Below are 42161 nucleotides of genomic sequence, written 5' to 3' on the forward strand. Positions count from 1 at the left end.
GGGGAACCGTAACCATAGGAGGGGTCACGCGGTGGGGCAGCATCGTGTGGAACGCGCTCCCGATCACGATATGCAGGGCGGCGGATGCCGGCATCGGGGTAGGGCGCGCCGTCGGGATAGGTCAGACCGGGACCATGGGGCTGGCGGCGCTGCTCATAGCGAAGTTCCAGCTCCCAATTGGGATCTTCATCTACCCAATAGGGATCATCACGATGCGGTGGACGTGCTCCCCGATAGCCTGGCGGCGGCGGGACTGGTTCCATACGTCCTTCCACACGGTCAGCAGCATCTTCAATCTTCCGGCCAAGGCCGAAGAAGATCTCGCCGATTTTTTCGTGGATCTGACGACGGCGTTTCTTCAGGTGATCAATCGGCCCTTCAGCCTGCGCAGGCAGGGCCGGAAAGATCATGAGGGCCGCCAGCGCGCCGAAGAGACTGCGCACCAGAGTAGTGGAAAAGGGTTTCATAGGATGGGCGGGAAAAGAATGGAGTCACCAAGAGTGCCAGCCAGTGAGACGGGAATGCGGACCAAAAAACTCAACCGGGTTTCAAATGTCTCTGACCGTCACAGTCTGAATCGCTTGGCCCAAATGGCATGGATGCTTGCACCCGGGGAGCCTCGTCCCTGCCATAGAATAGTGCTTGACCACCTTAGTAGACTCAACTCAGATATACTGTATACAGTTTAGGAAATTCCTTTGATTGATGATCTCCCTCGACACCAGCACTCCGCAACAAGGCCTGCAACCCGTCCGCCGCTTCACACTGGCGGAGGAGGTCGCGGACCAAGTACGCCGGGCGATCATTTCTGGCCAAATCGCCGAGGGCAGCGCAATCAGCGAGCCCAAGCTCGCAGCGCAGTTGGCCGTGAGCCGCGTGCCCGTACGAGAAGCGTTGGTAGAGCTTGAGCATGACGGCGTCGTGGAGTTTGACCACCGCGGGCGCTGCCAAGTGCGGCAGTTCAGTGCCGACGACGTGCGGGAAATCGTGACCCTACGCCAGACGCTGGAGGTGATGAGCGCCCGACTGGCGGCCGAGAATCTCACCGCAGAAACTGCCGCCGCTCTACAGGAGAACGTGCACGCCTTCGAACAGGAGACGGACGTGACCAACATCAGCCGGCTGGACGTGGCGTTTCACGATCTGATCATGCAGACAGCAGGGCATGGACGGCTCCTCACCTGCTGGAGGACGGTGCGCACCCAATTTGAACTTCTTCTCGCCAAGGCCCATCGCTGGCAAAAAGCGCACGACATTCCGGTGACGGACCACGCGCTGCGCGGTCACCGCCCCATTCTCAATGCCATCCTCGACCGCGATGCCGAGAAAGCCGGACAAGCCATGCGCCAGCACATCGCGGACTGGGGCGAGCTCAACTACAAATTGGGCATGGGCAAAGATGTTTGAGGAATCGATTCCGCCCCCTCCCCTACTTTTCACTTTTTACTCTCCACTTTTCACTGCTCCCTCATGAAACCCATCGTTCAAATCTCACTGGACCTCACTAACATTGACGAAGCACTCAAGACCGCGGCTCTGGCGATCCGGGCTGGGGTGGACTGGCTGGAGGCTGGCACTCCTTTAATCCTGGCAGAAGGTCTGCACGGCGTGCGCGCTCTGCGAGCCTCGTTCCCCGGCATCCCGATCGTGGCCGACCTCAAAACGATGGACGGTGGCTATCTGGAAGCGGAAATGATGGCGCAGGCCGGAGCCACCCATGTGGTGGTCATGGCCCGCGCTCATGAAGAGACGATCAAGTGCGTGGTGAAGGCCGGCAGGGATCACAATGTCAAAGTTATGGGTGATAACCTTGGCTGCCCGGACATGGTGGCAGGCGCGAAGATGCTGGAGGATCTGGGCTGCGACTATGTGATCCACCACATCGGCTATGACGAACGCCGTGGCATCGCCGCCGCCGGTCAACGCATGCCCAGCCCGCTCGATCAGTTGCGTGAGGTGGTGCAGGCCGTCAAGATTCCCGTTCAAGCCGTAGGCGGCCTCACGCTTGAGCAGGCCATCCAGTGCCCCCAATACGGTGCGCCGCTTGTGGTGTTGGGCGCTCCCCTCACAGTGGATGCTGATGCGTTCAAGACGGCCGACGGCGATCTTGAAGGATCTCTGCGCCTGATCTGTGAGGCCGTGCACTCCCAGGTGGTTCCCGGGTTTAGCGCCTAGTGCTCGTTGCAACGTTTTAGATCATCAAATTCCGCATTCCGCATTCCATGAAAACTGCTTCCGCTGCTGTTGTGAACTTTGCCCCGGAGAAGGGGTCAGTTGAGATTCGTGAGATCCTTGCCCCGGAGATCGGGGATGATGATGTGCTGCTGGAAGTCGCCAATGTGGGCGTCTGTGGCAGTGACCTGCACCAATGGACAGCCGACCATAGCTGGCCGGTGAACTACCCGGTGGTGCTGGGCCATGAGTTTGGCGGCCACATTGTGGAGACCGGCAAAAACGTGATCAACTGGAAGGAGGGCGACCGCGTGGTGAGTGAGACGGCGGCTGTCATCGACATCAACAACCCCATGAGCCGTCAGGGTCTCTACAACCTGGACCCCACGCGCAAGGGTTTCGGCTACGGCGTGAACGGGGCCATGACCCGCTTCGTGCGCGTACCCTCCCGCTGCCTCCACCGAGTGCCGGACAAGCTGGCCTTTGAACAAGCCTGCCTTACTGAGCCCTGCTGTGTGGCTTACAATGCCGTAGTGGAGAACAGCCGTCTAAAGCCTGGAGATCGCGTGATAGTGCTTGGCCCAGGCACCATTGGCATTCTGTGCGCCGCAGTGGCCCGTCTGTGTGGGGCCGAGGTCGCCCTGGTGGGACTGGAGAATGACCGTCAGCGTCTGGAGATTGCTAAATTGTATGGCTGCGAAGGCATCATCGGCGACGCGACGGAATGGGCCAAGCGGCGAGATGGCTTGGGCGCCGATTGCGTGATCGATGCCGCTGGCTCCAGCATCACCTTAAAGATCGCGCTGCAACTGGTGCGCCCCAACGGTTGGATCACCAAGGTGGGCTGGGGTCCGCAGCCGCTGGGCTTCTCCATCGATCCCCTCGTGCAGAAAAACGTGACCCTGCAAGGCAGCTTCAGCCACAATTGGCCCGTGTGGGAGCGCGTCATCGCCCTCCTGGCAGGCGGTCAATTGGACGTGAAACCTATCATCGGTGGCGTCTGGCCCGTGACCGAATGGCACGAGGCATTCGAGAAGATGCACAGTGGCGAGGTGGTGAAATCCGTTCTGAAGCCGGTGTAAGCGTTGTATAGTTGGCCATGCTTCAACTAGTGATCCAATCTCTGGCGTCTGCCCAAGACGAGGGAAAACTTCGTTTTCATCTCATTGGCGGCTATGGCCTGGATGCGCACCACTACCACCGCGACACACGCGATTTGGACATCTTGATCGCGAGCGATGAAGCTGACGTCGTGCATGAGATTGCATCCATGTTGGGCTATGTCCAGCACGACAAGACCCCGGCATTCCTCCGCTATTGGCATCCCACCGATGCCAAGTTCCTTCCCATTGACGTCATGCTGGTGAACTCCAGTACCTTTGCCAAGCTCTCATCTGACTCTATCACCCACTCATTTCAAGGTGTTGAAGTCACCTGTCCGTCAGTAGCCAGCTTCATCGCATTGAAGCTACACGCTTTGAAAAACAACCCCGGACGGACCAGAAAAGATCTGAACGACATTGCGGCATTGATTGAGAAGAACCCAGGCTCGGTAGCGCTGGAGGAAGTAAAAGCCCTCTGTGACCGGTATGCCCCACCTCATATCTTCGATAAGCTCAAAGTCCTGCTAGAACTATGAACAGCAACCTTCTGGATCTGGAACTGCCGACCGACTCCCCGACTTGGGATGAACGAGATATTGATCTGGCAGCTCTGAACGAGTGGCGCATGCAAGCGACCATTTGGGAACGCGAGCACGGTGAGGAGAGAGCACGGGAAGTCCCCAACCCAGAGCCCTTTGTCTGGGCAGACTGAAACACCGTCAGCCGTTTCACCATGAACACACGACGGACATTTGTAGCTTCCTCCGTGGCGGCGACGATGGCGGGGCCTTTGCTGGCGGCAGAAGGCACTGGTGAAGGCGCGGGCACAGGTCGCAAGACCATTGAAACAGACGTGCTGGTGTGTGGTGGTGGCTGCGCGGGCACCGCGGCGGCACTGAGCGCGGCCCGCCATGGAGCACGGACGCTGCTGGTGGAGAAGGCTCCTTTTGCGGGCGGCATCATCACCAGTGTTGGGTTGCCCTATTTCGATGGTATTTCCAACATTGGCGACCACCGCGTGGTGGTGAAAGGTATCGCCCTGGAACTGCTGTCCAAGACCGGAGTGTGTGCCTCTGACGCGCAGGTGATCAAACCACACAACCCGACGATCCCCAACACGTTTGAGTTCAAGGTACTACTGGACCGGGAACTACAGGCGCAAAAAGACCGGCTCACAGTGTTGTACAACTCCTTTGCCTGCGAGGCGGAGTCGTCCAATGGCCGGATCCGTAGTGTCACCATTGCCAACAAAGACGGTCTGGTGACCGTACGCCCCAAGGTCGTGATTGACTGCACCGGCGATGCCGATGTCGCCGCCTGGGCCGGTGCGCCCACCGAACAAAGCGCCGAGGTGCAGCCATTGACCCTCCACTTCCGCATCGGCGGCGTGAAGCCCGCCAAGGGCATCGGCGGACTCTGCCGCGAGTCCCTGGTGAAAGCCCAGGCCCAGGGCGAACTCCCCTACTTCTACGGCCCGGGAGTGATGTTCCTCTTCGGCAAGGACGAGGTCTATGTGCACGGCATCCGTGTGCCAGCCAATCCCACCGACGCCTCTGACCTGTCCAGAGCAGAGATGCAAGGGCGGGCTGATGCCCTGGCCATGTTCAAGGCGTGGAAACGGGACATCCCGGCGTTCGCAGATTCCTATTTCCTCGAAGCTTATCCGTGGATCGGCGTGAGAGAATCGCGCCGGCTCATCGGCCAGCATGTGCTGAATGAAAAGGAGATCATGGGCGGACGCCGATTCCCCGACGCGATCGCCACTGGCTGCTGGTACCTGGACCTGCACCCCAACAAGACCACCTTAGGCAGCGCCAACGACTTCAAACCCGAGAAGGTCCAGCCCGGCCCCTACGACATCCCCTATCGCTCTCTGGTCCCTCAGAAGATCGAGAACCTCCTCGTAGCCGGCCGCTGCCACTCCGCCACCCGCGGAGCCCATGCCTCCACCCGCGTCACCGTCACCGCCATGGCCCTTGGCGAAGCCGCCGGCTGCGCCGCCGCCCTGGGCTTGAAAAACAACACCAACGTAGCCGAATTGGACGGTCAGAAAGTGCGGGAAGTTCTCGCGACCGTGAATGCCGGACCGTTCACTGATGCGGCTTAGGCGGCCCTTGCTTATCCCCTTTTCCCTTACCCCTCTTCCCTCTCCCCACCCATGCGCCTCAAAGACAAAGTCATCATCGTCACAGGAAGCTGCACCGGCATTGGCAAGGCCATGGCCAAGCGTTTCGTCACTGAAGGAGCCAAGGTCGTGATCCACGGACTGGAGGCGGACCTGGGGGCGCAGGTGATCGAGGAATTGGGAGCGGAGAATGCGACGCTGCACATCGAGGATCTCACGGCAGAAGGCGCGCCCGAACGCCTGGTGGAATTGGCCGTAAAGAGTTTCGGAAAACTGGACGCGGTGGTGAACAACGCCGCCATGGTCGTGGCCTCCAACATTCACAACACCGACCTGGCCTTCTTCCGCAAAATGATGGAGGTCAACACGGTCGCCCCGTTTGCCCTGATCAAAGCCGCGCTTCCTCAGCTTCGAGAGACGCGGGGTGCCGTGCTGAACATCGGATCCGTCAATGCATGGAGCGGTGAACCCAATCTCCTGCCCTACAGTGTCTCCAAAGGAGCGCTGATGACCCTCACCCGCAACTTGGGCGATACACTCATGCGCGAAGATCATGTTCGCGTAAACCAGATCAACCCCGGCTGGGTGCTCACCGAAAACGAGGCCCAACGCAAGAAGGAGCACGGTCTGCCAGAAGACTGGTACACTCACGTTCCACGCGTGTATGCCCCTGCAGGTCGCATCCTCTGGCCGGACGAGATCGCCGTGGCGGCGGTGTACTGGTTGGCCGATGAAAGCGGCCCCATTAGCGGTCAGGTCGTGGATCTGGAGCAGCATCCCTTCATCGGCCGGAACCCACCCAAAGACTCCTCAACCATCCCGGTGAGCGGCAAGCAGTAAGAGGCAAGTGGTGGTTTCAACCCATTCCCAATTCCTCATTCATCATTCCTAATTTTTCTCCTTCTCCCATGCCCAAACTTGCTGCATTCCCCAAAGCCTTCATGCAGGCGCTCTGCAAAGACGGATCGATGAAACTGTCTGAGTGGATCGGCCTTGCCTCCAAGCTGGACGTACAGGGTCTGGAATGGTACGCCGGATTCCTGGAAATGGCGGATGAGCGAAACTGGGCAGGCTTCCGCAAGCAGGTGGAGGATCTGGGCCTGGTGATCCCCATGATGTGCTGCTCACCGGATTTCACACATCCCGACACCGCTTTTCGTGAGGCGCAGATAGCCAAGCAGAAGGGCTGGATCGACATGACCCATGCCCTGGGCGGCTCGTTTTGCCGGGTGCTTTCCGGCCAGCGTCGCCCGGAGTTGACCATGGACCAGGGCGTGAGCCTCGCGGCGGAATGCATCGCGGCCTGCCTGCCCTATGCGCAGGAACGAGGCATCACGCTCATCATCGAGAACCACTACAAGGACGACTTCTGGGACTACCCAGAGTTTGCCCAGAAGATGGATGTCTTCTGCAAGTTGGTGGACCTTATCGACCACCCGGCCTTTGGGGTGAACTATGATCCCAGCAACACCTATCTGGCTGGGGAGGACCCCCTGGAACTCCTGCGTCGCGTGTCTCACCGCGTGGTGACCATGCACGCCAGCGACCGCTATCTGATTGAAGGAACGATCGAAGATCTGCGGAAGGAAGAAGGCGGTTCCGCCGGCTATGCCAAACGCCTGCGTCACGGAGAAATCGGCAAGGGATTGAACGACTACGATGCGATCTTCACCGAGCTGAAAAGCAAGGGATTCGATGGCTGGATCAGCATCGAAGACGGCATCGAGGGGATGGATCAACTGGAGCGCAGCGTCGCATTCTTGCGGAAGAAGATCGCAGCGCATTGGTGCTGACCCGGAATCAGTAAGAGGAGCGAGGGACATTCGTGTCCCGGTCCGTGCCCAGGGTCCCATGAGGTCGTTTTCCGGCTGGATGACCGTCAACCCCTTCGGCACCTTCCCGATGGGCCCGACCAAACCACATCCCCGCTCCGCAGCAGGGTTGGAGTACCGCTTTTAAGCGGAATCACGCCCCGAACGTCTCATGACGTGCACCCTCATCCCGCTGGCCGGACGCGTTTCACCGCGGGCACCCTCAAGGGCCCAGCGAATCCTGATTCCGCTTAAAAGCGGTACTCCAACCCTGGCGCGGACATCAACCGACCAGAGGGGGCCACACCGCTCTGCTGGGGATTTTGACACACATCCGCCATACCCCCGCCACTTCCAAGCCGCCCCACTCTGACGCACTGGAGAACATCCAGCCATTAGTTGATGGGGGTTCTAGAATTGACCTCCCAGCCGCTTCGAACCCCGACGCTCCAGCAGCGCGCCAGCTCAAGTTTTATGTCTTGGGTCTTCCAGTCTTGTGTCTGCCTCGCGCAGCGGGCCTCAAGTCTGATGTCTGGCGTCTAGCAGTCTGGAGTCCCCTCAGCGCCGGCTTGAAAGACTCCCATCCACCCCATCGTATTCTCCGGCACCCCCACTGGTCAGACCATCAGATGATCACCTCCATTTTTCTCCCATCCCCGCTCCCTTGCCCATGAAAATCACCGCCATCTCCCGACCTCCATCGTTGGTGGAAAAAGTGGCCACCCAGCTGGCGGAGCTCACCCGTGGCGAGGATGCAGAGGGCGGAAGACGGTTGCCAGCGGTGCAGGCGCTGTCTGAACAGCTCGGCGTGAGCCGCAGCGTGGTCCGGGAGGCGGTGAAGCGCCTGGAGACGCAGGGCCTACTGGAGGTGAAACAGGGTGTGGGCATGCGCTCCACAGACAATCTGCACAAACCTCTGACCCAGGCGGTGGAGCTCCTGGTTCCGGATGCGCAGGAACGCTTGCGCCAGCTCGTGCAGGTGCGTTTGATGCTGGAGCCGGAACACGCGCGACTGGCGGCTCTGAACGCCACCCCAGAACAACGCACCCACTTGCAGGAAGTGTATGACCGTCTCGCGGCGTCCGACTCATTGAAGGCCGCGATTGAGGCGGACATGGCCTTTCATCATGCGCTGGCCTCAGCATCAGGAAATCAAGTCTCGGCTATGATGCTCCTGTCGCTCACAGATCTCCTGAAGGCCAGTCTGTCCCGCGGCTACAGCCGGGTGACCACCGAGTCCGCCATCGTCGAGCACGGCATCATTCTGAAGTCTGTGCTGGGGCGTGATGCGGCGGGTGCAGAGTCCGCGATGCGACAGCATCTGGACACCACCCTGGATGAACTGGCTCTACAGCCGAAGAAGCGGCCAGTGCGCAAGAGATCCGCTGGCAACTGATCACTCCCCACCCCCTCCAGATAGTCTTTCCCTCTTCCGCATGAATCTGTCCCCTCTCTCCCTGCCCTTGGTGACACTACTGGCGTGTTCGACCGTCTGGGCTGCCGCTCCCCCAGAGCCCCCACCCGTCTTCCGGGCTGGGGCGGCGGCAGTGGATATCACCCCCCTGAAGTTCCCCGTGCGAGTGAACGGCAACTTCACGGAGCGCCTGGCCCACCAAGCCAATGATCGGCTACACGCCCGGGCACTGGCCTTGGATGATGGAAAAGTGACAGCCGTCCTCTGCGTGGTGGACACCTGCATGATGTCGCGGGAACTGATCGACAAGGCGAAGGCGCAGGCCTCCAAGGAGACCGGCATCCCTGTGAGCCGCATGCTGGTGAGTGCCACCCACACGCACAGCGCTCCCTCCGCCTTGGGCTGCCTGGGCAGCCGGGAGGATCCCGAGTACGCCGCGTGGTTGCCGGGCAAGATCAGCGAAGCCCTGACGGCGGCGGCAAAAGCCCTCCAACCGGCCAGGATAGGCTGGTCATCCGTGGATGACTGGGATCACACCCATAACCGGCGCTGGATCTACCGTCCCGACAAGGTTCCGGCCGATCCGTTTGGCCAGTCCACGGTGCGGGCCATGATGCACCCTGGGCATGAAAGCCCCCAGCATGTCGGCCCCTCCGGCCCGGTGGATCCCGAATTGAGCGTGGTGTCCGTGCAAACGCTCGATGGCAAACCGCTGGCGGTACTAGCCAACTACTCGCAGCATTACTTTGGCGCCACAGCCGTGTCAGCGGACTACTACGGTGTGTTTTGCCGGGAGGTGGCAAAACGTCTGGGCCAGGCTTCGGGCGAAGGCCCCTTCGTGGCCATGATGACTCAGGGCACTAGCGGCGACCTGATGTGGAGGGACTACGCCAAGCCCGCGAAGAACGTGAGCATGACACAATACGCGGAAGAAGTGGCAGGTCGCGCCGCGGAAGCCCTGGCCAAGGTGAAGCACCACAATCATGTGCCCCTGAACGTGGTGGAAACGCACCTGCCACTGCACTACCGCACGCCGGATGGCGATCGACTGGCCTGGGCGCGCCAGGTGGTGGCCCCTCTGGTCGATCGACTCCCGCAGAGCAAACCCGAGATCTATGCGAAAGAGGCGCTCTATCTGCACGAAAAGCAAAAGACGGAACTCGTCCTGCAGGCGTGGCGGATCGGCGACCTGACCCTGGCTGCCCTTCCCAATGAGGTCTTTGCCCTCACCGGACTGAAGCTGAAATCGCAGGCACCCCTGGGTGCTCACTTCAACATCAGCCTCGCCAACGGAGCAGAGGGATACATCCCCCCTCCAGAGCAACATTTCCTGGGCGGCTACACCACCTGGCCAGCCAGGACAGCGGGGCTGGAAGTGCAGGCAGAGCCACGTATCGTGGAAAGCCTGCTGGGTGCCCTGGAGGTTGCAGGCGGGAGCAAGAGGCGTTCGATAAAACACCCTGCCGGCGCCTACGCCCAGGCAGTGCTGGCCGCCGGGCCGCTGGCCTACTGGCGACTTGAGGAGGCACAAATCCCCGATGCCCAGGAGGAGCAAGGCAAGGCAGAACTGGACGCAACCATGGAAAAGGGTGTGGCGCTCTACCTTCCCGGACCCGATGGAGCGGGATTCTCAGGTGGAGAGATCAATCGGTCCATCCACCTTGCGGGCGGGCGGCTGCGAGCACTGCTGCCAACCCTGCCGAAGACTTACTCGGTGGAGATGTGGTTCTGGAACGGCCTGCCAGACGATGCCCGCCCGGTGACGGGCTACCTTTTCTCTCGAGGGAAGGACGGCGATGCCCAGTGCGCCGGAGATCATGTAGGGATCGGCGGCACGGTGGACAAGGAATCGACAGGACGGTTGATCGTTTACAACGGCAACCAGAGGAAACAACTTCTGCTCGGCCGCACCCGGCTGGCGCTCCGGGCCTGGCACCATGTCGTGATGACACGGGACGGAGATCGTGTGCGTGTGTACCTGAACGGCAATTTGAAACCGGAGATAGAAGGAGAGCTGCCCTCCACTCTCCCGGATGGCCCCAGCGAGCTGTTTCTGGGAGGCCGTTGCGATCGCTTTGCCACGCTGGAGGGCAAGGTGGACGAGGCCGCGGTGTATGCACGGGCTCTCACGGGCGAGGAAATAGCCAGCCGGTTCAAGCTCTCAGGACAAATCCCGCCACCAGCAGTGGTGGCAAACGAGCCAGCCCCCACTCCGACACCCCCAAATGCGGACAAGGCGGCAGAGGCTACACCTCCTCTGAGCCCGGAGGAGTCCCTGAAGCGCATTCACGTGCGAGAGGGATTCATGGTGGCGCTGGCCGCAGCGGAACCCCTGGTGCTGGATCCGGTGGCCTTTGACTGGGATGCCAGAGGCAGGCTGTGGGTGGTGGAGATGGCTGACTACCCGCTGGGCATAGATGGCAAAGGCCAGCCCGGAGGGAGAGTCCGCATCCTGGAAGACACCGATGGCGATTTGCGATATGACAAGGCCACGCTCTTTGCCGAAGGCTTGCGGTTTCCAACGGGCATCCTGACCTGGCGGGATGGCTGCCTCATCACAGCGGCTCCAGAAGTGCTGTTTCTGCGGGATGAAAACGGTGACGGCAAGGTGGACGATGGCGGACGCACCGTGTTGCTTTCAGGGTTTCAGGAAGGCAACCAGCAGCTGCGAGTCAACGGGCTGCGCTGGGGCCTGGACGGCTGGGTGTATTGCGCCAACGGAGGCCACACCCCGGCCTATGGCAAGGAGGTAAAGATCACCTCGTCACTGACCGGCAAACGCATCGCCTTGGGCAGTCGGGACTTCCGGTTCAAGCCCGATTCTGGCGAAATCGAGCCTCTCAGCGGTCCGGCACAGTTTGGTCGCAATCGCGATGAATGGGGCCGGTGGTTCGGCGTCCAAAACAGCAACCCCATCTGGCACTACGCTCTGGAGGACCGGCACCTGCAGCGCAATCCCCATGTTGCCCCGCCTTCGCCCAAGGTGCTGCTGACGGAGCCCAATGCCCGCGTGTACCCCGTGAGCTCTCCGGAGCAGAGGTTTCACAGCTTCGATCAAGCAGGACGTTTCACCTCCGCGTGCTCGGCCACGATTGTGGGAGATGCTCGACTGATGGGCTCCTCCGCTCCCGGAATAGAGCAGGCGATGGTGTGTGAACCATTCCACAACCTCGTGCAACATCTCGAACTCACACCGGAGGGGCCCTCCTTCAAGGCTCGTCAGGTCATGGCGGGCAAGCACGACTTCTTTGCCAGTGAAGACCGCTGGTGCCGCCCGGTCATGGTTCGCTCTGGGCCAGACGGGGCGCTCTGGGTGGCGGACATGTACCGCTACATGATCGAGCACCCACAGTGGCTGCCGGATCCAGGAAAGAACGCCCTTCTTCCCCACTATCGCAAAGGGGATGACAAAGGTCGCATCTACCGGGTGTTTGCGAAGGATCGCGCCCCCTCCACGGACAAGGTGGCTCTGGACAAGGCATCTCCCTATGACCTTGCGGCCACGCTGGAGAGCGGCAATGCCTGGCGACGGGACAAGGCGCATATGCTGCTGGCGTGGAGCACGGATCGATCTGTGCTGCCGGCACTGGGCCAGTTGGGGAGTGAATCCAAGTCTCCGTTGGCGCGGGTGCATGCGCTTTGGATCCTCCATGCAAAGGGGGCCCTGGAATCTGGACTACTTGCGAAGGCACTCCAGGATACCGCGGTCGAGGTGCGCGAGAATGCCCTGCAAATGGCCGCAGGAAGACGGGAGCAGGAAGTGATCGGGGCCGCATGCGCGCTGGCAAATGACCCCGATGCCAAAGTCCGGCTTCAGCTTGCCACGACCTTGTGGGGCTGGGAGGACCCCGTGGCATCCAAGGCGCTGATCCAACTCGCTCAGGACTCAGGCAACTTCGAGATGATAAGAGCTGCTGCGTTGAGCTCCGCCCAGCCCCACCTCACAGCCCTGGCCAAAGCTTCGGAACAGAGGAAAATGCCCGAGGCCATGACCGATGGCCTGCTGCAAACCGCCGCAGGGGCAGGAAATGCTGAGGCCCTGTCCCTTCTGATGGGCCCTCTGCTGGATCGCGCGATGGCTGACGCAGACGTCGAAACCACCGTCAAACACACGGCCGTGGTGGGATCGGCATGGCAGGCACTCAAGCGGAAGGGCACCCGGCTGGAAGTCCTGGCCGCAACCAAGTCTGACTCTCAAGATTGGCAGTCGCTTATCGCCACCGAGAAGGCATTGACCGAAAAGCTACGCCGGACGGGAGATGCTGCCAGCACTCCCCTGACGGTGCGCATTGCCGCCGCTGCAGCGCTGCTGGCATACGATGAAAAGCCAGCTGGGCCCGTGGCCGTGCTGCTGGAGGCGATGCAACCCGGGACCGGAATTGCCGATTTCAAGACAGCCGCCGCCGCACTGAGGAACAGTGGGAGTGATGAAATAGCCGTATCGTTGCTGGAAAGTTGGGCGCAGTACAGCCCGGCCCAGCGGGAGGTCGTACTGGATGTCGTATTGGAGAAACCCGAGGCAACCCGCCGGCTGCTTGACGCTCTACAGACCCGGCTGGTGTTGCCCGCCAGCCTGGACATCCAGCGGCAGTCCCGTCTTCTTAAGTATCCGGACAAGCTGCTAAGAGAACGCGCTTCTACACTGCTGGGAGCCCCCTCCTCCCGCCAGAAGGTGCTGGACACCTTCCGCCCGGCCTTGACCCTGCCGGGGGACGCCACGCGTGGTCGTCAGGTCTTTTCACAGGCCTGCGTGGCCTGCCATCAGCTGGACGGCACGGGATTGGTCGTGGGACCAGACTTGCGCACCGTCGTGCAGCATCCAGCTGACAAGCTGTTCACCTCCATCCTGGATCCCAGCGCGAACATTGAACCTGGATTCACTGCTTATTTCTGTGAACTGAACGACGGCACCCAGCTGTACGGAGCGATCACCAGCGAGGCAGGCGACAGCCTCACGCTGCGCCTTGCAGACGGCAGCGCCCGCACCGTGCTGCGGAGTGGTCTGAAGCGCCTGCAAAGCGCGAATGTCTCCCTCATGCCCGACGGCCTGGAGGCCCTGCTTACCCCTCAGTCTCTGGCGGACCTCATCGCCTACTTAAAGGTGCCCAAGTGATCCCCACCCAGCCCTCCTCCCACCATCAAAACTCTCTGACCTACACCATGTCCTCCACCCCGCTTTTTCGCTCTCTTCTTAGTCTGTCGCTGACGCTAGGCCTGACGGGCATCTCGTTGCTTCCCGGAACCCTCTACGCCGCGGAGTTGCACATCGGCCACGCCACGGTGGACATCACCCCCGACCGGCCTGTGGCACTGGCGGGACAATTTAACACGAGGATCTCGACCAAAGCAGAGACGCCCATCGTAGCGGCAGCACTGGCCATGGAATCCAAGGAAGGCGACAAATCCGTGGACCAGGCACTGATTATCACCTGTGACCTGGTGGCAATTCGAGACGGCCTGCAAGACCGGCTTCGCATGAGCCTGGCAGGCAAGCTGCCCGGACTGGACCTGAAGAAACTCCTTCTGAACGCGACCCATACGCACACAGCACCGTTGACGCTGGAACTTGAACGAAACCCCAACCGATATGAAATCCCCAAAGAAGGGGTGATGCAGCCGAGTGAGTACACTGCCTTCTTGCTGACCCGGCTGGTGGAGGTTGCAGAGCAGGCCTGGAAGAACCGCCAACCCGGTGGAGTAAGCTGGACGCTCGGTCATGCCGTAGTGGGTCAGAATCGCCGCGCAGTGTATGCCGATGGACGTGCACAGATGTATGGCAACACGAATGACGCCCGGTTCCGTGGCCTGGAGGGAGGCGAAGACCACGGCGTGGAAATGCTCTTCTTCTGGAATGCTAAACAGGAACTGCAGGCACTGGCGGTGAATCTGGCCTGCCCCGCACAGGAAGTGGAGAGCCGCAAAGCGATCAATGCCGACTTCTGGCACGAGACCCGGGAGCAGTTGCGCAAAGAGCTGAAGGCACCGAACCTTACCATCCTGGGCTGGATCAGTGCCGCCGGAGATCAGAGCCCGCATTTGATGTTCCGCAAAAAGGCGGAAGAGCGCATGCGCAAGCTGCGCGGACTGACAAGCAAAGAGGAGATCGCACGGCGAGTGACTGCCGCAGTGATGGACACCGTGGAGATTGCACGCAAGGAAATAACCCCCAGCCCACCCTTCACGCATCAGGTGGAGACACTCTCCCTGCCCCCGCGGCGCATCCTGCCGCGGGAGAAGGAACAAGCCCAAATGCAGATCACGCAGTACGAGAACATGGGGACCTTGAACAACTACCTGCTGAACATGCTGGAGAGAGAGCGTGAGGTAGTGCGACGGGCTGAGGCCGGCGACAAGGCGCCAAACTACGAGATGGAACTGCACACCCTCCGCCTGGGTGAAGTGGCAATCGCGACGAATCCGTTTGAACTGTATTTGAACTACGGCATCCAGATGAAGTCCCGCAGTCCAGCGCTGCAGACGTTTTTGATCCAACTGGCCTGTGGCTCAGGACTGTACCTGCCCACGCCCGAGGCCATTGAAGGCGGCAGCTACAGCGGACTGCCTCACACGAACAAGGTCGGCCCCGAGGGCGGCCAGATCCTGGTGGACCGCACGGTGGAAGCCATTCGCGGGATGTGGCCAGCTCCCGCGGCGGAGACTGGCGGCGCGAAGAAGGAGTAGGTTGATTATTTCATCGGCACATTAAAGTACTGAAATCCATATGATTCGTCACACCGTCGTTTTTCGTTTGAAGCATGCCGCCGGTTCCGCAGAGGAACAGGCCTTTCTCCAGGCAGCCGGAGAGCTGGCCGCCATTCCCGGCGTGGAGAAGTTCGAGGCTCTGCGTCAAGTGAGCCCGAAGAATCCCTACACCTTCGGCCTGTCCATGGAGTTCGCCAATGCCGCGGCCTACGCAGGATACAATGACCACCCCGAGCACGTGCGTTTTGTGCAGGAGCGGTGGCTGCAAGAAGTCGCGGAGTTTATGGAGATTGACTACGAGAAGGCGTAGGGAATGCGAAAAGTAGTGCCAGGCTTTAGTCTGGCGACGTGTGACGCGAGCAGCCTGACTGAACAGGCTGAAGCCCATAGAACCTGCTGGCGAAAGCGACGTCAAGCCGCCAGCACTCCAAGACGCTGCCACGAACCGAGGGGGCCCAAGCCCGGAGATCGTCACCTCCAGCGCGAAGCGTCTTGGAGTGCGTGTGGCTCGACACCGCTTTGGCGGATCTTGTGAGCACCTCGAACCTGAGCCGCCGAGCAGCGGAATTGACCGCAGCAGCCGTCAACAGCTTGACTGAACAGCCCCGCATGCGGGACTGTGCCTACTTTACGCCACAGACCTGTCGAGACCCCGACTTATCCCTCTTCCCTTTCCCCTTTTCCCCCTCCCTCCCTTACCCCTCTCCCCCCACCATCCAGCAGATAATCGCCTTCTGCACATGCAGGCGGTTCTCCGCCTCGTGGAAGATCACGTCAGCGTGTTGCTCAAGGACTTCGTCAGTGATCTCCTTCTCACGATAGGCCGGGAGGCAGTGCATGACGATGGCGTCCTTGGCAGCGTGCTGCATGAGACCGGCGTTGATCTGGTAGGGCTTGAGGATCTCAATGCGCTGGGCGCTTTCCTCTTCTTTGCCCATGCTCACCCAGACGTCGGTGTACACCACGTCGGCACCGGCAACGGCCTTGGCGGGGTCTGCCTCAAGCACGACCTTGTCGGTGCCGAGTTTTTCCATGAACACCGCCGGGGGCTGAAAAGCCTTGGGCGCGCCAATGGTGAGATCAAAGCCAAGACGGGCAGCGGCCCACATCCAGGAGCGGGCCACGTTACAGTCGCCATCACCCAGGAAGCAGACTTTCTTCCCCAGCCAGCCTCCGAGGCGCTCGTGCATGACCTGGAGGTCGGCCAGGATCTGGCACGGATGCTCCTCGTCGGTGAGAGCGTTGATGGTGGGCAAATGACTGTACTCAGCGAACTGCTCCACATCCGCCTGGGCGTAGGTACGAATGACCGCCCCATGCACCATGCGACCGAGGACACGGGCAGTGTCCTTGACAGGCTCGCCACGGCCAAGCTGGGTATCAGCACCACTGAGGAACATGACGCTGCCACCGAGCTCGCGGATGCCTACCTCAAAGCTGACGCGGGTGCGGGTGGAGGACTTGTTGAAAATGAGAGCCCACGTCTGACCGGTCAGCACCTGGGGAGTGGCGGCGCGGTTCTTGCGAAGGTCGGCACCGAGCTCGACGATGGCTGTGATCTCCTGAGCAGTAAGAGCCTCGATGGACAACAGGTTCTTCATGGGACGATGTGGGCTGAAAAAGGTGAAAGGAATTCGGAGCGGGAGTGCGGACACATTCCGCTCCGAAGCAGGATCTAGGCGAGGGCGGAGAGGATAGATTTCATGATGCTGAGGCCCTCCTGTGCCTCGGCGTCGGAGGTGTTCATGGGCGCAAGCCAGCGGATGACCTTGGGACCCGCAGGCACGACCAGCAGGCCGGCATCCATGAGGAGCTTGGTCACCCAGATGGAAGGCAGCTTGCCAGAGGCCTTGAAGTCCTCGCGCGCCTCAATGAGGTCGGTATTCAGCTCGAACCCGAGCATGAAACCAAAACCGCGGGTGGCAGTGAGGGCGGGCAAATTCCAGGAGGCAACCTCCTGAACGATGCGTTCACCCATCTCCTTGGACCTGGCGATGAGGCCATCACGAAGGATGACCTTGAGCGTGGCCATGGCCGTGGCGCAGGCCAGCGGGGAGCCGCCGTAGGTGGTGCCGTGGCTGCCGGCACCGAGCAGGTTGCAAAGGCGCACAGCATCCGGCTCCGGGCCAATGGCGCGGTCCCGCGTCCAGAAGCTGCCGAGGGCATAACCCGAACCGATGGACTTGGCCCAGCTGATGGCGTCAGGCAGAATCTCATCACCGGGGATGATGCTGCGCCAGCCGCCAGGCTCTCCGGTCCGGCCCAGACCGCACTGCACCTCGTCCAGCAGGAGCAGCAGGTCGTGCTGATCCCGCAAGGCTGCGGCGGCGCGGAGGAACTCCGGCGTGGCCACGTTTACCCCGCTCTCACCCTGGACCGGTTCGAACAGGATGCCGACGGTGTTCTCATTCACCGCGGCCTTGAGAGCCTCCACATCATTGAACGGGATGTACTTGAACCCCGGCAGGAGCGGGCCGAAACCGCCGTGGATCTTTTCCTGCGCCGTAGCCGTCATGGTCGCAAACGTACGGCCGTGGAAGCTGCCAGTGCAGGTGATGATCTCGAACCGGGGGCTGCCGTCCGCCTTCGGCCGGGTGGTGCCGAAACGACGGGCCAGCTTGATGAGCCCCTCATTGGCCTCCGCCCCGCTGTTGCTGAAGAAGCACTTTCCGGGGATGCCCATGACTTTCTCCACCAGCATCTCGGCAAGCTCGCCCTGCTGGCGGATGCAGTACCAGTTGGAAATGTGAATCAAAGTGGCGGCCTGGGTCTGAATGGCCTCCACCACCTCCGGATGACAATGGCCTACGGGACACACCGCCACTCCACCAGCAAAGTCCAGATACTTGCGGCCATCCCGATCCCAAACATACGTGCCCAGACCTCGCTCCGGCCAGAAGTCGTAACGGCCGTAGTTGGGCATGACGTATTTCTCGATCAGGGTCTGGGACATCTTCGTTTGGAGGTGTGGGGGTGGGTTAGGAGTGGGTGGGTGGTTTGAGGGTCAGGGAGCTTCGATGCAGTGCGCCAGTGGGCAGTGCGTCGGTGCGTCAGGTTCGTCGTTTGTTGCTTGAATCAGGTCTTCTGTCTTTTGTCTTCCAGTCTTGTGTCTTTACAGAACAATCTCCGTGCCAATGCCGGTGTCGGTGAAGCACTCGAGGATGACGGAGTGCGGGATGCGGCCGTCAATCATGTGCACCTTGCCCACACCACCGCGCAGGGAGTCCACGGCGCTGTCCACCTTGGGGATCATGCCGCCGGAGATGATGCCTTCCCTCTTGAGCTGGTCGATGGCGGTCGGGTTCAAGGAAGGAATGAGAGTGCTGTTGTCCTTGGGATCACGCATCACCCCCAACACATCGCTCAGGAAGATGAGCTTGGTGGCCTTGAGTTTCTTGGCCAGGGCGCAGGCGGCGATGTCGGCATTCACATTGAGCGTGGCGCGAGATCCGATCTCGCGGGCCACAGGGGAGACAACGGGGACGACCTCACCCGCAACGGCGAGATCCACAATGGAGGTGTCGCATTCCACAACCTCCCCCACATAGCCGATGTCCACAGCCTCGCCTGTGGCGGGGTCGGTACCCTTCATGCGCTGGCCGCGGAAGACGGTGGTACCGGCCAGGCCAATGGCCTTGCCACCTGCGGACTTGATGCGCTCCACCAGATCGGGGTTGATGACGCGAGCAAGAGTCTCCTCCACGATGCTGATGGTCGCATCATCTGTAACGCGCAGACCGCCCACGAAGCGGGCCTCCAGTCCGGCATCCTTCATGGCCTTGTTGATGGCCTTGCCGCCACCGTGGACCAGCACGGGGTTGATGCCCACGGCCTCCAGAAAGACGATGTCACGCAGGAGGCTGTCCACCAGGGACTGCTCCTCCATGGCGCTGCCACCCACCTTGATGAGGAAGGTCTGACCGCGGAAGTTCTGAATGTAAGGCAGGGCCTCCAGCAGCACGGCGGCCTGACGGATGGAATCAGCGGACTGGCTCATGGGTGGGAGAGGGAAAAGGGGTAAGGAAAGAGGGAGAAGGAAATACAGTTGCCACCCAGTGGAGAAACCCATAGAGGCTGGCGAATCCTGAGATCTCCTCTGATGAAAGGAGGGATCAGGCGAGGCCGGTCTGTCGCTTGGCGTGGATGGCCGCGGAGTATTCGCTGGAGTTGAAGTCCACGTACTCCTCGCTCAGGTCGGTGGTGAAGACGTTGTAGGACGCGTCACCGAGGTTCAGGTCGATCGTGACCGTGAACTTGGGCTTGGCGGTGACTTTCTCCAACTCCTTGACCGGGGTGTTCGTGGCCAGACCACCCTTGGTAGCGCAAAGACCGCCGAAGTAGATGTCCACCAGCTCCTCACGGATGCGGGCCTTCGCATAACCCACGGCATGCATGACGCGGCCCCAGTTGGGGTCGCCGCCGTGCCAGGAGCATTTCACCAGCATGGACTTGGCCACGGTCTCGGCCACGGCCTTGGCATCCTGGTAGGTGCGGGCGCCCTGCACGCGAATTTCCACGAACTTCGTCACGCGCTCGCCGTCGCTGACGATCATCTTGGCGAGCTGCATCATCACGTGACGCAGGGCCGCACGGAAGATCTCGGTGCATGGGGACTTGCTCTTGATGAGAGGCACATCGCTGGCGCCGTTGCTCATGACGATGACGGTGTCATTCGTGCTGGTGTCGCCGTCGATGGTGATGCGGTTGAAAGTCTGCTCCACGGCGGCCTGGGTGGCGCGTTTGAGCTCGGACTGGTCCACCTTCGCATCCGTCGTGATGAAGGCGAGCATGGTGGCCATGTTCGGGCAGATCATGCCGGCCCCCTTGGCAATGCCGCCCACGCGGAAGGTCTGCCCCTCGCATTCCACCTCAATGGCAACGGTCTTGGGCTTGGTATCGCTGGTCATGATGGCCTGCTCGGCCTGCTCAGAACCCTCGAGGTTCAAGGATGCAACAAGATCCCCCACCCTGGGCACGATGCGCTCTATGGGCATGGGCATGCCGATGATGCCGGTGGAGCACACCAGCACCTGGCGCATTTTCACCCCCAGCTTTTCGGCCGTGGCCTTGGTCATGGCCTTGGCATCACGGATCCCCTGCGGACCGGTGCAGGCGTTGGCGTTGCCGCTGTTGGCAATGATGGCGCGCACATCGCCCACCTTCACATGCTGCTGGGATACGCGAACGCAGCCCGCCTTCACCCGGCTCGTGGTGAAGCAAGCCTCCGTGGCCGTGGGCAGGTCGGAGGCGATCAGCGCCAAGTCCAGACGAGTGGCCGTGGGGTTCTTGATCCCGCAGGAAATGGCTCCGGCACGGAACCCCTTGGGAGCAGTAACGCCTCCGGGGATTTCCTTGAAGACGAAGTCGTTGGCGGTGTCAGGCGAGGTCATGAGAGTAGCGGGGATTTGTGAAAGGGATCGATGCGGATGCGAAAGCCGGGGCGGGAGTCGTTGCCACAGGGCGGAAACGAACACTGGTGCCGACGGCGGAGGAATCAGGGCAGCCATCGGACAGGGCATTGCCCTGTCGTCGTGGGAGTCGGCTGCCTGGGAGCATCTGATTCATGGTGGAACGGGTCAAAAGGGAGAACCGAAGAATGGAGGTGATTTTTTCACTAGAGAAGAAAAACTTTCCCGGCCGCCGGCGCAGAAATCACACCACCTGAAGGCCTGCGTTTTCCGCGAAGCCAAAGGCGATATTGAAATTCTGCACGGCCTGGCCAGAGGCACCTTTGACGAGATTGTCCTCAGCGCTCAGCAGCAGGAGACGCCCCGCGCCAGCGTCGTAGGCCCAACCCACGTCGATGAAATTGGTGCCGGTGACGTTCTTCGTGTCCGGACTCTGGTTGCGACCGAGCAGCCGCACAAAGGGGCGTCCGGCGTAAGCGGTGGCGTAGGCGGCCTCCACTTCCTCCAGAGTGACACCCTCCCTGAGACCGGCAAAGATGGTGGTGCAGATGCCCTGATTCACCGGAATGAGATGGGGCACAAAAGTGAACTTCACGGGCTGACCTGCGGCGAGATCCAGCTCCTGGCCGATCTCGCTAACATGCCGGTGGCGCGGGATGCCGTAGCTGCGCACGCTCTCGTTGCATTCACAGAAGAGAAAAGCGGTCTTGGCCTCGCGACCAGCCCCGCTCACCCCGCTCATGCTGGAGACGGCGATGGGCGATTCATCAAGCAGCCCCGCCTTGAGCAACGGCAGCAGCGGAACGAGCACGCTGGTGGGATAGCAGCCGGGGCAGGCAATGAGCCGGGCGTCCCGGATCTCCGCAGCGCGCATCTCCGGAAGTGCGTACACGGCCTCGGCCAGCAATTCGGGCGAGGGATGGGCGTGGCCGTAGTGATCCGCATAGATCTCGGCGCTGCGCAAACGGAAGTCTGCGCTCAGGTCAATGACCCGCAACCCGGCGGCGAGGAGACCGACGGCAAACTGGTGCGCCACCCCATGCGGGAGGGCCAGGAAGGCAACCTCCGCCCCAGTGGCGGCAATGGCGTCGATGTCCGGGGCCATGAAAGAGATGGCATCCGCCTGGGCGATGCCTCGAAATCGCGGGAACTCAGAAGTCAGGGGCTTGCCAGCCAGCGCGCGGGAGGTCACCGCGGTGAGCTCGGCGTGCGGGTGCAGGAGGAGCAGACGCAACAGTTCCCTGCCGGAATAACCACTGGCGCCAACGACTGCGACTTTAACTTTCTGGGACATGAGTCATGAGGGGAAGGGCGGAAGATGGTTCGCATCGTCCGGGGTGCAAGATGCTTTTCGTGAGATTATGGGAAGGTAGTTAACAAGTGCTTGGTTCTGGGCTGGCGTCAGGGGTGAAGAGTGGGCATTGGTCCGGAATTGCGGTGTGAAAGCCTGGTGCAGGATATGGGATACGGTGGAGGCGGATCGGAGAGGTGTTTGAGAACGGCTGAGAACTGCACGTTGGCAGGCCAGGTCCACCCACCGGAGAGCAAAGACGATGCCCTCCCCACCCCGTTCCAAGAGGTTCCGGCAGAATGTTTTGGAAAAAATGCATCCGGCACTTGAATTCTTTTCACAACGCGCCACACTGCCGTCCCGCCAAACAAACCGAATCTGATCGCGGGCTGTAGTTCAGCCTGGTAGAACGCTTGCATGGGGTGCAAGAGGTCGTGAGTTCGAATCTCGCCAGCCCGACCAGATTCAGGTAAGTGAAAGCGGAAAGCCAGGAGCCCATCAGGGCTCCTTTTTTTGTGGCATGTTACGGCGATGCCCCTGCAAGCCGGGGGATTCGAGGAAGCACGGGTGAGGCTAAGGCAGCCCTGAACGCAATCCTTGAATCGTGGCGCAAAAATCGGAACGGCTCTTTGAGTCTGGCATTCACCTTCACAAGAAAGGTGGCTTGCCGGCTCCTGCGATGGAAGGACCGCCTCACGGCAAGATAAAGCGATGACCTTCATCGGCGCATCGTTATTTCCTAGACAAGGCAGGAGAATGAACCCTTCCGCTGCGCTTTCCCCCGGCCCCCGCAATTGGGTGCCGGACCACTAACCCGTTGTGGGAAGTGTTGGAGAGCTTATTTTGCTGATATGCGGAACTACACCATTATCTTCGCAAACGGAGAACGGAAACACTATCAGGCTCAAGGCCACGTTACAGGCCGGGAGGCGTTTGTTCTCATTCAAGACAACGGGGAACACGTGCGTTTCCCCATGAGCAAGCTCAGAGGATGGCAACTGGTGACGACTCCTGCCCCAGCTTTGCGAGGGATCGCCTGAGGTCAGTTGAGGGCCTCGCGTGATCGTCGCCCATGGGGAGACACATCGGGCCATGCGGACCTGATCAAGAACCGGGACGGTTCTTCTACTTTGCCCGTCACGGCGCTTGACCGTGATGCGACGCGGTCTCCAGCTTTGACTTGCCTGGACGACGACACCGGAGATGGTGAGGGACCATCTCACCAAGTGCCCCAGGTCGCATGGATTCAGACAAACATCATCGAGGGCCACGCCCATGGGAGAACGAGTATGAAGAAATCCAACAGCTCCTCCGTGACTACGGCCTGACATCGGCCCGTTCCCGAGTCGCCTGGCAGGCGGACATGTTCCACTGCTATTACTGGCGGCTCTTTGGCATCAGGGAAGTCCAGGGCTGGAAAATGGAGGCGGTATTGCAGAACGGTCTCTGGCAATGCCTTGTGAGAGGTGTCATCCGGATGGTGGCGGAGGCCGCAGCATGTACCGCAGACCCCTTGGGATTCTTGGTCGTGGACGCGGTGACCCAGCTGGAAGAGCGCATCAAGCACTACAGCCTCCAGGTGGCGGAAAAAATTGATGCCGTAAAGATGGAGGTGGATCTGCAGCGTGCTCTTGAAAACCTTGAGGTGACGCTGTCTGTCGCGTACGCTGGCATCCCCTTGGCGCGACCTTACAGTCTGAACGCAACCTCTTCAGCGGTGCGAGTTGGCTGGAGGGACTGGGAGGCTGAGCCGGAATAGCCCCCTCCCCAGCAATCATCCGATCCATGCCTCAAAAATCTTGCCAGTCGGCGCGGCATATCGTTCCCTTACAACATGCACCAACTCATCGCATGGGAGCAGCCTGGTCACTCCGTTGTGAGGCGGTGCAGCGAAGATCAATCCGCCCTCCTGCTCCGCCATGTTTGGAATCGATGAACTGGTCGCCGTCGTTCCGCCTCCGTCCACGCCAAACGTCAGAATGACGCAAGCGGACTGGATGCAGATCTTCGCTCATATGGGCACCCGGTTGCCGGGTGACTTTGTGGCAGCGTACGAGCGCTACGGAGAGGGGCACTTCTTCTCCCACAGCCACAAGACTTCGGCCTACCTCTCCTTGTGCGCCGGGGTGATGAGCATGCAGTATCTCAACTTTGTGCCAAGGCGGCTCTCGGACCTGCGGGTGCAGAAGGAAAAACGCCCGAAATCCGTTCCTCTGCCCCTCTACTGGGAACCCGGAGGATTGTTGCCATGGGCGACGGCGGGCAACCAGATCGACCTCTGCTGGCAGGTTCGGGGAGAACTGGTGGACAACTGGCATGTTGTCGTTCTGAGGGCCGCTCAAGGCGAGCACCAGGTGTTTGAGATGAGTGCCATGCAGTTTCTGGCGCGCGTCATCACGGGAAGAATTTCGTGTCCCCTGCTGCCAAAAGGCTTCCCAGGAGAAAAGGGAGTCGGGTTTAGGACCTTCCATTAGCGCAACGGAATCGCTCGAGGGCTTTATGTGTCAGCATCGACACAAACGTCCACCGTAAAAATGAGTCCAGGACTGCTAACCTGACCCGGCAATCATCCGATCCGTGCCTCAAAATCCTTGCCAGCAGGCGAGGCATGCTGTTCCCTTATTCCATGCACCAACCCGGCAGATGGCCCGGCATTCTATCCGGCATGGCGTGTCTCCTTGCAGGGATGGGGCAAGTGATGCTTGATGCCGCCGAACCTGCCCCCTCCCGCCCGCTCATGACGACTCCCACCTTGTGCACGCTGGCTTCCGGCCCCGGCCCGGAGGACCTAGACCTCATCGAATGGAAGGGGCGCACCGCCCTGCTCACGGCCACCTATTCCCGAGCCCGGTTTCCCAAGGAGCCCCACCCAAAACCGCGCGTGGGAGCCCTGGAGATTTATCTTCCGGGCGAGGAACGATTCAAGCCAGCTCCCATGGCCTCAAAGCCTCTGGAGCACTTTGCCCCGGTGGGACTGAGCGTGGTGCGAAACTCTCTGGCTCCGGGCCTGGAGGGCAAGCAACTGGCTTATGTGACGAACGCCTATCCCGGCAAGGGGCTTCTGGCGAAGGGCGGATCGGTTGAAGTGTTTGAGGTGGATGACGAAGCCGGACAGGTGAAGCACCTGGGCACCTTGGGTAATGTTTACGACGTGTGCGACGGACGGAGCGAGTTGCTTCACAAGATCAACGGCATCACCGCCAGCCGGGATGGCACCGTGTACGCCACTACGTTTGGCACGTTCCCTTCCAGATCCGGGGAAACGCAGCTCATCGAACCCGCCTCCCCCGCTGGCCAGAAGCGAACGATCAACTCGATCGTCTGCTTCACGCCCAACAAGGACGACGCAACCAAGGGCTCTTGGGGTGTGGTGGCGTCGGGAATCAATGGAGCCAACGGCCTGGCACTGAGCCCTGGAGAAACGTTGCTCTATTGCAACGCCTACCACGGCCGGCAGATCCTGGCGTTTGAACGCAACGAGCAGCCGGGAGGAGGACTGAAAAAATGCCACGGCGTCGTGTACCGAGGCCTCCCCTTCCGGCCGGACAACCTCAAATGCCCACCCAACGGAGAGCTCTGGTGCACGGGACAGCGCTCGCCCGTGCCCACTTTCCTCCACCTCCTCAGCGGTGCCAGACTTCCCTCACGCGGCGGTGTGGCGAGGCTGCACTGGGACGCAGGACAGTTCAAACTCAGGCACGATGCCGAGTGGCTGAAGGACCTCGATGGGGACAAACACGCACCGAGCGTGGCTCTGCCTCTGGGTGATGCCTTTTATCTGGGCCACATCATGCATTCAGGAGTGACCGAGGTTCGCCTCCATCCGAAAAAACAGGCGCCCGTTCACGCCGCGAGCCCTCCCAACGTCAGCATGAATGCTCCTGCAAATGCGGAAAAGCCGCAGAGTGAAGAGGCGCCGCGGTAAGCATAAGGCGGAATGAGATCCGCTGAGCTTGGAATCACCAGCCATCTTCAGTTCGAAGTTTATTCCTGAAGGGGATATGTAACACAACCCTACGTTGGCGAGCTTCAATCGAGTCTACGGTGGGTAGAAGCAGAGATGTCTTCAACGCTGAAAGCGTTGTGTAGATGCTACGCCGCCTGAATTTCCTGGAAGACTTCCCTGAGCCGCGTAAACGCGGAACTCCAACCCTACCCTTGGAGCCGGTGGACGGACTCACACTGATTTCCTCGAACACCCGAATGGGTTCCCCCCTGTTGATGCTGGCTGCCCCCACTTCGCCACCCAGTCCTTTCCCGCACACCCTGCCGCCTCTGCTCCCCATCTTGTCAATCCTGTCTAGTCTGCGTCCGCCTCCTCCGGAGCCCCGTCCGCTTTTTCACCGCCTTCGTCCGGGTCTTGGGTTCAAGGAATCCACCCAGCATCTCCCGCCTGACGATGAGCCGAAGACTGATGAGCAGGGCGATCGCAGTGATGAGGTTGGAGATCTGGATGAACAGATGCCAGCGCTCCAGGGCGGCATTTCCCTGGATGGGGAAAAAGGCATCCACCCAGTAGTCCAGCACAATGGGCAGGTACGGCTTGAACAGAAAGAGCACCAGCCCCAAAGCAGACCAACGCCAGCGATAGACGGTAATCCCCGCCGCGACCACCAGGACGGTTTGAGTGAGGAAGTTCAACACAGAGGCCGCCGTGACCTTGAAAGCCGCAGCCGAGGCCGCTCCAGCAGCCGTCGAGGCCAGGAGTTCCGGAAGCTGAACAAGGGCTGCAGGGAGGATCATTCGGGGGAAATGAGCACTGGGAGCTGGGTGAGGCATTGCGTTCTTCCCGGCAAAGCAGCGTTGTGTCAACCGCGCAGGCAAACTCAAACCGTCAGCTCGGACGGGGGCTTCCAAGCGTAAGAACCTCCAGGGGAAGCTTGCAAATTCCCGCCCGGCTTGCTTCCCCGCTCATCTGTGGCAAATTGGCTACCCTTCAGTTTTCCTTCCGCCCTGCACAGCCTCCGGCCCCCTGCTCCTCCGCTTAGCTCCATGTTCGATATTCGTGAAAAACCCAATCTGGTCGAGAGCGCCCTGCTGATCAGTGTTTATTTCCGCAAAGAAGAAGCAGCGGAATCCAAGGACCTGCTCGACGAACTCAAAGAGCTGGTGAGCTCTTTGGGCATCGGCATCGGTGAAGCACTTTGCGTGCACGTGCGCGAAATCACCCCGAGGTACCTGACCGGCAGCGGCAAGGCTGCCGAGCTCATGGCCCGGGCCAAGGAACTGGGCTGCGACAGCATCATTTTTGACAACGAACTCTCCCCTGCCCAGCAAAGGGCCTGGGAAGAGGAGTCGGGGCTGTGCGTGATTGATCGCCAGGAAGTGATTCTGGACATCTTCAATCTGCGGGCACGCACCAGGGAGGCCCGCCTCCAGGTGGCGCTGGCGCGCATGGAGTACTCCATGCCGCGCCTCACCCGTATGTGGGCGCACCTTGACCGCCAGCGCGGTGCGGGTGGCGGTGGCGCAGGCGGCTCCGCCCGTGGCGAGGGGGAACTGCAGCTGGAAATTGACCGCCGTCTTGCCAACAAGCGAATCGACAAGTTGAAAGCCGACCTCATCGAGGTGCGCAAGCAACGCGACACGCAGCGCAAGGAACGCAGCCGCGTGCCCGTGCCGCATGGCGCGATCGTGGGCTATACGAACGCGGGTAAGTCCTCCCTGCTCAACAAGCTGACCCAGAGTGAAGTGCTGGCAGAGGACAAGCTCTTTGCCACGCTGGACACCAGCACCCGCCGCATGGAGCTGCCAGACGGCCAGCAACTGCTGCTGACGGATACGGTTGGCTTTGTGCGTCGCCTGCCGCACGATCTGGTGCAGAGCTTCCGCGCCACGCTGGAGGAGACCACACTGGCCGACTTCCTGATCCACGTGGTCGATGCCAGCCATTTGAGCGCCCATACGTTCTATGAAACCACCACCGAGGTGCTCAAGGAGATCGGAGCCGGGGACAAACGTGTGATCCTGGTGCTGAACAAAATGGACCTGGTAACGGAGGAATCCCGCCTGCATGAGCTGAAGAACCAGTTCCCGGACGCGGTGCAAATCTCTGTACAAACAGGTCAGGGTATCGATGATCTCCTGCACAAACTGCACGAGATGGTCTTTGACCGCGTGCTACGACTGACACTGCGTCTGCCAATGAACCGCCTCGACCTGCTGGCCCTGGCACATGAAGAAGGCAAGGTGCTGAGCGAGGAATACGAGGACGACATCGCGGTGGTGCAGTGCGTGGTGCCCAAGCGACTGGCGTCGAGGTTTGAGAAGTTTGCGGCGAAGAACTAACCGGGACCAAGGTTCAAACTTCAATCTTCAAAATCCAGACCCGGGAAGGGATGTTAATCGATTAGCCTTTAGCCATGAAACTCACCATCAACGGAATTGCCCAGGAACACGTGGAGCCACTTACCGTACAGGCCCTGCTGGACGTTCTCGGGTTTGAGGGCAAGCCGGTGGTCGTGGAGCTGAATCATCGGGCCCTGTTCCCACGCGAACTGGGAGAGACCGCACTGCATGACGGTGATGCGCTCGAGGTGGTGCAGATAACCGCGGGGGGCTAGGACCGTCTTCGCCGAGACACAAGTTCACCGTAGCGCAGATTGGCAATCTGCTGTGCCGCCGATTGGCAAGCGGCACCGCTCGTCAAAGCGAACAAACGCTTGATCGCGGACCAGCGAGACAAAGGTTGGCACAGGCAGCTCAGACTGCACTTCCATCGTCTTCAAAAAGCAGGCGCCCCCGTGACGCAGGAGATGCCGTCCCACCAGACGGCGTGGCAGTGATCGCACAAAAGGTTTCGTATTGTGTCTTGGCAGCGTGGGAACGTATCGATAGCATTGGATGTTCCTGAGCCCTGCGGCTGATCCGCAGGAAATTGTGGATGCTCCAAACCAAACCACCCAACATTGCATCGCATGGCCCGAGTCAGCACCTACCTGAACTTCCCCCGCAACACAGAGGAAGCCTTTTCATTCTACAAAACCGTGTTTGGCACGGAGTACTCTTGTCACATTGCGCGGTTCAAGGACATACCACCCCAACCCGGCCAGCCACCTCTCCCGGAAGAGGACCAGAACCTGATCATGCATGTGGAGCTGCCAACTCTCGGCGAACACGTGCTCATGGGCACGGATGCGCCAGAGTCCATGGGCTTCAAAGTGAATGCTGGCAACAACGTGTACCTCAATCTCGAACCCGACACGCGCGAAGATGCCGATCGCCTCTTCAATGCCCTGAGCGAAGGCGGCAAGATCGAGATGCCGCTGCAAGACATGTTCTGGGGCGCTTACTACGGCAGCCTCACCGACCGTTTCGGCATCCAGTGGATGGTGAATGTGCAGAACAAGTAGTGCGATTTTGGAAACTTCGGCGCGGTTGATCGAAGACGATCGGCTGCGCCAAACCTGTTGGACAGGAACTGTAAAAGGCTCTCCCAACCTGCTGACGCAAGCGCCAGGTTCGATGTAAGCACTTGGCCAGCAGGATGGTTGGCGCACAACGACGCTCCGCCCTCTCCATCCAGCTGTTCAGGTCTGATGTCTGGCAGTCTGCTGTCCCCCTCCCCCACTCCTCTGCGAAAAACGGTTCTCGATCACCGTTGAATAGGTCCTCCTGCCACCTCAGGCCCTTCTTCCATGTCCACCTCCACTCCCCCGCCCTCGTCGCCTACCGTCACCAAGACGACCCGCCGTGACTTCCTGCTGGCCACGTCCTTGACGTCCACGTCCGTGGCCCTGGGGGCATCTGCGGAGTCGCCGAAGCCTGCCCCCAAGGCCAAGCCGACGGTGCCCAAGGAGGAGCACGGCCCGGTGCCGCCCATCACCCCCGTGCCGGGCCCGGCCTTTCTGCATGCGGGTCCGATGGTAGGCCATGTGACGCCCACCACTGCCCGCCTGTGGGCCAAGGGTTCGAATCAAGGGGAACTGGCCTTCAAGGTGGGCAAATCACCCGATCTATCTGACGGCCGCACATTGCCACCCGCGGCACTGGTGGAGCTTTCATCCTTCACCGGTCAGGCAGAAGTACAGGGTCTGGAGCCGGCCTCGACCTATTTTTACACTCCTCTGCTGGATGGAGCCCCCGCTTTGTCCCGCCCTTTTCCAAGCTTCACCACGGCCCCGGCGGCCGACCACCGCGGGCGACTGCGCTTTGCCTTCGGCTCCTGCGTAGGACGACGTGGCTATGTCTCGGCCGCCGCCTTTGGCGAGATGGCCGCACGGGACAATTTCGACCTGCTCCTGATGCTGGGCGACAATCACTATGGCGATACCACGGACCCGGCCCTGCTGCGTGACTTCTACCACATGAGCCGCACGGTAGGTGGCTTTGAGAAACTGGTGCGTCAGAAACCCACCTACGCCATCTGGGATGATCACGACTTTGGCCCCAACAACTCGGACGGAACCTCGAAAGGCAAGGAGGACTCGCTGCGGGTGTTTCAGGAATGGTGGGCCAATCCGGGCTATGGAGAAGAAGGCAACCCCGGGTGCTACCACAGCTTCTCCCGTAGCGGGGTGGACTTCATCATGCTGGACAGCCGGTACCACCGCACCCCCAACAAGGTGGCGGAGGACGGCACCAAGACGATGCTGGGCACACGGCAGCTCCAGTGGTTAAAGGACAAACTGTCCGCTTCCACGGCGACCTTCAAGATCGTGGCTTGCGGCAGTGAGTGGCAGACGATGACCCAGCCGGACTGCTGGTCCTCCTTCGCCCGCGAGAGGAAGGAGATCTTCGACCACATCACCCAGAACAAGATCGAGGGCGTTGTCCTGCTTTCAGGTGACCGGCACTTCACGGCTGGCTATCAGATTCAAGGACGGTTCCTGGAGTTCACCAGCGGACCTTTCGGCAGCACGAACGGAACCTTGCAGGAAAACCCAGAGCGCTTCACCGGCGCGGATAGTGGTAAACTCTGGACCGTGCTGGATCTAGACACCAGTGCCACTCCACCCACCCTGCACTACGAGATCTGGCAGGCTGGCGGTGGACTGCTGGAACGTCGCGAATTGAGCATGGATGAGGTCAATGGTCGCAAGGCCATCGAGCCCTCGCCCTACCCGCTGGTGCCGGAGCGGATGGAGCCGAAGAAACCCTCACCAAAAAAGAAGCCTTAGATCCCTTCGGATCAACCCAACTTCACGGATTGTCGTCCACTCGGTCACATTGGGCTGAAGACGAAAATCCACCCGGTATGAAATCGTTTCTCATCTGGTCCTGCGCCACCTGTGTGCTTTCCATCATCAGCTTCTTTTGTGGTCGGGGTTACCAGGATCTGAGAAACGGCTACAAGTTGGAGGTGTTAAGGGAAGAGAGCGTATCTTTCCCTCTGGGAACGGTGAAGCGCATGCAAGTGATGGAGAGTGTCGGGCTTGGTTTTCTTGATACAGACACCTCAATTATCCAACTGGGAGACGTGACTCTTTACAAAGCCAGGCGGGCTTTTCAAGAAAGCTGGCCCGTCGTGCAAAAGTTGAAAGTGGACGGCAACTCCCTGGCGTGGCACGACGGGCACTGGCAATATCAGTTGAGAATAGAGCCGGTGGAAAAGGAGAGCGTCAAGGAGCAGGCACCAGCCAAGGAACAGCAACCCGAGCCCGGGGCCGCCAAATAGGATAACTCCGCCTAACCATCAACCCCTCCAAATGAAAATCACAGACTTACTACACTCACCATAACCATTGGCGCACTACTCCTCCTCTTCGGTGGAATAACCCTGTCTTCTGCTGAATGAAAAAGGTATGATTCCGGCATGAATGCGCAGCCAGTCTCAGATAAGGCGGACGCTTCCCCCGCGGACCAGTCAAGTGCAGTGGATCACACCACCGCCGGTGCCTCAACCCAAACCGACGCGTCCAATCCCCGCACGACGGGCTCCAGCCAGACCGCCACGACCAAAGGCGAGAAGAAGGTGTTTTATGATGACCGCGAAGTATACGGCATGTGAGAGGACGTGTCGTGGCCTGCAGCGAGCCACAATTCTGACGGGATTAACAAGATCTTGAATGATCAGCAAGATGGGAAAAGCATTTAGGAAATAGCGGGAACTGGGGCGGCTTGCAGCAAAAAGCCATTGGCGGGCTTTCAGGGGAAATTGTGGCCGGCTGCAGAGGGAGGGTTGCTTCTCAGGAAGGATTTGTGGCAGCATTCATGGACAAATTACATTGTCCCATGAGGTATGCCCTGATCCTTGGATTGATGAGCCTGGTGCTGGTAAGCGCAGGCTTTACGCATCCGCAAACAGCCTGGGTATGGTGGTGGACCGGCGGCAGTTTTGCTCTGGTGGCGCTTGGTTATGCTCACACTCGATGGGGATCAAGCGTGTTTGGCAAGCGGGCAAATGGACGTATCGCTCCGCTGCACAAGGTACTGCTTTTTCCCTACCTGGCCTTCACCTGGACCGTCTGGCATCTGTACCGGCTCTTGGATCGCATCCCGGCAACCCATCGCATAGCCGACGATCTGGTGGTGGGTCGCCGCCTGCTGCCTCACGAACTACCAGGTGAGTTTGCCCACTATGTGGATCTGACCGCAGAGTTCGAGGAGCCCAAAAATATTCGCGACCACTCTTCGTACTTCAGCCTGCCGGTTCTGGATGCGGATGTCCCGGGAAAGCTGGCGCTCAGAGCGGCTTGCCAACGCGTGGCCGTCGGGAAAGTCTATGTGCATTGTGCGCAAGGTCATGGTCGTACAGGAATGTTTGCCGCCGCCCTCCTGGCAGAGCGCGGGGTTGTGACCTCTGCCAGCCAGGCACTGAACCTGCTGCGCCAACAACGTCCAGGGATAAACTGGAACGCCCGCCAGAGACAGTTCATGGAGGAGTATTTTCAGGAGACAGCCGCACAACCACAAACCGCACCGATCAGTGTTGCTCCTCAAATGGAACGGAATTGAACGAGGCATCCAGCGTCGCAGGATATAGGAGGAGCCTCGATGAATCGAGCACCTCATAGGCCGGCGAAACGGCATCAAGCCCCCGTACTCCAAGACGCTTCGCGAGGTATGGACAAGTTGGTTTGGACAGGCGCGCAGAGTTGTTTGGACGAGTTTCGGAAAGGCCTGCGCAAGCGCACGACAGTGTCTTGGAGTGCTGGCGGATCGACGCCGCTTTCGCCTGCTGGCAGAAGGGCGCAACTGAGGGAAGGCGTTGCCAGCAGGTTCGAGGAAGCTGGGGAGGAGAGAACGCAACGATGCAGCATCCTCAGCCGCGCAGGACTCCCTACAGCAGCCCTTCCGCCATCCTTCTCGCCCACGCATCCGCCTCAATGATCGCTTCCAAGGACGGATGCTCCACGTTGGAGTGTTTTTGCATCACCTCCTCGACGGTGGCCCAAATGGCAGGGAAATTGAGACGCTCATTGAGGAAGGCCTCCACAGCCACCTCATTGGCGGCGTTCAGTACAGCAGGCAATGTACCGCCCGCTTCGCCCGCCTCACGGGCAAGGCGGAGTGCGGGAAAGACGTCCACCCGCGGAGCTTCAAAATGCAAAGCTGCCAGACGGGCAAAGTCCAAAGGCGGCAGCGTGTTGGACACGCGGTCTGGCCAGGTGACGGCGTACTGGATCGGGAAGCACATGTCCGAGTGGCTGAGCTGGGCCAGTACGGAGCTGTCCACAAACTCGACCATGCTGTGCACGATGCTCTGGGGGTGTACGACCACATCCACGCGGCTCATCGGCACGTCGAAGAGCCAGCGAGCTTCGATCATCTCCAAGCCTTTGTTGAAGAGCGTAGCGGAATCAATCGTGATCTTGCGCCCCATGTTCCAGGTAGGGTGTTTCAGCGCTTGGGCCACCGTCACGTGCTCCAACTCGGTCGCATCCACCTTGCGAAATGGTCCGCCACTGGCGGTCAGAAGAAGGCGACGCACATGGGCGGGGTCGCGCCCCTCCAGGCACTGGTAAATGGCGTTGTGCTCGCTGTCCACGGGCAGCACCCATACGCCCTGGGCCTTGGCCGCGCCCATAACCGCTTCGCCGGCCATGACAAGGATCTCTTTGCTGGCGACTGCGAGGTCTTTGCCCAGTCTGATGGCTTCCAGGGCAGGTTCGAGTCCGGCGGTGCCGACGATGGCAACGAGGACAAGGTCAGCCTCCGTGGCTTTCACCAGATCCACCAAACCACGGCTGCCGTCGAAAATCTCTACATCTGCGGGGAGGAGTTGGCGAGCCCGCTCTGCGGCCTGCGCATCCGTTACGGCCACTTGCTTCACTCCCGTCTCCGCGACCTGGCGGACGAGGGCTTCCACACTGCGCTGGGCGGCAAGGCCCACGATCTCCATGCGATCCGGGATGTCCTGTGCCACTTTCAGCGCGCTGTGCCCGATGGAGCCCGTGGAGCCCAGAACGAGCACCTTGCGACGATGAGGACGTGGACGGGCAGGAGCAGAGGCAGAGGAGGCGCTGGAAATCGTCATGCAGGAGGCAGGAAACGGAAGCAGATGACTGGCACTGAGGAGGATCGGATGGCTGGATCCGTTCGGCGCTAGGAGATGGACTTCAGGTAGCAGTAGGCCACCGGTGCGGTAAAGATGAGGCTGTCCGTGAGGTCCAGTATCCCGCCGATACCCGGAAGCTTGTGACCGGAGTCTTTGATGGAGTGGCAGCGTTTTAACACGGACTCGGCAAGGTCGCCCGCCACGCCAGAGATGCTAAGGAGGGGTGCCAGAATGAGGGCGTGTCCCCAGGTGAGCGGGGCCAGTTTCTCCGGCACGATCAGCATCATGGCCACCATGGCGAGGTAGCTGCCCGCAATGGCACCGCCGAATCCCTGCCAGGTCTTGGCCGGGCTGATGTGCGGGATCATCTTGTGCTTGCCCAACCAGGAGCCAATGGCATAGGCCCCCATATCGCCAAATTTGGTGGTCATCACGAAGAGCAACAGCAGATGGCGTCCGCTGGCAGCCCCTTCAAAGAACAGCAAACGGGTCATGAATCCCGCCAGGAAAGTGGTGTACACCATGCCAAACACGAGGTTCTGAATGCGGCGGAGGGTGTTGGTCCCGTCCAGGGCGGTGCGGAAGCTCAGGTAAAACGCGCCGTGCAAAGTGATGACCAGCATCGCCGCATCCAGCCACCACGGCGGCTCCCGATGCCCGGGAACGGTGAGCAGACCGGTCGCGACCCAGTAAACAAAAGAAATGGAGACGGCCAGACGGGTGAAGTCCCGGGACTGGGCATCGGCATTCTGCAGCCTGAAGTACTCCCAGGTACCGAGAATGCCCAGCAGACCCACGATGCCCACGAGCACAGAATCCAACTGCAACCAAAGGGCCACGCTGATGAGCGCCCACAGGATGAGTGTGCTGGTGAGCCGGACCCGAAACACCTGAGCTTTGCTGGGGGCTGGGCTGGCGGAACCGGGGGCAGAAGAGGAAGCGGGCATTGAAGCCTAAACCAAGCTGAAACAGGGCGCTCGAACAACCCTTTTTTAGTTGAGACGCTGCGCTGGTTGAGATGCTACGCTGGTTTAGGGCCCGCAAGCGGGCTGTTGAGGCGCTTCGCTGGAGTGGGAGGAGGTCAGGGCAAGCAGGCGTCCGTTCTGACAGGATTAACAATTTAGTTGAGATGCTACGCTGGCTGAGACACTCCGTTGGTTGAGGGGCCCGCAAGCGGGCTGTTGAAGCGCTTCGCTGGAGTGGGAGGAGGTCAGGGGTAAGGAGGCGGCCGTTCTGACAGGATTAACAAGATTAGGAAAAGATTAACAGGATGGCAAAGGCAGGTCCGGATTGAGCTGCGTCCATCGCGACCGCCTCAACCATCCCGCTTGCGGGAGCCTCAACAAGCGCAGCGTCTCAACCAGCGCAGCGCCTCAACCAACCCTTGCGCCGCTCCCTTTTCCGTTGTTTGTGCAGGGACGTACCATGGAGTTTCTCAATTCGCTTGCTCAACTCATGAACGGGGGCCTGCTGGCCATCGCGGAGGGGGTGTCCCCCATGCTGATCATCCTGGCCCTGCTGCTCACCTCGCTGGTGCTGGTGTCGCTCGCGCTGGTACGGTTTCAGCAGTCGCTGCTCATCGGGTACTTCCTTTGCGGGGTGGCGGCGGCGAATTCGGGGTTGCTGAAGCTGGCCGGACCGGAGTTTCACCACAGCATGTCTGGCTTCGCAGAAGTGGGCGTGGTGCTGCTCATGTTTACCATCGGTATTGAGTTCTCCCTGGCGGAGTTGAAGCATCTCCGGCACACCTCCTTTGTGGGCGGTGGGATTCAGTGCGGCCTAACGATGCTGTTGGCCTTCGTAGTGTTCAAGCTGTGCGGGTTCAGCGTCGTGCAGGGCCTGGTGGCAGCCGTCGCGGTGGCCGTGAGCTCCACGGCGGTGAGCATGAAGACCTTCCAGAGCCTGGGCATCCCCGCCGGGCCAGCCAGCCGAACGACGCTTGGGATCGCCCTGTTCCAGGATCTGCTGGTGATCTTTTTCATGGTGATGCTGCCAGCGCTGAGCAAGTCCGCGACGGGCGGTGGGGAGGACTCGCACCTGTGGGGTTCTCTGGCAGGCACGATGGGGAATGGGGCCATCTTCGCTGTGGCAGTTTGGCTACTGGGCCGGTATGTGGTGCCGCGGGTGATGCTGGCCGTGTCCAACACGCGGAGCCGGGAGCTCTTCACCCTCATGGTGGTGGCGCTATGCGCTGGCGTGACCTGTCTGGCGGCGGCTCTAGGCTTGAGCCCGGCGCTGGGTGCCTTCGTGGCGGGACTGGTGGCCAGTGGCTCCATCTACAGCCACCGGGTGATGGCGGACATCCTCCCCTTCAAGGACCTGTTCCTGACCCTGTTCTTTGTCTCGATCGGCCTAACCATCGATGTAAGCATTCTCTCCCAGAACCTGCCGTCTGTGGTGGCATTCACTTTGGCACTCATCCTGGTGAAGGCGGCGGTTGTGGCGCTGGCATGCCGGGCGCTTCATCTCACCTGGCGGGCGGGACTGATGACCACGGCGGCGCTGGCCTCCGCAGGAGAGTTCTCCCTCATTCTCATGACTCGCTCCAAGGCGCAAATGCCATGGGACGAAGTCTTCGTGCAGGTCTTCAACACCTCTGGAGCCATTTCCATGGCCCTGGTGCCGACCCTGATGCGAGCGGTGCCAAACATCGCCGACTGGTTGGAGCGAAAGGGTTACGTGAAATCGAAGAAAACAGCGGCGGTGAACGCTGACTACAAACAAAAGATCAAGTCCCTGCGCGGCCACGCGGTGCTGTGCGGCTATGGTCACGTGGGGACAGCGCTCCACCGCTCCCTGTCGAAATACGGAATCGAGGTGCTGGTGATCGAGCTGAACGTGGACACGGTGCGCACGCTGAAGCGTCAGGGCATTTCCGTGCTCTATGCCGATGCCGCCCAGCGCGAGACCTGGGAACTGGCACGGCTCAATGACGCGAGTCTGGTGGCCTTCACCTTCCCCGATGCGCGCATTGCCTTCGAGGCCATTCAGCTCGTGAAAGAGTTCAATGCGGAGGTGCCCATCCTCGCACGCAGCCGCTTTGCCTCTGACCGCGGACGCCTGCTGGACCGCGGAGCCACCGCCGTGGTGCAAGATGAGTCCGAGGCCGCAACCTCGATGCTCCGGTACGCGGAGGGCATCTACCATGAGCTTGAGAGCGGCTCAGGGGAGGATGAGCGGGACGCAGACAGAGACAGGATTAACAAGATTTAGAAGAGATTAACAGGATTGGAGCAGGTTCGGAAAAGACGAGCCACTTCCCGCAGGCCCAGAGCCCCTCCTCCCATCACGGCGCATCCAAAGCCTTGACGCACTGACGCACTGGAATCCGAAGCGAACCACCACCAAACACCCAGCACGCCTGACCGAAACGCCCGATCAAACTCCGCGCGCAACCAAACCTGCCATCTTGGCATCGAGTTCTTTGAAATTAACCTCGAGTTTGCCGAGGCTCTCGTGTTGGAAGGTCTGACGCTTCTGCTGGTCTGAGAGTTTTTCGCGGGTCGGAGCGAGGATGCGATGGAGGGCGGCGTAGAGATCGCGCACCTCCTCCTGCGTATGGAGTTGGAGCTGGTGGCGCAGCTCCGGGCGGGCGGCATTGAGCTTGAAGGTGGCCGCTTTCCGCGTGGCGGCGAAGACGCGCCCACACGCCAGCCAGAGGAGCCATGCCATGAGAGACCCGGCAGCAAGGGCCCCCAGACCGACGCCCCAGTGGCCGAGCCCGGCAAAGATGCCGGCGGAGATCGCGGAAACAACGCCAACAAGCACCATCCAGATCATCATCTGGCGGGAGTTCGCCAGGGCAGGCGCGAGTTCAGCCTCGATGCCCACGGCCTTGATGACCCGGTTCACCAGTGAGCCGGTGTTGGCGGCGAAGGTGGATTTGTACTTCTTCCAAAACGCAGGCGACTGACGCAAGTCCTCATGGAGCTGCACGCGGAGCTCCTCCGTCATGTGCCGGGCAAGGTGGTCGGCAGCCTCATTGAGGTCATCCTCCAGGATGGAGGCGCTTTGCTCCCAGCGCTGGCTGGAGGGAACGTCCAGCTTGTCCCGCAGGACCTTTTCCACACCCACGACGGAGCGGCGTTCCTTGAACGTGCACTTGAACGCGAGCTTCTGGTCGAAGAGGACCTCGAGGTGCTTCAGCAGTTCTTCTGCCAGCCAGGTAAAGTCGAGCTCGGTAGCATCCACGGCAGCACTGAGCTTCGCGAGGGTCCGCTCCTGCCGCGTGGCGAGCTCTCCCTCAATGGTGGCCAGCCCAGCCTGCTTGCGCTCACGCGCTGCGATGCGGGTTGTCGACTGGGCGGCTAGTTTGCCCACCATGGTTTGAGCAATGCGGAGGGCATTGCCCAGCTTCCCCAAGCGGGGGCCACTGCCGCCGATGCAGTCAGAAATGTGTTGCTCCAGCTTGGGGTAGCCGCTCTCCTCCATGAGCTTCTCCCGGTCCAGTCCGGAGCTGCGAGCCAGATAGGCGCGCTTGGCCGAGACGGGGAACACCGGAAACTCCCGCCCGAAGCGCTGGCGACAGAGCTGCAGCATGTACTGCTGGATGGAGACGATCTCCTCCGGCGTTCTGAGATCCGCCTGCTGGAGCACGAAGATGACGTGCCTCATCCACTGACGGTGGACCTTGTCCAGGAACTGCCAGGTAGAAGCCCCCCACGGATTCATGGCGGAGAACACGAAGATGACCATGTCCGCCAGGGGGACGAATCGCTCCGTTATTTCCTGATGCTCGTTTTCGATCGAGTTTGTGCCAGGAGTGTCCACGATGTGGAAGTCCTTGAGGAACTCCACCGGGGCATACACCTCCTCAAGCGTGCGGCTCACCGGCACGTGACGAAGCTGCGGGCCATGCTTGAAGAAGAAGATCTTGTCCGTGGTGGGGACGATACCGGTCTTCGTGAGATCGGTGCCAAAGAGGGCATTGAGGAACGTGGACTTGCCCACATTCACCTCCCCTACCACCACGAAGACGAAGGGATCCTTGAGGCTGTTGACGAGGTTTTCCAGGATGCCCGCCTCCTCCGGCCCGGCCCCGAGCTCAGGCACGAGGGCCTTGAGCGAATAGAGAGCGGTGCCGAGGCGGGAACGCAGGTCGAAATACTCCTCACCGATCATCCTGGTCCGTTGCGTCTCCTTTCTGCATGCGGCCTCTGGGGATGGGAGGGTGAGGTTGAAACTGAAGCGGAGGCGGGACGGTGCGAAAGGTGGCGAAATCACTTCACTTCTTAGAAACCACCGGGAGCCGGGGCCAGGGGAGCCTCTGATGGCACTTGCTGCGGGAATCCCACCCCAGGAGCGCCGGACGGGGTCGGAGCAGTCAGGGGAGCCCCAAGACCGGGCAACGGTGCCGGGGCACCGGGAGCGGGCGCCGCATTGCCAGCCACAGCGGGACCGCCGGCAGGTGCTGCCACTTCCATGTTGATGAGCTGGCTCACGGTGACGAAGCGATAACCTTTGGAAAGAAGGCCATCCAAGGTATTGGGCATGGCGTCCACGGTGGGGGCGTGCAGATCGTGTGCCAGCAGGATGGCACCAGGATGGGCGCCATTCACCAGTCGGCTGGTCACGACACTCACACCGGGGCGCTTCCAGTCCATGGGATCCACACTCCACATGATCGTGCTGTAGCCGTACTCGTCATGGAACCATTGCTTCAGGCGGGCATTCGTGCCGCCACCAGGGGGACGCATCGTCCGCGGATGATACCCGGCGATGTCCACAAGAGCCTTGTGGGTATCCCCCAGCTCCTTGCGGATGCGATCGTCAGACACCTTCGTGAGAATGGGATGCGTATAGGTGTGGTTCCCGATCTCATGACCTTCCGCAAGGATGCGGCGGATGATGTTGGGATATTCGCGTGCCAGCTGCCCCACCACATAAAACGTCGCCTTGATGTTGCGCTCCTTGAGCATGTTCAACAGCCGCGGCGTGTTCGTTGGGTGCGGACCATCGTCAAAGGTCATGGCGATGTACGGGCCATTCACGCGCACGGAGGAGTACGAGTAGCGGGCACCGGGCGGCGGGACCTTGGGGATCTGGTAGAAATCCGGGTTCTGCAGACCGCGCTTGAGCCCCCCACCCGCGTTTGGCGGCGGCGTGGGCCGGCTCTGGATGGGTGCAGGCGTGACCACCTGCGGTTCCTTCTTCAGCATCGAGCAACCCGTTTGCCCACCTGCGAGGACGACACTGAGCCAGAGGGAGAAAAGCATGCGAGGTTTGGTCACTGGATGGAGAGATTTTTTTAAGGTGAACAACAGAGGCCGGATTGGTTAAGCACCGTAAACGATCCCGCCGGGTTGAAAAGCTGGAAATTTACAGGCCTGTTCGTGCTTGGTTGGAGTCGAAGCCTCCATTTTTCATTTTTAACCGCCACTTTCCACTTCACCCACACCCACATAAGGGGCAAGAATCGCACCCAGCGATGCCACCGTCTCCTCTGGCCAGAAGCTGCGAGGCGTGAGCATGGCACCGGTGAGAGCCGCGTGCTCTGGCCAGTTGGCCACGGTGGGGATGCGGGGGATGACGCGGGCAACAATGTTCTTGGCCCGGGCCGCATTCGCATGCAGGTGGCCGACCACGGTCTCCGCAGTCACGGGTTCCTCCTCGATCTTCCAGCAGTCGTAGTCGGTCACCATGGCCAGCGTAGCCAGGGCGATCTCCGCCTCACGGGCGAGCTTGGCCTCAGGAAGATTGGTCATGCCGATGACATCAAAGCCAAGCTGGCGGTTCGCGTTGGATTCCGCCCGAGTGGAGAAGGCGGGACCATCCATGCAGACATAAGTACCGCCATCATGGACGGTCGCCCCCTCCTCGCGGGCCGCCTCTGCCAGAAGCTGACGCAGTCCAGTGCTGATCGGATCTGCAAAGGCGATGTGCGCCACGATGCCCCGACCAAAGAAAGTGTGCTGATCCCGACGGGAAAGGCGGTCAAAGAACTGGTGCGGCAGGACGATGTCCCGCGGGCGATACTCCTGGCGCAGACTGCCGACGGCAGTGACGGCGATGATGAAACGCACCCCGAGAGAGCGCAGCGCATAGATATTTGCCCGATGCGGCAGCTCAGTGGGGAGAAGGCGGTGTCCACGACCATGGCGGGGCAGGAAATACACCCGCCGACCCGCCAGCACCCCGGTGACAATGGCGTCCGAAGGATCACCAAAAGGCGTCGACACCCGGAACTCCTCCCGGTCCGTGAGACCCTCTATGTCATACAGACCACTCCCACCAATGATGCCGATGGCGGGCACGGTGGACTCGGAGGCAGAGGCGGCGGATGGGCTGATGGGGGAGCTCATGAGATAGCGCTCTCCCTAAGCAGGGCTGGCAGACGGGTCAAGCAAAGGCAGCGGGGAACAGTCGGGCTGTAGGCGTGCGGCTCAGTGTAAGGCGGCAGGGTATCGAGTGGCGATTCCCGTGCGCACACCCGAGCGTGTATTTCCAGAGGTGCCTCGCATTCAGCAGGTGCACACGGTCAGTAGTTTGCTGCTCGGAAGAGCCTCCGATGTCGAAAGCCGCTCAGATTTCCAAACCACTCGGAGATTTTCACCACCTGGCGACGAAGTCGCTGTGGAGTGCGTGCGGGAACCGCCGCTTTCGCGGCCCTGGTGATCATCTCCCATCAGACAACTCCAACAGCGGCATTGGCCCTCTTCACCTCGCGTCAGCGTCTTGGAGTGCCGGTGGCTTGAAG

The 42161-nt window shown here is 60.7% G+C and carries 35 protein-coding genes and 1 tRNA gene; 24 read left to right on the forward strand and 12 right to left on the reverse strand.

Annotated elements, in window-relative coordinates; translation table 11 throughout:
* Positions 1-467: hypothetical protein (locus BV034_RS23820; protein ID WP_265593393.1), on the reverse strand; the 467-nt coding region annotated here is incomplete at its 3' end.
* Between the two features lie 238 nt (positions 468-705).
* On the opposite strand from BV034_RS23820, the gene BV034_RS23825 reads away from it, so the two are divergent.
* The 12 genes from BV034_RS23825 to BV034_RS23880 all read left to right on the forward strand — a co-directional run bounded on the left by BV034_RS23825 (position 706) and on the right by BV034_RS23880 (position 15637).
* Positions 706-1407: a GntR family transcriptional regulator gene (locus BV034_RS23825; protein WP_050029472.1), complete on the forward strand. Its 702-nt coding sequence runs from the start codon at positions 706-708 to the stop codon at positions 1405-1407.
* A 63-nt stretch (positions 1408-1470) separates the two neighbouring features.
* Complete coding sequence (locus tag BV034_RS23830; RefSeq protein ID WP_050029473.1) at positions 1471-2175, forward strand: orotidine 5'-phosphate decarboxylase / HUMPS family protein; 705 nt, start codon at positions 1471-1473, stop codon at positions 2173-2175.
* Between the two features lie 47 nt (positions 2176-2222).
* Positions 2223-3254 (forward strand): Zn-dependent alcohol dehydrogenase, encoded by a 1032-nt coding sequence (locus tag BV034_RS23835; RefSeq protein ID WP_050029474.1) that lies wholly within the window; start codon positions 2223-2225, stop codon positions 3252-3254.
* A gap of 17 nt (positions 3255-3271) precedes the next feature.
* Positions 3272-3811 carry a nucleotidyl transferase AbiEii/AbiGii toxin family protein gene (locus BV034_RS23840; RefSeq protein ID WP_050029475.1) on the forward strand — a complete coding sequence of 180 codons (540 nt, stop codon included), beginning with the start codon at positions 3272-3274 and terminating at the stop codon, positions 3809-3811.
* On the forward strand, positions 3808-3987 hold the full coding sequence (locus tag BV034_RS23845) for a hypothetical protein (RefSeq protein WP_050029476.1): 180 nt from the start codon (positions 3808-3810) through the stop codon (positions 3985-3987). Before BV034_RS23840 ends, BV034_RS23845 begins: the two co-directional genes overlap by 4 nt.
* 21 nt (positions 3988-4008) lie before the next feature.
* Entirely contained in the window at positions 4009-5382 is a 1374-nt protein-coding gene (locus BV034_RS23850) for an FAD-dependent oxidoreductase (RefSeq protein WP_265593394.1), read from the forward strand.
* A gap of 51 nt (positions 5383-5433) precedes the next feature.
* Complete coding sequence (locus BV034_RS23855; protein ID WP_050029478.1) at positions 5434-6240, forward strand: SDR family NAD(P)-dependent oxidoreductase; 807 nt, start codon at positions 5434-5436, stop codon at positions 6238-6240.
* 68 nt (positions 6241-6308) lie between these two features.
* Entirely contained in the window at positions 6309-7193 is an 885-nt protein-coding gene (locus tag BV034_RS23860) for a sugar phosphate isomerase/epimerase family protein (RefSeq protein WP_050029479.1), read from the forward strand.
* Positions 7194-7881: 688 nt separating this feature from the next.
* Complete coding sequence (locus BV034_RS23865) at positions 7882-8607, forward strand: FadR/GntR family transcriptional regulator (RefSeq protein ID WP_050029480.1); 726 nt, start codon at positions 7882-7884, stop codon at positions 8605-8607.
* 40 nt (positions 8608-8647) lie between these two features.
* A complete protein-coding gene (locus BV034_RS23870; RefSeq protein ID WP_050029481.1) occupies positions 8648-13738 on the forward strand; it encodes a PVC-type heme-binding CxxCH protein in 5091 nt (1696 codons plus the stop codon).
* A 47-nt stretch (positions 13739-13785) separates the two neighbouring features.
* Positions 13786-15306: a hypothetical protein gene (locus BV034_RS23875; RefSeq protein WP_050029506.1), complete on the forward strand. Its 1521-nt coding sequence runs from the start codon at positions 13786-13788 to the stop codon at positions 15304-15306.
* 40 nt (positions 15307-15346) lie between these two features.
* A complete protein-coding gene (locus BV034_RS23880) occupies positions 15347-15637 on the forward strand; it encodes a Dabb family protein (RefSeq protein WP_050029482.1) in 291 nt (96 codons plus the stop codon).
* A gap of 385 nt (positions 15638-16022) precedes the next feature.
* Here the strand turns inward: BV034_RS23880 and argF are convergent, their stop codons facing one another.
* The 5 genes from argF to argC all read right to left on the reverse strand — a co-directional run bounded on the left by argF (position 16023) and on the right by argC (position 22029).
* Positions 16023-16928: an ornithine carbamoyltransferase gene (gene argF, locus BV034_RS23885; protein WP_050029483.1), complete on the reverse strand. Its 906-nt coding sequence runs from the start codon at positions 16926-16928 to the stop codon at positions 16023-16025.
* Positions 16929-17002: 74 nt separating this feature from the next.
* Positions 17003-18280 (reverse strand): aminotransferase class III-fold pyridoxal phosphate-dependent enzyme, encoded by a 1278-nt coding sequence (locus BV034_RS23890; protein WP_050029484.1) that lies wholly within the window; start codon positions 18278-18280, stop codon positions 17003-17005.
* 159 nt (positions 18281-18439) lie between these two features.
* On the reverse strand, positions 18440-19324 hold the full coding sequence (gene argB / locus BV034_RS23895) for an acetylglutamate kinase (protein WP_050029485.1): 885 nt from the start codon (positions 19322-19324) through the stop codon (positions 18440-18442).
* 115 nt (positions 19325-19439) lie between these two features.
* Positions 19440-20717 carry a bifunctional glutamate N-acetyltransferase/amino-acid acetyltransferase ArgJ gene (gene argJ / locus BV034_RS23900; protein ID WP_050029486.1) on the reverse strand — a complete coding sequence of 426 codons (1278 nt, stop codon included), beginning with the start codon at positions 20715-20717 and terminating at the stop codon, positions 19440-19442.
* A gap of 262 nt (positions 20718-20979) precedes the next feature.
* On the reverse strand, positions 20980-22029 hold the full coding sequence (gene argC, locus BV034_RS23905; RefSeq protein WP_050029487.1) for an N-acetyl-gamma-glutamyl-phosphate reductase: 1050 nt from the start codon (positions 22027-22029) through the stop codon (positions 20980-20982).
* Between the two features lie 382 nt (positions 22030-22411).
* Here argC and BV034_RS23910 point away from each other — a divergent pair.
* The 4 genes from BV034_RS23910 (at position 22412) to BV034_RS23930 (ending at position 25951) form a co-directional block, all read left to right on the forward strand.
* Positions 22412-22488: transfer RNA gene (locus BV034_RS23910), tRNA-Pro, on the forward strand.
* 778 nt (positions 22489-23266) lie between these two features.
* Positions 23267-23785 (forward strand): hypothetical protein, encoded by a 519-nt coding sequence (locus tag BV034_RS23920; protein ID WP_050029489.1) that lies wholly within the window; start codon positions 23267-23269, stop codon positions 23783-23785.
* 160 nt (positions 23786-23945) lie between these two features.
* Positions 23946-24500 carry a hypothetical protein gene (locus BV034_RS23925; RefSeq protein WP_050029490.1) on the forward strand — a complete coding sequence of 185 codons (555 nt, stop codon included), beginning with the start codon at positions 23946-23948 and terminating at the stop codon, positions 24498-24500.
* Positions 24501-24634: 134 nt separating this feature from the next.
* Positions 24635-25951: an SMP-30/gluconolactonase/LRE family protein gene (locus BV034_RS23930; RefSeq protein WP_265593395.1), complete on the forward strand. Its 1317-nt coding sequence runs from the start codon at positions 24635-24637 to the stop codon at positions 25949-25951.
* Between the two features lie 365 nt (positions 25952-26316).
* Here the strand turns inward: BV034_RS23930 and BV034_RS23935 are convergent, their stop codons facing one another.
* On the reverse strand, positions 26317-26769 hold the full coding sequence (locus BV034_RS23935) for a hypothetical protein (RefSeq protein ID WP_050029492.1): 453 nt from the start codon (positions 26767-26769) through the stop codon (positions 26317-26319).
* Between the two features lie 249 nt (positions 26770-27018).
* On the opposite strand from BV034_RS23935, the gene hflX reads away from it, so the two are divergent.
* The 7 genes from hflX (at position 27019) to BV034_RS23970 (ending at position 32922) form a co-directional block, all read left to right on the forward strand.
* Complete coding sequence (hflX, locus tag BV034_RS23940) at positions 27019-28314, forward strand: GTPase HflX (RefSeq protein ID WP_050029493.1); 1296 nt, start codon at positions 27019-27021, stop codon at positions 28312-28314.
* Between the two features lie 74 nt (positions 28315-28388).
* Positions 28389-28589: a sulfur carrier protein ThiS gene (thiS, locus tag BV034_RS23945; protein WP_050029494.1), complete on the forward strand. Its 201-nt coding sequence runs from the start codon at positions 28389-28391 to the stop codon at positions 28587-28589.
* 354 nt (positions 28590-28943) lie between these two features.
* The gene (locus tag BV034_RS23950) at positions 28944-29378 is read left to right on the forward strand and encodes a VOC family protein (protein WP_050029495.1); all 435 of its coding nucleotides are present in this window, start codon (positions 28944-28946) and stop codon (positions 29376-29378) included.
* Between the two features lie 285 nt (positions 29379-29663).
* Complete coding sequence (locus tag BV034_RS23955) at positions 29664-31145, forward strand: alkaline phosphatase D family protein (RefSeq protein WP_050029496.1); 1482 nt, start codon at positions 29664-29666, stop codon at positions 31143-31145.
* Positions 31146-31258: 113 nt separating this feature from the next.
* Positions 31259-31642 (forward strand): hypothetical protein, encoded by a 384-nt coding sequence (locus tag BV034_RS23960; protein ID WP_265593396.1) that lies wholly within the window; start codon positions 31259-31261, stop codon positions 31640-31642.
* A 138-nt stretch (positions 31643-31780) separates the two neighbouring features.
* The gene (locus BV034_RS23965; protein ID WP_050029498.1) at positions 31781-31975 is read left to right on the forward strand and encodes a hypothetical protein; all 195 of its coding nucleotides are present in this window, start codon (positions 31781-31783) and stop codon (positions 31973-31975) included.
* 110 nt (positions 31976-32085) lie between these two features.
* Entirely contained in the window at positions 32086-32922 is an 837-nt protein-coding gene (locus tag BV034_RS23970) for a protein-tyrosine phosphatase family protein (RefSeq protein WP_265593397.1), read from the forward strand.
* Positions 32923-33247: 325 nt separating this feature from the next.
* On the opposite strand, the gene BV034_RS23975 is transcribed toward BV034_RS23970, so the two are convergent.
* Together BV034_RS23975 and BV034_RS23980 are read right to left on the reverse strand one after the other, a co-directional pair.
* Positions 33248-34444: a 1-deoxy-D-xylulose-5-phosphate reductoisomerase gene (locus BV034_RS23975; protein ID WP_050029500.1), complete on the reverse strand. Its 1197-nt coding sequence runs from the start codon at positions 34442-34444 to the stop codon at positions 33248-33250.
* Positions 34445-34512: 68 nt separating this feature from the next.
* On the reverse strand, positions 34513-35412 hold the full coding sequence (locus BV034_RS23980) for a phosphatidate cytidylyltransferase (protein ID WP_050029501.1): 900 nt from the start codon (positions 35410-35412) through the stop codon (positions 34513-34515).
* Positions 35413-35890: 478 nt separating this feature from the next.
* Here BV034_RS23980 and BV034_RS23985 point away from each other — a divergent pair, with 478 nt between their 5' ends.
* A complete protein-coding gene (locus tag BV034_RS23985) occupies positions 35891-37678 on the forward strand; it encodes a cation:proton antiporter (RefSeq protein ID WP_050029502.1) in 1788 nt (595 codons plus the stop codon).
* A gap of 165 nt (positions 37679-37843) precedes the next feature.
* On the opposite strand, the gene BV034_RS23990 is transcribed toward BV034_RS23985, so the two are convergent.
* From BV034_RS23990 to mtnP, 3 genes are all read right to left on the reverse strand, one after another.
* On the reverse strand, positions 37844-39586 hold the full coding sequence (locus BV034_RS23990) for a dynamin family protein (RefSeq protein ID WP_050029503.1): 1743 nt from the start codon (positions 39584-39586) through the stop codon (positions 37844-37846).
* Positions 39587-39696: 110 nt separating this feature from the next.
* Entirely contained in the window at positions 39697-40680 is a 984-nt protein-coding gene (locus tag BV034_RS23995) for a polysaccharide deacetylase family protein (protein WP_081888070.1), read from the reverse strand.
* A 153-nt stretch (positions 40681-40833) separates the two neighbouring features.
* Positions 40834-41766 (reverse strand): S-methyl-5'-thioadenosine phosphorylase, encoded by a 933-nt coding sequence (gene mtnP / locus BV034_RS24000; protein WP_050029505.1) that lies wholly within the window; start codon positions 41764-41766, stop codon positions 40834-40836.
* Between the last annotated feature and the right edge of the window lie 395 nt (positions 41767-42161).

Source organism: Verrucomicrobium sp. BvORR034 (genome assembly GCF_000739635.1).
Lineage (GTDB): Bacteria > Verrucomicrobiota > Verrucomicrobiia > Verrucomicrobiales > Verrucomicrobiaceae > Verrucomicrobium.

What these genes read in the sequence shown, in the direction of transcription:
- BV034_RS23975 (WP_050029500.1), bottom strand. Translation starts at nt 34,444, where the DNA reads ATGACGATTTCCAGCGCCTCCTCTGCCTCTGCTCCTGCCCGTCCACGT.
- argJ (WP_050029486.1), bottom strand. Translation starts at nt 20,717, where the DNA reads ATGACCTCGCCTGACACCGCCAACGACTTCGTCTTCAAGGAAATCCCC.
- BV034_RS23980 (WP_050029501.1), bottom strand. Translation starts at nt 35,412, where the DNA reads ATGCCCGCTTCCTCTTCTGCCCCCGGTTCCGCCAGCCCAGCCCCCAGC.
- BV034_RS23990 (WP_050029503.1), bottom strand. Translation starts at nt 39,586, where the DNA reads ATGATCGGTGAGGAGTATTTCGACCTGCGTTCCCGCCTCGGCACCGCT.
- BV034_RS23935 (WP_050029492.1), bottom strand. Translation starts at nt 26,769, where the DNA reads ATGATCCTCCCTGCAGCCCTTGTTCAGCTTCCGGAACTCCTGGCCTCG.
- BV034_RS23965 (WP_050029498.1), top strand. Translation starts at nt 31,781, where the DNA reads ATGAATGCGCAGCCAGTCTCAGATAAGGCGGACGCTTCCCCCGCGGAC.
- BV034_RS23835 (WP_050029474.1), top strand. Translation starts at nt 2,223, where the DNA reads ATGAAAACTGCTTCCGCTGCTGTTGTGAACTTTGCCCCGGAGAAGGGG.
- BV034_RS23870 (WP_050029481.1), top strand. Translation starts at nt 8,648, where the DNA reads ATGAATCTGTCCCCTCTCTCCCTGCCCTTGGTGACACTACTGGCGTGT.
- argC (WP_050029487.1), bottom strand. Translation starts at nt 22,029, where the DNA reads ATGTCCCAGAAAGTTAAAGTCGCAGTCGTTGGCGCCAGTGGTTATTCC.
- BV034_RS23850 (WP_265593394.1), top strand. Translation starts at nt 4,009, where the DNA reads ATGAACACACGACGGACATTTGTAGCTTCCTCCGTGGCGGCGACGATG.
- BV034_RS23830 (WP_050029473.1), top strand. Translation starts at nt 1,471, where the DNA reads ATGAAACCCATCGTTCAAATCTCACTGGACCTCACTAACATTGACGAA.
- BV034_RS23930 (WP_265593395.1), top strand. Translation starts at nt 24,635, where the DNA reads ATGCTGTTCCCTTATTCCATGCACCAACCCGGCAGATGGCCCGGCATT.
- hflX (WP_050029493.1), top strand. Translation starts at nt 27,019, where the DNA reads ATGTTCGATATTCGTGAAAAACCCAATCTGGTCGAGAGCGCCCTGCTG.
- thiS (WP_050029494.1), top strand. Translation starts at nt 28,389, where the DNA reads ATGAAACTCACCATCAACGGAATTGCCCAGGAACACGTGGAGCCACTT.
- BV034_RS23845 (WP_050029476.1), top strand. Translation starts at nt 3,808, where the DNA reads ATGAACAGCAACCTTCTGGATCTGGAACTGCCGACCGACTCCCCGACT.
- BV034_RS23840 (WP_050029475.1), top strand. Translation starts at nt 3,272, where the DNA reads ATGCTTCAACTAGTGATCCAATCTCTGGCGTCTGCCCAAGACGAGGGA.
- BV034_RS23860 (WP_050029479.1), top strand. Translation starts at nt 6,309, where the DNA reads ATGCCCAAACTTGCTGCATTCCCCAAAGCCTTCATGCAGGCGCTCTGC.
- BV034_RS23865 (WP_050029480.1), top strand. Translation starts at nt 7,882, where the DNA reads ATGAAAATCACCGCCATCTCCCGACCTCCATCGTTGGTGGAAAAAGTG.
- mtnP (WP_050029505.1), bottom strand. Translation starts at nt 41,766, where the DNA reads ATGAGCTCCCCCATCAGCCCATCCGCCGCCTCTGCCTCCGAGTCCACC.
- argF (WP_050029483.1), bottom strand. Translation starts at nt 16,928, where the DNA reads ATGAAGAACCTGTTGTCCATCGAGGCTCTTACTGCTCAGGAGATCACA.
- BV034_RS23855 (WP_050029478.1), top strand. Translation starts at nt 5,434, where the DNA reads ATGCGCCTCAAAGACAAAGTCATCATCGTCACAGGAAGCTGCACCGGC.
- BV034_RS23955 (WP_050029496.1), top strand. Translation starts at nt 29,664, where the DNA reads ATGTCCACCTCCACTCCCCCGCCCTCGTCGCCTACCGTCACCAAGACG.
- BV034_RS23920 (WP_050029489.1), top strand. Translation starts at nt 23,267, where the DNA reads ATGGATTCAGACAAACATCATCGAGGGCCACGCCCATGGGAGAACGAG.
- BV034_RS23875 (WP_050029506.1), top strand. Translation starts at nt 13,786, where the DNA reads ATGTCCTCCACCCCGCTTTTTCGCTCTCTTCTTAGTCTGTCGCTGACG.
- BV034_RS23825 (WP_050029472.1), top strand. Translation starts at nt 706, where the DNA reads ATGATCTCCCTCGACACCAGCACTCCGCAACAAGGCCTGCAACCCGTC.
- BV034_RS23890 (WP_050029484.1), bottom strand. Translation starts at nt 18,280, where the DNA reads ATGTCCCAGACCCTGATCGAGAAATACGTCATGCCCAACTACGGCCGT.
- BV034_RS23995 (WP_081888070.1), bottom strand. Translation starts at nt 40,680, where the DNA reads ATGCTTTTCTCCCTCTGGCTCAGTGTCGTCCTCGCAGGTGGGCAAACG.
- BV034_RS23925 (WP_050029490.1), top strand. Translation starts at nt 23,946, where the DNA reads ATGTTTGGAATCGATGAACTGGTCGCCGTCGTTCCGCCTCCGTCCACG.
- BV034_RS23880 (WP_050029482.1), top strand. Translation starts at nt 15,347, where the DNA reads ATGATTCGTCACACCGTCGTTTTTCGTTTGAAGCATGCCGCCGGTTCC.
- argB (WP_050029485.1), bottom strand. Translation starts at nt 19,324, where the DNA reads ATGAGCCAGTCCGCTGATTCCATCCGTCAGGCCGCCGTGCTGCTGGAG.
- BV034_RS23985 (WP_050029502.1), top strand. Translation starts at nt 35,891, where the DNA reads ATGGAGTTTCTCAATTCGCTTGCTCAACTCATGAACGGGGGCCTGCTG.
- BV034_RS23950 (WP_050029495.1), top strand. Translation starts at nt 28,944, where the DNA reads ATGGCCCGAGTCAGCACCTACCTGAACTTCCCCCGCAACACAGAGGAA.